Annotated in this window: 52 protein-coding genes, 1 tRNA gene and 1 pseudogene (2 of these 54 running past the window's edge); 24 read left to right on the plus strand and 30 right to left on the minus strand. The window is 70.2% G+C overall.

Annotated elements, in window-relative coordinates; translation table 11 throughout:
* On the minus strand, positions 1–187 hold the 5' end (the start) of the coding sequence (locus ACQPZ4_RS45365) for an ABC transporter substrate-binding protein (RefSeq protein ID WP_433051114.1). 1151 nt of this gene lie to the left of the window's left edge; only the first 187 of its 1338 coding nucleotides appear in the window; it begins with the start codon at positions 185–187; its stop codon lies beyond the left edge, outside the window.
* A gap of 199 nt (positions 188–386) precedes the next feature.
* Between ACQPZ4_RS45365 and ACQPZ4_RS45370 the strand changes: the two genes are divergently transcribed.
* From ACQPZ4_RS45370 to ACQPZ4_RS45390, 5 genes are all read left to right on the plus strand, one after another.
* Positions 387–1430, plus strand: a complete 1044-nt coding sequence (locus ACQPZ4_RS45370) for a LacI family DNA-binding transcriptional regulator (protein ID WP_433051117.1) — start codon at positions 387–389, stop codon at positions 1428–1430.
* 49 nt (positions 1431–1479) lie between these two features.
* Positions 1480–1641 (plus strand): hypothetical protein, encoded by a 162-nt coding sequence (locus tag ACQPZ4_RS45375; RefSeq protein ID WP_433051120.1) that lies wholly within the window; start codon positions 1480–1482, stop codon positions 1639–1641.
* 79 nt (positions 1642–1720) lie between these two features.
* A tRNA-Lys gene (locus tag ACQPZ4_RS45380) sits at positions 1721–1793 on the plus strand.
* 228 nt (positions 1794–2021) lie between these two features.
* Positions 2022–2894, plus strand: coding sequence for a hypothetical protein (locus ACQPZ4_RS45385; protein WP_433051123.1), 873 nt, complete (start codon positions 2022–2024; stop codon positions 2892–2894).
* 18 nt (positions 2895–2912) lie between these two features.
* On the plus strand, positions 2913–4406 hold the full coding sequence (locus ACQPZ4_RS45390) for a HEPN domain-containing protein (RefSeq protein ID WP_433051126.1): 1494 nt from the start codon (positions 2913–2915) through the stop codon (positions 4404–4406).
* 124 nt (positions 4407–4530) lie between these two features.
* On the opposite strand, the gene ACQPZ4_RS45395 is transcribed toward ACQPZ4_RS45390, so the two are convergent.
* The 9 genes from ACQPZ4_RS45395 to ACQPZ4_RS45435 form a co-directional block, all read right to left on the minus strand.
* Positions 4531–5673 carry a tyrosine-type recombinase/integrase gene (locus ACQPZ4_RS45395; RefSeq protein ID WP_433051129.1) on the minus strand — a complete coding sequence of 381 codons (1143 nt, stop codon included), beginning with the start codon at positions 5671–5673 and terminating at the stop codon, positions 4531–4533.
* Positions 5670–5852, minus strand: a complete 183-nt coding sequence (locus ACQPZ4_RS45400) for a helix-turn-helix domain-containing protein (protein ID WP_433051132.1) — start codon at positions 5850–5852, stop codon at positions 5670–5672. The genes ACQPZ4_RS45395 and ACQPZ4_RS45400 overlap by 4 nt, the downstream gene beginning before the upstream one ends.
* Before the next feature lie 98 nt (positions 5853–5950).
* The gene (locus ACQPZ4_RS45405; protein ID WP_433051135.1) at positions 5951–7888 is read right to left on the minus strand and encodes a DUF3987 domain-containing protein; all 1938 of its coding nucleotides are present in this window, start codon (positions 7886–7888) and stop codon (positions 5951–5953) included.
* A 408-nt stretch (positions 7889–8296) separates the two neighbouring features.
* Positions 8297–10387, minus strand: a complete 2091-nt coding sequence (locus ACQPZ4_RS45410) for a cell division protein FtsK (protein ID WP_433051138.1) — start codon at positions 10385–10387, stop codon at positions 8297–8299.
* A gap of 96 nt (positions 10388–10483) precedes the next feature.
* Entirely contained in the window at positions 10484–10828 is a 345-nt protein-coding gene (locus ACQPZ4_RS45415) for a hypothetical protein (protein WP_433051141.1), read from the minus strand.
* A gap of 11 nt (positions 10829–10839) precedes the next feature.
* Positions 10840–11451 carry a DUF2637 domain-containing protein gene (locus ACQPZ4_RS45420; protein ID WP_433051143.1) on the minus strand — a complete coding sequence of 204 codons (612 nt, stop codon included), beginning with the start codon at positions 11449–11451 and terminating at the stop codon, positions 10840–10842.
* Positions 11448–11672 carry a hypothetical protein gene (locus ACQPZ4_RS45425; RefSeq protein WP_433051145.1) on the minus strand — a complete coding sequence of 75 codons (225 nt, stop codon included), beginning with the start codon at positions 11670–11672 and terminating at the stop codon, positions 11448–11450. Before ACQPZ4_RS45425 ends, ACQPZ4_RS45420 begins: the two co-directional genes overlap by 4 nt.
* A gap of 13 nt (positions 11673–11685) precedes the next feature.
* On the minus strand, positions 11686–11925 hold the full coding sequence (locus ACQPZ4_RS45430; RefSeq protein ID WP_433051148.1) for a DUF6284 family protein: 240 nt from the start codon (positions 11923–11925) through the stop codon (positions 11686–11688).
* A gap of 494 nt (positions 11926–12419) precedes the next feature.
* Positions 12420–12701 (minus strand): hypothetical protein, encoded by a 282-nt coding sequence (locus ACQPZ4_RS45435; protein WP_433051151.1) that lies wholly within the window; start codon positions 12699–12701, stop codon positions 12420–12422.
* A 95-nt stretch (positions 12702–12796) separates the two neighbouring features.
* Here ACQPZ4_RS45435 and ACQPZ4_RS45440 point away from each other — a divergent pair, with 95 nt between their 5' ends.
* From ACQPZ4_RS45440 to ACQPZ4_RS45450, 3 genes are read left to right on the plus strand one after another with little or no spacing between them, the layout of a single operon-like run.
* On the plus strand, positions 12797–13144 hold the full coding sequence (locus ACQPZ4_RS45440) for a GntR family transcriptional regulator (protein WP_433051154.1): 348 nt from the start codon (positions 12797–12799) through the stop codon (positions 13142–13144).
* Positions 13145–13149: 5 nt separating this feature from the next.
* Positions 13150–13827, plus strand: a complete 678-nt coding sequence (locus tag ACQPZ4_RS45445; protein ID WP_433051157.1) for an NUDIX domain-containing protein — start codon at positions 13150–13152, stop codon at positions 13825–13827.
* A complete protein-coding gene (locus tag ACQPZ4_RS45450) occupies positions 13824–14225 on the plus strand; it encodes an NUDIX hydrolase (RefSeq protein WP_433051160.1) in 402 nt (133 codons plus the stop codon). Before ACQPZ4_RS45445 ends, ACQPZ4_RS45450 begins: the two co-directional genes overlap by 4 nt.
* A 3-nt stretch (positions 14226–14228) precedes the next feature.
* Here ACQPZ4_RS45450 and ACQPZ4_RS45455 read toward each other — a convergent pair whose 3' ends face one another.
* The 3 genes from ACQPZ4_RS45455 to ACQPZ4_RS45465 form a co-directional block, all read right to left on the minus strand.
* Positions 14229–14546 (minus strand): hypothetical protein, encoded by a 318-nt coding sequence (locus ACQPZ4_RS45455; RefSeq protein ID WP_433051163.1) that lies wholly within the window; start codon positions 14544–14546, stop codon positions 14229–14231.
* Positions 14546–15040 carry a nucleoside-diphosphate kinase gene (locus ACQPZ4_RS45460; protein ID WP_433051166.1) on the minus strand — a complete coding sequence of 165 codons (495 nt, stop codon included), beginning with the start codon at positions 15038–15040 and terminating at the stop codon, positions 14546–14548. Before ACQPZ4_RS45460 ends, ACQPZ4_RS45455 begins: the two co-directional genes overlap by 1 nt.
* Before the next feature lie 114 nt (positions 15041–15154).
* Complete coding sequence (locus ACQPZ4_RS45465) at positions 15155–17851, minus strand: restriction endonuclease (RefSeq protein ID WP_433051169.1); 2697 nt, start codon at positions 17849–17851, stop codon at positions 15155–15157.
* A 525-nt stretch (positions 17852–18376) separates the two neighbouring features.
* On the opposite strand from ACQPZ4_RS45465, the gene ACQPZ4_RS45470 reads away from it, so the two are divergent.
* The 3 genes from ACQPZ4_RS45470 to ACQPZ4_RS45480 all read left to right on the plus strand — a co-directional run bounded on the left by ACQPZ4_RS45470 (position 18377) and on the right by ACQPZ4_RS45480 (position 21057).
* The gene (locus tag ACQPZ4_RS45470; RefSeq protein ID WP_433051172.1) at positions 18377–19372 is read left to right on the plus strand and encodes a hypothetical protein; all 996 of its coding nucleotides are present in this window, start codon (positions 18377–18379) and stop codon (positions 19370–19372) included.
* 464 nt (positions 19373–19836) lie between these two features.
* Entirely contained in the window at positions 19837–20412 is a 576-nt protein-coding gene (locus tag ACQPZ4_RS45475; RefSeq protein ID WP_433051175.1) for a hypothetical protein, read from the plus strand.
* A 21-nt stretch (positions 20413–20433) separates the two neighbouring features.
* Complete coding sequence (locus tag ACQPZ4_RS45480; RefSeq protein ID WP_433066969.1) at positions 20434–21057, plus strand: nucleotidyl transferase AbiEii/AbiGii toxin family protein; 624 nt, start codon at positions 20434–20436, stop codon at positions 21055–21057.
* Positions 21058–21183: 126 nt separating this feature from the next.
* Here the strand turns inward: ACQPZ4_RS45480 and ACQPZ4_RS45485 are convergent, their stop codons facing one another.
* Positions 21184–21987, minus strand: coding sequence for a hypothetical protein (locus ACQPZ4_RS45485; RefSeq protein ID WP_433051178.1), 804 nt, complete (start codon positions 21985–21987; stop codon positions 21184–21186).
* A gap of 144 nt (positions 21988–22131) precedes the next feature.
* On the opposite strand from ACQPZ4_RS45485, the gene ACQPZ4_RS45490 reads away from it, so the two are divergent.
* The gene (locus ACQPZ4_RS45490; protein WP_433051180.1) at positions 22132–22473 is read left to right on the plus strand and encodes a hypothetical protein; all 342 of its coding nucleotides are present in this window, start codon (positions 22132–22134) and stop codon (positions 22471–22473) included.
* A 30-nt stretch (positions 22474–22503) separates the two neighbouring features.
* Here ACQPZ4_RS45490 and ACQPZ4_RS45495 read toward each other — a convergent pair whose 3' ends face one another.
* Together ACQPZ4_RS45495 and ACQPZ4_RS45500 are read right to left on the minus strand one after the other, a co-directional pair.
* Positions 22504–23772: a mannosyltransferase family protein gene (locus ACQPZ4_RS45495; protein ID WP_433051183.1), complete on the minus strand. Its 1269-nt coding sequence runs from the start codon at positions 23770–23772 to the stop codon at positions 22504–22506.
* 48 nt (positions 23773–23820) lie between these two features.
* Positions 23821–24804, minus strand: a complete 984-nt coding sequence (locus ACQPZ4_RS45500; protein ID WP_433051186.1) for a glycosyltransferase family 2 protein — start codon at positions 24802–24804, stop codon at positions 23821–23823.
* A 290-nt stretch (positions 24805–25094) separates the two neighbouring features.
* Between ACQPZ4_RS45500 and ACQPZ4_RS45505 the strand changes: the two genes are divergently transcribed.
* Entirely contained in the window at positions 25095–26801 is a 1707-nt protein-coding gene (locus ACQPZ4_RS45505; RefSeq protein WP_433051189.1) for a ricin-type beta-trefoil lectin domain protein, read from the plus strand.
* 56 nt (positions 26802–26857) lie between these two features.
* Here ACQPZ4_RS45505 and ACQPZ4_RS45510 read toward each other — a convergent pair whose 3' ends face one another.
* Genes ACQPZ4_RS45510 through ACQPZ4_RS45520 form a run of 3 tightly spaced genes read right to left on the minus strand, consistent with a single transcriptional unit; the run spans position 26858 to position 29161 of the window.
* On the minus strand, positions 26858–27286 hold the full coding sequence (locus ACQPZ4_RS45510) for a hypothetical protein (protein ID WP_433051192.1): 429 nt from the start codon (positions 27284–27286) through the stop codon (positions 26858–26860).
* Positions 27283–27846 (minus strand): RNA polymerase sigma factor, encoded by a 564-nt coding sequence (locus ACQPZ4_RS45515; RefSeq protein WP_433051195.1) that lies wholly within the window; start codon positions 27844–27846, stop codon positions 27283–27285. Before ACQPZ4_RS45515 ends, ACQPZ4_RS45510 begins: the two co-directional genes overlap by 4 nt.
* Entirely contained in the window at positions 27836–29161 is a 1326-nt protein-coding gene (locus tag ACQPZ4_RS45520) for a S8/S53 family peptidase (protein WP_433051198.1), read from the minus strand. Before ACQPZ4_RS45520 ends, ACQPZ4_RS45515 begins: the two co-directional genes overlap by 11 nt.
* A gap of 98 nt (positions 29162–29259) precedes the next feature.
* On the opposite strand from ACQPZ4_RS45520, the gene ACQPZ4_RS45525 reads away from it, so the two are divergent.
* Complete coding sequence (locus tag ACQPZ4_RS45525) at positions 29260–32247, plus strand: CHAT domain-containing protein (RefSeq protein ID WP_433051201.1); 2988 nt, start codon at positions 29260–29262, stop codon at positions 32245–32247.
* Positions 32248–32272: 25 nt separating this feature from the next.
* Here ACQPZ4_RS45525 and ACQPZ4_RS45530 read toward each other — a convergent pair whose 3' ends face one another.
* Entirely contained in the window at positions 32273–33067 is a 795-nt protein-coding gene (locus tag ACQPZ4_RS45530) for an Fpg/Nei family DNA glycosylase (RefSeq protein WP_433051204.1), read from the minus strand.
* A gap of 17 nt (positions 33068–33084) precedes the next feature.
* Here ACQPZ4_RS45530 and hrpB point away from each other — a divergent pair, with 17 nt between their 5' ends.
* The 3 genes from hrpB (at position 33085) to ACQPZ4_RS45545 (ending at position 37952) form a co-directional block, all read left to right on the plus strand.
* Positions 33085–35358 carry an ATP-dependent helicase HrpB gene (gene hrpB, locus ACQPZ4_RS45535; protein ID WP_433051207.1) on the plus strand — a complete coding sequence of 758 codons (2274 nt, stop codon included), beginning with the start codon at positions 33085–33087 and terminating at the stop codon, positions 35356–35358.
* Between the two features lie 72 nt (positions 35359–35430).
* Positions 35431–36645, plus strand: a complete 1215-nt coding sequence (locus ACQPZ4_RS45540) for a DUF1254 domain-containing protein (protein WP_433051210.1) — start codon at positions 35431–35433, stop codon at positions 36643–36645.
* Between the two features lie 65 nt (positions 36646–36710).
* A complete protein-coding gene (locus tag ACQPZ4_RS45545; RefSeq protein WP_433051213.1) occupies positions 36711–37952 on the plus strand; it encodes a glycosyltransferase in 1242 nt (413 codons plus the stop codon).
* Positions 37953–38054: 102 nt separating this feature from the next.
* Here the strand turns inward: ACQPZ4_RS45545 and ACQPZ4_RS45550 are convergent, their stop codons facing one another.
* The 4 genes from ACQPZ4_RS45550 to ACQPZ4_RS45565 all read right to left on the minus strand — a co-directional run bounded on the left by ACQPZ4_RS45550 (position 38055) and on the right by ACQPZ4_RS45565 (position 41904).
* Positions 38055–39257 carry an ABC transporter permease gene (locus ACQPZ4_RS45550; RefSeq protein ID WP_433051216.1) on the minus strand — a complete coding sequence of 401 codons (1203 nt, stop codon included), beginning with the start codon at positions 39255–39257 and terminating at the stop codon, positions 38055–38057.
* Between the two features lie 243 nt (positions 39258–39500).
* A complete protein-coding gene (locus tag ACQPZ4_RS45555) occupies positions 39501–40229 on the minus strand; it encodes an ABC transporter ATP-binding protein (RefSeq protein ID WP_433051219.1) in 729 nt (242 codons plus the stop codon).
* Positions 40226–41296, minus strand: a complete 1071-nt coding sequence (locus ACQPZ4_RS45560) for a peptidoglycan-binding protein (protein WP_433051222.1) — start codon at positions 41294–41296, stop codon at positions 40226–40228. Before ACQPZ4_RS45560 ends, ACQPZ4_RS45555 begins: the two co-directional genes overlap by 4 nt.
* The gene (locus tag ACQPZ4_RS45565; protein ID WP_433051225.1) at positions 41293–41904 is read right to left on the minus strand and encodes a hypothetical protein; all 612 of its coding nucleotides are present in this window, start codon (positions 41902–41904) and stop codon (positions 41293–41295) included. The genes ACQPZ4_RS45560 and ACQPZ4_RS45565 overlap by 4 nt, the downstream gene beginning before the upstream one ends.
* A 121-nt stretch (positions 41905–42025) precedes the next feature.
* On the opposite strand from ACQPZ4_RS45565, the gene ACQPZ4_RS45570 reads away from it, so the two are divergent.
* From ACQPZ4_RS45570 to ACQPZ4_RS45585, 4 genes are read left to right on the plus strand one after another with little or no spacing between them, the layout of a single operon-like run.
* Entirely contained in the window at positions 42026–42682 is a 657-nt protein-coding gene (locus ACQPZ4_RS45570) for a response regulator transcription factor (RefSeq protein ID WP_433051228.1), read from the plus strand.
* Positions 42683–42687: 5 nt separating this feature from the next.
* On the plus strand, positions 42688–43827 hold the full coding sequence (locus ACQPZ4_RS45575) for a sensor histidine kinase (protein WP_433051231.1): 1140 nt from the start codon (positions 42688–42690) through the stop codon (positions 43825–43827).
* A 31-nt stretch (positions 43828–43858) separates the two neighbouring features.
* The gene (locus ACQPZ4_RS45580) at positions 43859–44422 is read left to right on the plus strand and encodes an NADAR family protein (protein WP_433051234.1); all 564 of its coding nucleotides are present in this window, start codon (positions 43859–43861) and stop codon (positions 44420–44422) included.
* Positions 44419–45090 carry a hypothetical protein gene (locus tag ACQPZ4_RS45585; RefSeq protein ID WP_433051237.1) on the plus strand — a complete coding sequence of 224 codons (672 nt, stop codon included), beginning with the start codon at positions 44419–44421 and terminating at the stop codon, positions 45088–45090. The genes ACQPZ4_RS45580 and ACQPZ4_RS45585 overlap by 4 nt, the downstream gene beginning before the upstream one ends.
* A gap of 21 nt (positions 45091–45111) precedes the next feature.
* Here the strand turns inward: ACQPZ4_RS45585 and ACQPZ4_RS45590 are convergent, their stop codons facing one another.
* On the minus strand, positions 45112–47211 hold the full coding sequence (locus ACQPZ4_RS45590) for an MMPL family transporter (protein WP_433051240.1): 2100 nt from the start codon (positions 47209–47211) through the stop codon (positions 45112–45114).
* A gap of 141 nt (positions 47212–47352) precedes the next feature.
* Here ACQPZ4_RS45590 and ACQPZ4_RS45595 point away from each other — a divergent pair, with 141 nt between their 5' ends.
* Positions 47353–48282 carry a hypothetical protein gene (locus tag ACQPZ4_RS45595; protein WP_433051243.1) on the plus strand — a complete coding sequence of 310 codons (930 nt, stop codon included), beginning with the start codon at positions 47353–47355 and terminating at the stop codon, positions 48280–48282.
* On the opposite strand, the gene ACQPZ4_RS45600 is transcribed toward ACQPZ4_RS45595, so the two are convergent.
* Entirely contained in the window at positions 48224–51559 is a 3336-nt protein-coding gene (locus ACQPZ4_RS45600) for an ATP-binding protein (protein WP_433051246.1), read from the minus strand. The genes ACQPZ4_RS45595 and ACQPZ4_RS45600 overlap by 59 nt on opposite strands.
* Before the next feature lie 104 nt (positions 51560–51663).
* On the opposite strand from ACQPZ4_RS45600, the gene ACQPZ4_RS45605 reads away from it, so the two are divergent.
* Positions 51664–52329, plus strand: coding sequence for a hemerythrin domain-containing protein (locus ACQPZ4_RS45605; RefSeq protein WP_433051249.1), 666 nt, complete (start codon positions 51664–51666; stop codon positions 52327–52329).
* Between the two features lie 7 nt (positions 52330–52336).
* Here ACQPZ4_RS45605 and ACQPZ4_RS45610 read toward each other — a convergent pair whose 3' ends face one another.
* Both ACQPZ4_RS45610 and ACQPZ4_RS45615 read right to left on the minus strand, forming a co-directional pair.
* Complete coding sequence (locus ACQPZ4_RS45610; protein ID WP_433051252.1) at positions 52337–52762, minus strand: hypothetical protein; 426 nt, start codon at positions 52760–52762, stop codon at positions 52337–52339.
* A gap of 9 nt (positions 52763–52771) precedes the next feature.
* A complete protein-coding gene (locus tag ACQPZ4_RS45615) occupies positions 52772–54262 on the minus strand; it encodes an amino acid permease (protein WP_433051255.1) in 1491 nt (496 codons plus the stop codon).
* Positions 54263–54350: 88 nt separating this feature from the next.
* Between ACQPZ4_RS45615 and ACQPZ4_RS45620 the strand changes: the two are divergent.
* Positions 54351–54935, plus strand: a pseudogene (locus tag ACQPZ4_RS45620) (FAD/NAD(P)-binding protein); the annotation flags it as partial.
* Between the two features lie 513 nt (positions 54936–55448).
* On the opposite strand, the gene ACQPZ4_RS45625 reads toward ACQPZ4_RS45620, so the two are convergent.
* Together ACQPZ4_RS45625 and ACQPZ4_RS45630 are read right to left on the minus strand one after the other, a co-directional pair.
* The gene (locus ACQPZ4_RS45625) at positions 55449–56027 is read right to left on the minus strand and encodes a GTP-binding protein (RefSeq protein WP_433066971.1); all 579 of its coding nucleotides are present in this window, start codon (positions 56025–56027) and stop codon (positions 55449–55451) included.
* Positions 56008–56174 carry the 3' portion of a DUF742 domain-containing protein gene (locus ACQPZ4_RS45630; protein WP_433051258.1) on the minus strand. It continues 193 nt past the right edge of the window, so the window shows 167 of its 360 coding nt (coding positions 194–360); the start codon falls outside the window, past its right edge; its stop codon occupies positions 56008–56010. The genes ACQPZ4_RS45625 and ACQPZ4_RS45630 overlap by 20 nt, the downstream gene beginning before the upstream one ends.

Below are 56174 nucleotides of genomic sequence, written 5' to 3' on the forward strand. Positions count from 1 at the left end.
GGATCGTCGCGTAGATCGAGACGTGCTTGGTCTTGTCGACCCGGTACTGGGCGTACGGCTGACACTCGGGCTTGTCGGCGTTGTTGGAGCCGGAGTCGCTGTCACTGCCGCAGGCGGACGCGGCGAGGGCCAACGCGGCCACACCGGCGAGCGTGAACGCTCGACGCCGCCTCGAGAGGACGGCCATGGTTAGCCTCCTTTGGCTAATCCGGTCCGCGGGCAAGGTTCGCCCGCGTACCCGGTGTGCTGGGGTGTGCCTGGTGTTCCTCGGATGTAAGCGTTTGCAAGGTCGGTTTGTCGAGCCCCCCACGGCCTTTCATCGATAACGAGTTCGCAACACGGAGGACATATTGCCGTCGGTCGCCAGGTTGCCTAGCCTCTCGCGTGTGGCTGACGTTCCAGCGCCCGTCAGCATGGAGGACGTCGCCCGGCTTGCGGGAGTCTCGACGGCAACCGTGTCGCGCACCCTCCGCGGGCTGCCCAACGTCTCCGACGAGACGCGCGACCGCGTGCTGCAGGCCGCGGCGTCGCTGTCGTATGTCGTCTCGCCGATCGCCTCCCGCCTCGCGAGCGGCCGCACCCACACCGTCGGCGTGATCGTCCCGTACGCCTCGCGCTGGTTCTTCGGCCAGATCGTCGCCGGCGCCGAGTCGGTCCTGCGCGAGCACTCGCTGGACCTGCTGCTGTACAACATCGGCGACATCCCCTCCCGGCAGCGCTTCTTCGGCGCACTTCCGCTGCGCCGCCGCGTCGACGCCGTCCTCACGGTCGCCATGCAGTTCACCGACGCGGAGATCGACGACTTGCAATCCCTGGGCGTCCCCATCGTCGCCGTGGGCCACGACGTCCCGGGCGCGGGCTGCGTGCGCATCGACGACGTGGCCGCGGCCGCCTCCGCCGTGCAGCACCTGCTCGCCCTGGGCCACCGCCGGATCGGGATGATCTCCACGTACAACGACCAGAGCATGTGGCTCCCGGTCGCCCACGCCCGCCGCCGCGCCTACGTCGAGACCCTGGCCACGGCCGGCATCGAGATCGACGAGACCCTGGTCATGTCGGTCCCGCACGGCATGGACGGCGGCGAGCAGGCCATGCGTCGCCTGCTCACCCTGCCCGATCCCCCGACCGCGGTCTTCGCCGAATCGGACGAACTCGCCTTCGGCGCCCTGAGCGCCCTGCGCCGCACCGGCCGCCACGTCTCGGTCATCGGCTTCGACGACCACGAGCTGAGCGCACTTTTGGACCTGACGACGGTACGGCAGCGGGTCTTCGAGCAAGGCGTCCTCGCCGCCGGCATGCTCCGCCGCGCGATGGCCGGCGCCTGGACCCCGGAGGAGCTGCTGATGCCCACCACCCTGGTCCTGCGCGCCTCGACCTGGCCGGTCCGCGACCACTCCCCGAGCGCGGTTAGTTCCCACAGGCCGGGGTAGCTCGCGCGTCGCCAAGTTGTTCCCGAACGCATCGCACGGGGGTGTTGTGATGACAGCCGAGATGCCGAATTCGCGCGTGACCTGGGACCAGCCGGACGACGAGCTGGACGAGCTCGCCGCCCCGGACGCGGACCTGCTCGCCGACGACCTCTCCGCCGACCCGGCCCAGACCGCGGAGACGGACTTCTTCTGGGAGGACGACGAGGAGTAACCAAGGCCACGCACTGGGCGGGGGTATCTCGTTTTTGCGGGCCTGAGGGCGCGTGCTAGGGTTACCTCCGTTCAGCCAGGCGCCGCTAGCTCAACTGGCAGAGCAGCAGACTCTTAATCTGCGGGTTGTAGGTTCAAGTCCTACGCGGCGTACTCAACTAAGGCCCAGGTCACGGCATCCTGCCGAGCCTGGGTTCTTTTGTGTCTCTGAGCCCGTACAGCCAAGTCGTACAGCCAAGTCTCTGGGCACCCTCAGAACGCTGCCTGACCGATGGCACTCCGTCCGGCGTCGCCCTAGTGGGCACACATCGAGGACCTGGGCGCAAACGTCGACCAAGATATAGAGACGACAGGCGGTCGAGGACTGGATAACCTCTTGCCGTGACGGATTTCATTCCGGGCCAACCGGAAGATCGTCGACTCCCGGCACAGGTGGCCCGCGCTTCTGCTAGCTACGTCGGTGACTTCGAATTGGCTGCTGCGCGCGTAATTGCCCGCCTGACCGGTGAGTTGGTCATCCTGCAGGACGACAACAGTAAGCGCAGGATGGCAGACATTCAGATCGCCTATGCGGGTAGAACGCCTGGCTACGCAGAGGTCACACTCGACCTGGATGAGTCTTACGCCGCCATGGCGAGCGAGGTAAGGAAGCGAGCTTTCCAGGTGAAAGCTCCCAGCCTAGGCCGGGTTTGGTGGGTCACCCTCTCGTCCGGCGCGGCAGTCAAGACGCAGGAAAAGACTCTTGCCCGGAATCTTGGTTTACTGGCCGCTGCCGGCGATTTGTTCGAGATCGTCGCGACCGACCAGAACCTTGGAGAACATTCCAATCCGCTCATTCGACAATTGTTCGAAACCGGGGTGGTACACCTAGCCTCGCGGGCAACTATCGGTGACGAGGTAGGATTTATCCACATTCTCCCCGAAGGAACTGGCGGACCCGTCGGAATCGACTGGGAAGCTTTCGATGCCTACATTGCGGAGTTTCTTGCCAATCCGCGCCGCAAAGACGTCCTAGAGAAACTGGCGGCTACGGATGCAGCGGAAAGGCATGCGTTCGTGGGCCTTTCGTTCAACACTCCATGGAATGTCTTCCATGCGCTCGACAGAGACTACAGGGAGCTGCCGACGAACGACCCCCGGCTTCCGCCCGAGATTACACACCTTTGGCTGTGGTCGTATCCGCTTGGCAGGTGTCTGGCGTGGTTTCCAGATCGCGGTTGGTTCAATCCTCAGTATCACTGGGCTACCGAGTAACGCCGGAAGGAGCAACGGATGGAGCACATCGATAGTCTGGGTCTGTTCTGGCTCCCCGGCCATGAGGAGGACAGCGACAAGCTGTCGGGGCGCCTCCAATTCGATCCTGGAGGTGGCGGCATTAGCCTCTCGCTAGTTGGCATATTCGACAACGCTGTCGACGACCGAGGCGAGCCGACTGTCCGAATCTTCGGCTGGCTGGGCAACAAGCCGGTAACGCTCGATAGATGCTTCTCGACCGGGACGAATCAGCCAACACCCGGAGTCATCGGAAGCAGTTTCCATGCTAATCGCATGTTCGTCGGCCACCATATCGAATCCAAGGATCAGAGATTCCAGGAGGCCGAGGCGACGTTCGGTCACACAGACGTGTGGGTCGGGCGCAGCGGCATTGATATCCAGAAGGACTATTTTGACCGCAAGGACGATACCCCGATATACACAGCCACTTTCACTCCGATAGCGCAGCAGGACCATCCATTTAATCGTGGCCGAGTGAAGCTGGGTTACTGCTGGAAACACCACGGCGATCCCACCCAGGGGATCTCAATGAAGCAATGGCCCGTATTCACCATTCGTTATGATGAGCCACGCCCGCTTGACGACATTGAGCAAGACATCCGCTTGCTGCAGAATCTAATAACCCTCTGCATGGACGGACCTACCGATCTCGATAGGCTCGTCCTAACCCATCCAGATATCCACATGTTCATGCTCGGCGGCAGTGACTCTGGAGCCGAACAGCCGATAGACGTAATCAAGTCACCAATCCCCTACACGTCACCCGATAAGAGGAAGCCGCGATACACACACGACATGCTGCTTACCTTCGACGACTTGGGGGGCCTCCCGACCATTGCGCGGTGGCTTGATGTGGCTCCTAAGTTTCGGCGCGCACTAAACTCCTTGATGAGCGTCAAGTACGCGGAGCGCATGTACGCCGAGAACCGGTTTCTGAACGCCACGTTTGGCGCCGAGTCATTTCATCGGCTTACCCAAAATGAACCATACATGGCGCCCGAAAGTTTCGATCAACTCCTGAACGCATGCCTAGAGGCCGCACCCGAGGACCATCGTGAATGGCTCCTTGGAAAGATTGGTTTCGGCAACGACCCACCGCTGGTCAAGCGCCTTGGCAGGCTTGCCGGCCGAGCGTCTACCGCCGTTCGGCCTGTCATCGGAGAAAAACGCCGGTGGGCAGGAACATTGTCAGATGTGCGCAATGAGCTGACCCATTTGAATGCCGATTCACCAGAGTTCGATGGCGGCGATCTGGTAAATCTGACCGACTCCGTGTATGCCGTCGTGCGCACGTGCATGCTTTTGGATTGCGGCGTGTCGATGGAAATGCTGACCCGAAAGGCAAGTTCAGCAAACGTTTTTTGGTATCGTGGCCGCCTCGCCCAGTCGATCGAGCGAGTCCGGGAACAGATGAGGCTCTTGCGAGAGGCAAGGAACGCATCACGGATGCAAGCCGACCAACCAACCATTGATAAGGGTTCGGAGCCATGAGCGCGCGGGTTCACCCACTGGAGCGCGGGCACGAAGAACACATGATTTACACCTCAAGTACCTGAAGCCTGCCCGGCGAATCCGCCGGGCAGGCTGCCGCTATTCCCGTACCAGCTAAATGAAGCTATCCGCTAAACAGCCGCTCGGCCGCTGCATCGACCGACGCGCGTTCAACGTCTTCGAGAACGTGCGCGTATGTGTTCATTGTGAGCGAGATCTGACTGTGTCCCAGCGTCTTCATCACTGTGCGCGGCGATGCTCCGGACGCGAGCAGGAACGTTGCGCACGCGTGGCGAAGGTCATGAAGCCGTAGCCACGGAAGTCCGGCCTTCGCCCGCGTCGCATGCCACGCCCGGTCGGCGTTACGCGGCTCCATTGGCGTGCCGATGACCGACGGAAACACCAAGTCGTGGTCCTGCCACCGCTCCCCCGCCGCGTCACGCTCCTCTGCCTGGCGTCGGCGGTGCGCCCGCAGCATCGTCAGCGTCTGCGGAGCCACCGGAACCGTGCGACGTGAACGGTCCGTCTTCGGCCAGGTGAACGACAACACGCCGTCGACTCGCATCAGGGCCTGCCGCACCGTGAGCCGTTCGCCAGCGAAGTCGACGTCCGACCACCGCAGCCCCAGTAGTTCGCCACGCCGCAGCCCGACGGTCAACGCCGTCACCCACAACGCCTCCAACCGCTCGCCCTGGATCGTCTGGATGAGCCGCTTCGCCTCTTCGACCGTCAACGCGCGTCGCTCGACGGCGACCGCGCCCGGCGGCCTGACCGCCAGAGCCGGATTGCGATGGATCAGCTCCTCCCGTAGCGCGTCGGCAAGAACGTTCCGCACCATGCCGTAGATATGCCGGACGGTGGTCACCGACAGGTCAGCACCCGACTTCGCCGTGATCATCCGGCGGATCATGGTCGGAGTTAGCTTGTCGAGCTTTACGGTCCCCAACGTCGGCCGGATGTGCTCGTTGATCAGCCACCGGTAGGTGCGAAGCGTGGACGGACGCGTGCCCTCGTGTGCCTTCATGGCCAGCCACTCGTCAAGCCACTGATTCAACGTCCGGGGCGTCGCAGCGAGGTTTTCGCCGCGCTCGACGCGCCGCTTCAGCTCATCCCGCTTCACTACGGCCTCGGCCTGCGTCTTGGCGTACACGGTCTTCCGCTTGCGTTTGCCGTCGATCCAGCCGAGGTCGACGGACGCGGCCCACAGCCCAGGCCGCTGTTCGTAGACCGACCCCTCGCCGTGTGCCCTGCGGCGCTTCGCCGTCATGCCGCGTCCTCCTGTTCGCTCGCCGACAGCAGTTCCTCGATGGCGGAGATGGGGATGAGCCGAGCGCGCCCGAGTTTCACCGAGCGCAGTCGGCCCGAGCGCATCAACACGTAGACGGTGTCCCGGCTGACGCTGAGCAACTCCGCCGCCTCAGCTGGCCTGACGCTTTTCCTTGCCATTTCTGGGCTCCTTGAGGAAGACGGGGCGCTGGCTGGAGTGGGGCGCGCCGAATCCGCGATATCCGCGCTTCTCTGGTTCTGCGGATTGCGCGGCCTGGTCATCCGGTCACCGCCGAGAGCGGATGCACCGTCGCCGCGGGCCTGGCGATGTCCGGATGCGTGAGCCAGGCCGGCGACGGCGGCCGACCGGCCCCGCCGCGCTCTGGAGTCGGCTCGGCGCGGAGGAATCCGTGGCTCTGCAACAGATTGAGCGCCGGGTCAAGATCAGCCGCCTTCCGGAATCGGCCCCGAGAGAGCGCGCTGAACAGCTCCCGCTTGGTGAAGCGGCGGCATGCGGTTCGTTCGATCCACGCGAGGATGTGCCGGCCGTCGTCGACGACAGGATCGGCACCCATGTCGTCGAAGGCCGCGAGCGCATGTTCGGCGAAGTAGCGGCCGAGCGTCACGGCCTGGTCGACGGTGTCGACGTCGATCGGACGTGTGCATCCATCGCTGCCGCGCGCAGCGAGGTGCAGCAAACCGGCAAGCCGAGCAATGGCACCGACGTACTTGCTGCCCCAGTCGACAATGTGCGCCCACGCGCCGGCCGGGCCGAGGCGAGGCTCAACCTCGCGCTCGATGTCGAGCACGCGAGCATTCGCCGCGGGTAGCAACGGCATGATGGCTGGGTCGGTCCACTCGTCGAGCGCGGCGACGAGCGCACCGAGCCGGTCGGCGTACGCGTCGGCGACGGCGAGCGGCACAGGGTCGGTGCCGATCCGGCGGCGACCGACCGTGTTCTCCGGAACCGAGAACAGGATGCGGGCGATCAACCCCTTGCCCCGAAAGCCAGGCATCGACGCGATGTCGCGCAGGACTTCCGGCTGGATCGCGAGCCCGAGCGTGAGTGCGGGCCGGTCGACGTGCTCGGCCGGGCGAGATCGGCGGTCGACACGGAGCATGTCGCCCGCGTGGCCCTTGAGGAACACCTCCAGGTTGGGCGCGCCGCTGTACCGGCCGGCGAGCGTGGCGAAGATGCCACCCTCGGCCGATAGCACCGCGAGCCGCCCGCCTTGCTCGGCCAGCAACGACGCGGCCTGTTCGCTGGTGACGTCGTCGGCGACGAGTCGCGGCAGTACGGGCACCGCAATGGCGTCAGCGTTCATCGTGGCGCCGGCCGCGTCGGCGAGCAGCCGGTCCTGGGCGGCGTTGTCGGCATGCGCCGCGGCGTTCGCTGCGCGCTCCGCGGCCTTGGTCGCGACCCGTCGCGCCAACTCCGCCTCGACGATCGCAGGCTTCGCCCGGTCGATCAGCGTCCGCTCGGCCGCGAGCAACGGCCCGGTCATCGTGGCGAACACGGCCGACTTGCGTGAGCCGGGCGGCAGCACGACAACCGTGAACAGGTTGCACGGCTCCCGCCAGCCGGGCCGGATCTCGACGCATGCCCGCCCACCGGCCGCCGTCGACAGCGCAGCGAGCGCGAGGCAGCCGGCAAGGTCGGTGGGCGTCTGCGTGAACTCGGCAACCGCCGCAACCATCGCGGCAAGCCAACCCGGCAGCGCGTCGACCGGGAACGGCGGTGCGCCGTGCCTGGCAGTGAGCGGGATCGGTGGCGGCCAGGCCGCCACCGTGACGTCAGCGAGGAGCGCGCGACCGGACGCGAGCAGGTCGGCTGCGTCACCGTCGCCGATCCGGGTCAGCCGCTCCCCCAGGTCGACTACGGCACGGCGTCGAGCGTGCTCGGCAACGATCCGGGCGTAGTGCGTGGCGTTGTCGAGGGTGGGCACTGACACCACGAGCGTGTGCAAGTACGCCGCTCCCCCGAGCCGTGCCAGTCCACCCGACGACGCAAGGTACGCGGCCACGGAGACCGGGTCGCCGGGCTCGCCCGCGGCGTGCAGCTCGACGAGGACGCGCCAAAGGCCCGCGTGTGCCGGCCGATAGAAGTCGTCCGTCGTCACGATGCCGGTCAACTCCCCGATGAGCGCCGGGGCGAGTAGAGCCGCGCCGATCACCGCTTGTTCGGCGGCGTTGTCGTGCGGCGGTGTGCGGTGCACGAGTCGGTGCCTCCGTTCAGCGCGAGCCGTCGCGGTACACGCGGCGGGCTTCGTTGATGAGGTGGGTGCCATGGCGCAGCCGTAGGCCGGTCGCGTCGCAGCGGCGGCAGGGTCGACTGACGCGACCGAGCTGACGGCGGGCGAGGCCGGTCCCGCCGCACTTGCGGCAGCGACGAAAGGGCGCGATCCGGCAAAGCGCGAGGTAACACGCGGTCACGACTGTTGAGGAAAGACAGAACGCGACAACTAGCAGGTCAAGGGGGTTCACAGCGGTCCTCCCAGGTAGCACAAATGCGCCACAGAAAAGGAGTGCTAGGGCGCTAGAGGCCAGGCAGGGGCACGGTCGCGGTGCTAGCGGGGGTGCTAGGTCTAGCGGCGGCCGGCTGCTAGACCTAGCACCGTTCGCGGTCAGGCGGCGTCGCGACGACGGTTACGTTCGGTCAGCGCGGCGATCAGTACGGCACGCTCGAACCCACGGCGGTTGGCGCCCTTGCCGGTATCCGGGTCGGTCCCCCACACCTGCGAGACCTTGACCTTGAACGGCTTCAGCGCGACCGTGACGCGCTCGCCGTCCCACCCGCCGTAGACATCCGGGCGCAGCTCCGTAAGCCGAGCGGCGACGGTCTCGCACCACACTTTGGATTCACCGAGCGGTACCACAGCGGCGATGTCGTCGAGGAGCGAGATGGACGCGACCGCCGCCGGCGCGAACTGGTCGCCGAGCGCATGACCACTCAACGTCCCCGCCGTTGAACGCAGCACCCGGGCGCGGGCGACGATCGCCTCGGCAGCGACGACGTCCACATAGTACGTGCGCGTGATCTGCGGTTCGTCGCCCTCGCCGGCGAGGTACCCGATGCCGAGGTCGCGACGGGTGAACATGGTCGCGCGGATGCCGTTGCGGTAGGCGCTGGTGCCGAGCACCATGTCGTTCTCCATCTGCCCCATCACCTTGAGGCAGAACCGAAGCACCGCGTTGCCCGAGATCCCCGTCGGAAGCGACTTCGAGTCGGGCCGCTGGGTCGCGAAGACGCCGATGATGAGTGCGGCCGGGCCGCGCCGGGTGAGGTCCTCGGCGATGTCGCGCAACTCCTCACCATGCGAAGGGTGCTCGAACCACCGTTGGCACTCGTCGACTACGAGCACGATCGGATGCAGCCCGTACCGCTTGGTAGCCGCCAACTCAGGCGTGATCTTCGATTCGGGCGCCAGCTCACGCGGCAGTTCGCGCACCACCTTGGTGCGCCGGGACAACTCCTTCGCCAGCTCGCGCATGTCGGCGAGCGCATAGGCGATGTCGTCGTCATCGTCTCCCGCCCGGTACCGGTGCGCGACCGACTGCAACGGCGCGAAGTCGCCCATGCCCTTGAGGTCGTACGCGTGCAGCTCCGCGAGCGGATCGAGCGCGGCGGCGAGCAGCAGCAACCGTGCCGCGAACGTCTTGCCCACCCGCGGGATCGAGCCGATGACCATCGACGCGAACGCCAGCGTCAACGCGACTGGCCGGCCACGCTGGTCGGTGCCGAACGGGACCGGCTTGAACAGGTCGACCGTGCCCGACTTCAGCAACGGCCACGCCGGCCGACGCGACTTGGAGAGGTCCTCGTCGCCCACCCACAAGACCAACCGCCCCGGGTGTACGTCGAGATTGCCCTCCGGCCACACACAGCCCAGCGGCCGGCCGAGCGCCGACGCGAGTTCCTTGCGCTTGTCGGCGACCTGGTCGACCGTCGTGCCGGGCGGCAGGTCCACGGCCGCCCGCCACCCCGGCCCGTCGCGGCTGATCGGTTCCGCGAACCGGATCGCGTCCTTGGGACCCCGCTTGGCGATGGCCTGGTTGATACCCGCGACGCCGATGGCGCCCAGGGCGGCGAGCACTACGTCGGACGTCAGGCGCGGCGCACGGGTCACCGAGACCGCGTTGTCCAGCAGCGGCCGATCGGCCGGTCCGCCAGCAAGGCCGAAGAGTGCGATGGCGGCGACGAGCGCGACATACCAGTACACCCGCGGCATCAGGAGAAACGTGAACGTCACGCTCCCGAGCGCCAGCGCGCCCACCACCAGCAGGACCAGCGTCCGCAGGCGCACCCGAGCGTCGCGCTGCCGTGAGAGCTTGAGGTACTCCTCGGCGTTCTCCCGCCGCACCGCCGCCGCGCGAACCGGCGCGCCCTCGGCATCGGTGACCCAGCGGACGGTGCCGGCCACGAATCGCGCCACGCCACGTGGGGTTCGGATCAAAAGCTTGCAGGTGTACTTCGGGCAGCGCGTCAGGTGATACAGGCTCGCATGCGTGTAGTACGCGACGACCCACTTGGTCTGGGTCAGCAACTCGGTCCGCGACCGCGCCCACGCGGGGACGATCGGACGGCGTTGCGCGGTCCGGAGGGCGGCGACACTCCACCGGGCCGGCTTGAGCGCATCGGGAGCATCGACCGGCACCGGGAAGTCGAGGATCTCGGCCTCGTGCCGGTCCCAGTCGAAGCCTTCTGGGTTTGCCATGATGGGTGTTCCTCCACCGAGGTCTGTGATGGCTGACGAGGAGGCCGGGGCGCGGCCGGAGGTTTGCGAGGCCGGAAGGCCGCGCCCCGGGCGGAGCTACCGTTCGAGGTCGTCGATGACCTCGCCATCGCTGCGGGTAAGAACGGCGGCCAGCTCGTCGTAGGCGCCGGCGTCGAAAGCCGACACGAACGCGGCCGGCCCCGCGGGGAGCGTCGCGTCGCACGGCTCGCCCTCGGTCGAGATGACCGTGATCCGGTTCCGGGTGACCGCCGCAAGCTCGGCACCGGGTACCACGGCCACGACGTAGTTGGACACCGGGCAGCAGAGCGCGTCCTGACGCAGCCCGGTCCAGCCTCCGCCGAGCAGCGAGTCGGCGACCGCGTCCGCGGACGTGCCGAGCGCTTCGAGGGCGATGATCAGGTGGCGGTACAGCGTGCTCATTCGCTTGTCTCCTAAGCGGTTTGGGCGTTGAGGTGGCGACGGACGGTCCGGTCGGTGACTCCGACCCGCCGCGCGATGTCCGCGGCGGACATGTCCGGATGCCGCTCACGGAGGCGAGCGATCGCGGACGCGGTGTCGCGCTTACGGGGTTTCGGCGGCGTCTGCTCGATGTCCGGGTCCGTGTCCGGCGCGACGTCCGCCGGCAACGGTTCCGGCTCGGATTCCGTTGGTGCCGCGCGCATCCGGCCGGCCAGCTCGACCAGGCAGACCGACGCGACCACGACGACGCCATCGACGGACAACGGGATGAGGTACGGCGCGAGGCCCTGCTCCCCGTACCGCGCGGCCACGCCGGCCATGTGCGTGTACGACACCCACGCGGCGATGCCCGCGATGCACGCCGTCGCGGTCAGGCGCACGGCGGCCAGCGACGGGCGATGCACCGGTACCCGCGAAATCAGCTCCACGGTGAGCAGCAGCGCGAGCGGCGGCCACGCCGAGATGGCCTGTGAGATCGGGTTCGGGTCGGCGTGCAGGATGTTCGCGGCGACGGAGGTGGCGACGCCCAGGACGAGGGCGCCGCGCACTCCCCACCGCACGCCGATCAGGTGGCGCTCGTTCACTTACCACCGCCGAGCGAATCGCCGATGGCGGTCATGCCCGAGCGGACGCCGTCGACGACGGCGTGCGACGGCTTGGCAAGCACCCCGTTCGACCCGGCAACGACCATGCCGAGCAGGAACGCGGACAACGCGGTGACCGCGATTCGGCCACGCGTCCTTCGGTCGACGAACAGCGTGGCCAGCAGGCCAAGCAGGATGAGCGAGAAGATTCCGAGACTCATGTCGGGCCTCCCTTCATGCGGCGCGGTCGAGGGACTCAGCGAGGCTTCGGTAGACCAGCGCGGCGGCCTCGCGCAGCACGCGCCTTTCGGCGGTACGCAGCCGATGCCAGTCGCGAACCGTGGGCTGCGGCTCCGCGGTCAGGACGCGGATCTCGGCGGCGACCAGGGACATCTCTGCCTCGATGAGCGGCCACTCGCGCTGGATCGCTTCGAGCTCCGCGGGCGAAGGACCGTCAGTGGTAACGATCTTCATGGCCTTCCTTTACAACTCGACGTTGTATTCGGGCGCGAGCAACGTACAACTTGACGTTGTATTCGAGCAAGGGCGGCTTTGCCGACTTAGCTAGCTAAGTTCGGTAGGCTCGCCAGCGATGAGCGAGGAGCTACCCGCGGACTGGTGGACGACCGATGACGTCCTGGCGTACCTGCGATCCGCGGGTGCGCCGATCAGCCGCGTGACGTGGGCGGCCTACGTGTCGCGCGGCCAGGCCCCGGCCGCTGATCGCATGTTCGGCCGCTCGCCGGCTTGGCGGCCGGCCGCAGTGCGCGAGTGGCAAGCCTCTCGCCCCCGACGCGGTTCCATCGATTCCCCACCTCCCTCCGTCGACCCGTCCTCCGATGAAGACAAGTCAACCGGGAAACCGGCGCGCCGCCGATGAACCAAGCCACCATCATCGATGCATTCCCGATGCAGCCATGATGCAAAGAGTCCCCGAGCGCCAGGCCCGGGGACTCTTTGCGTTACGGCTAAGCGATCTCGAACGCCCGCAGCGCCTCGTCGAGACTGTCGCGCAGCCTACGCGTCTCACGCTTGCCGAGGAACGCGATTGAGGGCGCCCCGTCCATCGCGTGGTAGGCAATCTCTACGCCCTCGACGCCATCGCGCCGCGTCACGATGAGCACGACACTGCCCTCGGTCCACCGCACCTCTCCGGCGCAGTGCGCATGAAACGTCGCTCCAGCCTGGTGGTTGACCCCACACCAAGCGGGACACTCGGTGATCGCAGGGACTTCCGACTCGACCGTCATGGCCTCTCCCTTCGCCTGACCTGCGAGTCCAAAGGTACAGACGTCTAGACGCATACACCACCTGACGACCAGACGTCTGTACGTACAGTAATCACATGATCACGCCCGATCGGGAAGGCGCTGCATACCGGCAGCTCGCCACGGTTCTGCGTGATCGCATCCGTAACGGTGAGCTACCACCGGGCCGGCGGATGCCATCGGAGAAGGATCTCCACGACGAGTTCGGCCTTGCCCGCGAGACCGTACGGCGCGCCATGGCCGTCTTGCGCTCGGAGGGTCTGATCGAGATCCGGCCGGGCCACGGCACGTTCGTCGTCGACACCCCGCCGCACGTGAGACTCAGCCCCGGCGACAGTGTCACCTCGAGCGCGGGTCTCACCGTCACGCGAGCCTCGGGCGAGGTCGAGACATACCCCGCGGGTACCACGCTGACGGTCGCCTGACGACGATGAGCCAGCCGGCGCGGGACACGGTGATCGACCAGTGGACCGGCCGCCACGCCTGCGCGCTCCAAGCCGCGCTGCGCATGTCGCAGGACGAGATGGCCGACCGTCTCGGCGCCGCGAAACGCACGATCGCGTCCTGGCACGGCGCCCCGGACGTACGCATCCGGCCGGAGCTGCAACGGGCACTCGACACCATGTACGAGCAAGCGCCCGAGTCCGTGAAAGTGCGCTTCGCCCGACAGTTGCGCGCCGAGGATCGAGCCGATGTCGACGCCGCACCCGCCGGCGTGACGCTCGCCATCGCCATCGCCGTGGTGACCAACGGGACCGACGTCCTGCTCGTCTGTCGCCGCGAGAACGACCCCAACGCGATCACGTGGGGCTTCCCCGCGGGCGTCGTCAAGCCTGAGGCCAGGGCCCGCACCGTCGCCGTGCGCGAAACGCTCGCCGAGACCGGCATCCACTGCCAGGTCGTACGCGAACTCGGCAGCCGCATCCACCCCGTGACCGGTGTCTTCGCCGAGTACTTCCTCTGCGTCTACCTCGCCGGCCAGGTCGAGAACCGCGACACCGACGAGAACGTCGACGCCATCTGGATCCCGCGGCAGCGAGTTACCGACTTCATCCCGCCCGAGCGCATCTACCCACCCGCACTGCGAGCACTCAGCGAGGAATCATGACCGAGCCAGCCCGCCCCACCATCGCCGCCGCCGTCATCATCGAAGAGGGCCGGCTGCTGCTCGTCCGCCGCCGCGTCAAGGAGGGGCAGCTCTCCTGGCAGTTCCCGGCCGGCGAGGTCGAGCCGGGCGAGACCGACGAGGAAGCCGCCGTACGCGAGGCCAACGAGGAGACCACGCTGACGGTCCGCGCGACGCACTCCCTCGGCAGCCGCGTGCACCCGAACACGGGCCGCACCATGGCCTACGTCGCGTGCGACCGCATCAGCGGCACCGCGGAGGTCGGCGACCCCGAGGAGTTGGCAGAGGTGGCGTGGTGCGACCGCGCCACCCTCACCGACTACGTCCCGTACCCCTTCTTCGGCCCGGTTCAGGAGTACCTCGACGCCACGCTCGTCTGAGCCTCAGGCCGCGTCGAGCAGATCCCGCAACCGCGACCGGACCGCACCGTCATGGAAGTGATCCGGCAGCGGTACCCCGCCCACGTCCTGCCGGCCCGAGGCAACGTCGTCCATCGAGTTCGACGGCAGCGCCTCGGCAAGCTGGAGGCACTCGCGCGCGTACTTGCGCGCCTCGTCCGTCTCCCCCAACTCCCGCAGCCGCACGGCTAGGGCGTAGGCGTACTCCGCGGCGGCCCGATCGTCCTGGTAGAACCGCTCCTCGTCGTACTGCTTCCGCAGCTCGCCAATCGTGACGACCGGCGCCGCGCCGTCGTCAACCATCAGAACAGGTACCGCTCGGCCACGGTCTGGTAGTTGAACAGCTCCGCCTCGGAGAACCACAGCTCGACCTCGTACTTCGCCTCTTCGGAGTTCCCCGACGCGTGGATGAGGTTGGCGGCCACCGTGTGGTTGGCCTCGGTGTACGCCTTCGACGTGTGCGCGAAGTCCCCGCGGATCGTGCCGGGGTTCGCCATGTTCGGGAACGTCACGCCGACCAGCCGGCGCACGGTCGGCACCGCCTCGACGCCCTCCAGCACCAGGGCGATGACCGGCCCGGTCTGCATGAAGTTCGCCGTGACGTCGAAGACCGACTTCCCGAACCGCTCCTCCAGGTCGAAGTAGTGCTTCTTCGCCAGGTCAGCGTCCATCTGCACCATCTTGGTGCCCACGATCTTCAACCCAGCTTCCTCAAACCGCTGGATGATCCGCCCAGCCAGCCCACGCGCCACCGCGTCCGGCTTCAGCAGTACAAGGGTCCGCTCCAACGCTGCCATCAGGTCTCCCAAGTGCGGCGACTCTCTCCAGACACATAGCCTGCCCTACGGCATCTGGATCCAACGCACCGGGGCCGCGCGGGCGCTTCACGGTCAGCGCGGGCATTTCCGCCATCAGCGCATGGACGTTTTGATCCCTGCGGCGCGCGCCCACGCCCTCATGTACTTGCCGGTGCTAAGAAGCGTGCCGTCACTCCACTCGGCGCCCAGAGCGTTCGACAAGATCGCCCCGACCGCAGTCGGTTTTAAGGCGGGGTTCTCGTCGAGGGCTCTCATCGCGTCGCCGCACCCAGGCAGCCGATTTAACAAGTCTCTCAGCCTGCTCGGGTCTATCTCCTCATTCACGACCAAGCCGTCGGCAATTGATATTCCCCCGGCCTGCGTGATGGAGATAGCCCCCACCTTCAGAAGTTCGCGCAAATGTTTGCCGGCGTAAGCGTCAGCCATCGCACCTGGTCCCTGAGCCGCGATCGACTTCAGAGCCGATAGAGCAGGTCCCGGCGCCTCGTGCGGGAACGAACTGCCAAGCCTCGCTACTGGTCGAACGCCCAGAATTCGAACTTCCGCCGGAATGTCTCCCTCCGGTGTTATCTCCATAATCTGGCCTGAAATCCGCACCAACCCGGCGTACTCGAACCACCGCGCAAACGCCCGAGCATGGTCGGGCCAGGTACGAAGATCAGGCGAAACCGCAGGGAAGATTGAAGGTAGATCTCGCGCATAGGATGCAAGGGATACGCGACCCGAGCCTCTCTCGGCCATTTGAAGAAGCCTGCCATAGGCGCGATGCCGACGAAGTGAACTGGCTACCCTTCGCCTAATTGCGTCCTCGCGATCAGCCGCCGACCAGATTTCCGCCGCCACACGGACGCGGTTGCTCTCATACACTGTGATGCCTAAGAGTCGCAGCTCCCTCGACACGTTAAAGACGGCCTTGTCGCTCGTACCCCATCGCGCCGCAATCTCCGGAACAGACCCGTTCCCGTCCGGTGGAAGGACGGCTAGGAGCCTTGCGACGGACGCGGGCGGGAGACGCAGAATGTAGGTATCTTCCACGGGAACTCTTCCCGTGTTTAGGAAGTCACGAAAGGTGTCCCAGTAAGTATCGAGTCTCTCACCAACCTGCACAATCAATCTTCGGTCGAGTAGTGATTGGATAACGGGCGGAGGAACACGATCCGTTACCTCGCTTGCCGCAACAGGCGCAAACCTAGCGACATACTTCAGAGCATCTTGCTCAACGGGCTGCAGTTCCGCCAAGTCGGCTTCAAAAAGATTCTGAATATTTAGAGCCTCTGCAAGAAGCCGCTCTTGCGTTACGCCGGCACGAGCCTCTCTGATCAGATGCCCGCAGAGCTTTTTGAGCAGCCAAGGAAGCCCTTGAGAGTACTCGCGCAAACGCTGGCGCAGGTCAGGGACTAGGCGCTGGCCAAGCGCCTTTTCAAGCCTTCGCAGGAGGGTGTCTACCTCTCGTGGCCCAAGGGGCTCCAAGGTAACGACGACAGCGTTCGCTCGAATCTCATCACGAAGCTGATACGGATGACCTTCGGTCCAACCCACGAGGTCCGTCTTCCACGCAAACCCCACCACAAGCCCGCCACCGCATTCACGTGCGCCTAGAGCAAGGTCGCGGAACTCCCGAGTGAGCACTGGATCCTTGAATACATTCTCAAACTGGTCGAAGAACACAACCAAACGCTTCGTGGATACCCAGTCGGCGCGTGAAAGCGTCGCGAGAGCGCTCGCCAGAGTAGCCCAAGCCGCGTCGGGCGGCAGACTGAGCACACCACCTGCCTGAGCCTCTAGCGCCGCCCTTCGCAGAACCGTGGTCAGGTACGCCTTGGTAGTGGCTGTACGAGCGTCGGCCACTACGGCATGGCCGAACTCTTTCTCGCCGACGAGCGCTTTCAGCCTCAGCGCGAGCGAGCTCTTACCCCATCCTGACTGTGCGTTGAGTACAATTACATTTCCGCCACGGGAGACTACCGACTCTAGTTCCGAGATCACCGGCGAACGTCCGATAAAGAAGCGCGGCGATGCCGGCAGCTGATACTCGAAGTCCGATTCGCTTCCGGCAACCGTCGCAATGACCGGCTCGTGCTCCGGAGTGGACGGCACACTTGCCGCATCCCGAAGGACCGACAGATCAACCGCTTCTATCCCGTCTCCATACCCCGGCGAAGCTGCGACCAAATCTAACACTGGGAGCGGAACAGGGGTCGTCGCACCCCATACCACGACACGCTGAGCAGTACGTGTTTGCGGGTCGAGCTGGATAGCACAGCTATAAAGGCCGTGTTCAGTTATCGCGACGGCATGGTCGTCGATCGGGCCGATATCGACGGGTATGTCGACGATCAACGATTGCTGTCGCATCGACAAGACTACGTCATCGGCCGTCAGGACCTTAAATCGCGAGTCGCCCTCCATAATCTGCCGAGCTTTCTCATCACCCTCAGCAGTCAGCCTCGGCAATGCGACGAAATAGCCATGCAGTTCGGGATTGGAGATTCGCTCGACGGTTAGCGCCCCGAAGAACTGAACCAGCATCTCGCTCTTTACGGGACTTGAGTAGGCCTTGCATTCAGCTATTGCGCGATGATTCGCCATCCTATGGCGCAAACTGACATCTAACTCAATACCCCGCGAGGTCGTTCTGAGCTTCGAGTTCGTCGGCTCTTCATATCCATAGAGAGCCATCAACCGTGCGATAAAGTCCTCAAATAGGTGGCCAGCCTTGTGGGCCGCCAAACCCCCATCCCCGTCTACTAGAACCAGCACACGGGCGTCCGGGATGGGTAGTCGCTGCATAGCCCATGGACTTTACAGACGTTCACCGATCATGGTAAGGACCGATCAGTGGACGGGTACCCGCTGGCCGTCCATGGAAAACGGACGCCCAGCCGCCCCGCCCCTGACAGAAAGTTGAGTCATTCCGGATGTCGAGCGCTTTCGCGTTTCCGGACCGGCGCGCACACCCGCTGGCGGCACGGACGGCGTGCTGCTATTGCGACGCAATCTGAGAATCGCTGCCGTCCGACCCCTTCGGAAGCTGGGCGCTGGGCTGATCCCGATGGCCGGCACGGCCGCCGACAGCCGCTGGTGCCATCCGAGTCTCAACGCAGCAGATCGCCCGGCTCACGGTTCACCGTTCGTCCAGGTCAGAAGGCCCTAAGAGCCCGAGACGTTCACCCCTCCGGAGAAGGAGGCCTTGAGTTTGGTTCCCAGCCGGGGCGCCTTGGCAAGGCTTAGCCAGTCGCCTGCCAGCGGCTGGCAGCTGATACGCCCAACCTAAAGGGATTGACCTGGGACGGTCCCGGCCCGCACCATTCGCTGATGGGCAAGCGGTCGACTTCGACGGAGAAGCGGTTGCGCTGGTTCGACGACGGCGCGCCTATGCTGCGCCTGGTCGCAAACCGTCTTGGTATCGGCGACTGGCTTCCCATTCACGAAGAGTACTACGCTTGCCCGTGCTGTCTCATGGCCTACAACCGCGCTGCGGTGTTCGCCGGCGTTCTCACCGAGGAGCACGTGCCAGCCGCGGTCGTCGGCGGCCGAGGATTGCTCCTCACCTGCAAGAACTGCAACAGCAATGCCGGCCGGGACTTTGATGCACACGCTGGTACCAGGCTTCAGGCCGATGACTTCGCGCGTGGCAAGGTGACCGACCGCACCCTGCCCGCTACGTCCTACGTCGACGGAATACCGCTCAGAGGCACCGTCCGAATGACGAGAGACGGCATTCAGATGTTCGGAGTGCCAAAGCAGAACGACCCAAAGACCATGGCCGCGCATTTCGCAGCGCTCGACGCTTACGCTCAAAGTGGCATCACACCTAACCATTCGTTCACGGTGCATACCCGCTATGACGAAAAGCGGGCAAGGTATTCCTGGATACGTTCGGCTTACTTGGCGGCGTTTGCAGCGCTGGGTTGGAGCTATATTTTCCAGGACGTTATGGAGCCATATCGGGAACAGCTCAAGCAGCCGGATACACAACTGGTACCCACGTACATCGGGAATGACCGGTCAGCTTCGTCGTCCCTGCGCCGCATCCTCCTTGTCACCGAGCCTGACGATCTGCGTTGTGTCGCGGTAAACCTGGGAACCCATACGATTTTCTTGCCGGGCATACCCCCTTGGCGACCACAGACGTGTGATGAACTGGTTCAAGCGTTCTCAAGGTATAGAGGCGATGACGAGCGCTTGAATGGTGAAATCAGCGGTAAGGAAGTCTCGTGGCCGCGATGGCCTACGTATCTCTTGGATCGGCCGCCCGCGCCGAATCATCCAGAACATCCAATGAACAGTGATCGATGCTTTCCTCGTTAGCTCGGCCCAGGTTGAGGAGACATTGACAGTTGGCTGGCTCCTAGATCGGATGCGGGTCTCCCGCTGGCTGTACAGCCAGTCGTACAGCCGAAGCACCCGACGCGAGCTGACTTAGGCTGACATCGACCATCGTGCCGTCTGCGGTTTTAACGAAGCCAACCGGCAGCGCCCGTAACTCTTAATCTGCGGGTTGTAGGTTCAAGTCCTACGCGGCGTACAGTTTTTATTGGTCGCAAGCTCCCGTAAGGGGAGACAAGCCTCCACCTAACACCCCTCACAATCTGCGCCTCCAGTCGAGACCTCAAGGGGTTGGTCTGCATGAACAGATCGGGTGGGCAATGCGGAGTTTTGCACTCACGCGATTCACTTGTTTCAATCTTCGGAGCGTTCTTCGCAACATCTCGCCAACCCCACCTCGGACGTGTTGGCCTAGCGTGCTTGGCCTAGCACGGTAGGCTCTACATGTGACCGATCGTAGTGAGGACGAACTGCGCTCCGTCGTCGCGGAGTACGAGGAGACCAAGAAGGCCGCCCTCGCAAAGCGTGACAGCGCCTTGCGATCGTTCCAAGCTGCCGGCTGGCGAGCCGTCGACCTGCAGCGCGTCACCGGCTACAGCCGCGAGACCATACGGCAGGCGCTCAATCCCGACGCCCGGGTCGCCGCCAACTCCAGCCGCCGCAAGGTTACCGACGCGGATGTCAGGCCACCGGCAGACTACGTGCCCTACGGCGACCGGAAGCCGTACCTCGTCGCCGAAAGCCTTGAGGAGCTCCACGGTCCCACGTCGGGCACCGTCACCCTGCCGCACCATCTCAACTGGTCGAGTAACCCACAGTATGTCCTCGACCGGCCCGCACGTCTTGCCTCGATGTACGAGACCGTCCTGAACGAGGCGACCAGAGCCGGGGATCTACGCGACTGGCTCGATCGACCCACGCTGATCCGACTCTGGCCGCAGCTTTGGCTACCGCCCCGGCTCCGTCGCCTCTGGGAAGACCGCTTTCCCGAACTCATCCCCGCTCGGGCCGACGCGGCCTGATGTGGACACTTCCACGAGCGACTGGCCCGAATCGGGCTGGGCGCGGGCGATCAGTTCGGGTTCGCGCTCGCCGGCGGATATGCAGTGCAGGCCGCCGGCCTGCTGGAGCGGCCAAGCGAAGATGTCGACCTCTTCACGTCCTGGGACCGACGGAGCGATTTCAACGCAGCAGTAGCGGCCGTGGTTGACGCATATACGAACAACGGCCTCAAGGTGAGCATCGACGTTCAGTTCGAGACGTTCGCCCGCCTTATTGTGGCCGATGGACAGCAGGTCTCGAAAGTTGAACTGGGCGTCGATTGGCGCGCCAACGACCCCGTCGTCATGGCAATCGGCCCGGTTCTGCACCCCGACGATGCCGTCGCCAACAAGATGGCTGCGCTCTACGGCCGCGCCTCCGCCCGAGATTTTATCGACATCGACGCTGCCGTCAGTTCAGGCCGGTACGACCATGAGACTTTGCTGCGCTTCGCCGAACGAGCTGACAGCGGCTTCGACCGTGGATTCTTCGCCGCCGCACTTGGTCGAGCGCAGGTGCTCGACGACGATACCTTCGCCGAGTACGGCTTGGACGGTCCGGCTCTCGAAGCGCTGCGTACTCGGTTCGCAGCATGGCGAGCCACGCTACTCAACGCACAAGCCTGAGCGCTTTCCTGGTCGGCTGACGACTTGGATCGGACAGGTCCAAGAATGGCACGCCGTCATTTTCCGATCGCGTTTTCTGCACTTTGCGGCGGTCCGCGATACTCACAGCCCCGGCCTCGACGCCGTTCAGGGTGTGTGTCCGAGCTTTGTCGTCCACAGTTCCACGCCGATGGCGGGGTGCTCGTCGGTGCTCGCGGGATCGCTGGTGACCGTGATGCAGAGGTCGACCCTGGTCCGGCGGATCGGTTGGCATTCGGCGTCGCTCCAGCCCTTGGACTCGCGCAAGTGGCGTTGCAGGCGTTCGGTGAGGACGGTGGTGGACTCGCCGTTGTCGCCGGTGATTTGGTAGTACGTCCAGCAGGCGTGGCCGGTCCGGTCGCAGCCGTTCTCGCCGTCCGGGCCCTCCGCGGTGGTCGCCTCCAGGCCGGCCGGGAGCGGGAACAGCTCGTCCGGCGAAGGGACGCTCACCTGGTCGTGGAGGAGGCCTCCCCCGCAGCCTCCGACCGCCAGCATCCCCGCGGCTACGGCGGTGGCGGTCCAGCGCTGCCACGACGGGCCGCCGGAGCCTGTCCCGCGCAGACGGCTCCACAGCGGCCTTACGGAGCCGCGACGCAGGTGGACGCGCCAGACCACGGCGAGCAGGGCCAGACCGCCGAGAAGGGGGTACCAGATCAGGGTGGAGCCGGCCACGCTCCGGTCACCCGGCCGCCCGGGGAGGACCCACCAGATCGATCCGATGGCGGCGAGCAGCACGAGCGCGACCGGCAGCGCCGCCCGGTTGCGCGGGGCGAGCAGGCAGAACAGGGCCAGCGGCAGCCAGGCGCAGATGACGATGAGCACCGTGGCGCTGGACGACAGCCGCCACCCGGCCGCGATGGCCACGGCCAGGCCCACCGCCGGGACGCCGAGGCGCCACAACAACGACTTCACGACCCTGAGAACGCGTTCGGCGTCGATAGTGGTTGCGTGCTGGTCGCGAGCTGACGGTCGGCGTTCACATCGACGACCGGCGGGGTTCGTCCGGCCGCAGGATTGGGGCGGCCCGGGAGTGCGCGGGGGTGCCACCATCGATTCGTGAATGGATGGTGGTACGCCGCTGCTGTCATGTTCGCCCTCTGTACGGTCTTCCTGCGGCTCATGAGCTCCAGGCTCGCCGCCGCCAACCCGGGTGTGCGGCTGCCCTGGTTCGGGTCGCCGCCGCGTCGGCCCGGTGGGAGCCGGTGGCTGCAGTTCTTCGCGATCGGGTTTCTGGCCGCCGGGGTGCAGTTCGTGGCCGTGGCGTTCAGGTCGGCCGGCTACGTGAACGCCTACGACGTGTTCTGGGCGCTGCCGATCGCGGCCGTGGTGTCCTGGGTCGGCTTCGCGCCGTACGCACGGCACAATCGACAGGTCCGGGAGTCACACGCCGGTCGATGAGCGCGCTGGGTCAGCGCCGCCGGACGTCGTTCAGCCGGCCCATTGGCCGGAGATGTAGAGCATGATGAGGCCCGTTTGCAGGGGCAGCGCGGCGAACAGGATGAGCTTCTCGACGAATCTGTTGTTCGCCATCTTGGCCATGACGAAGAACATCGGGAAGAGTCCCAGGACGTAGCGGTTCAGCGACTGCATCGGCGTGCCGCTGTTGATGTTCACCGGCTGCAGGATGGCGACCAGGAACGGCAGGGCGCCCGCGAGCACGAGGTAGAACTGGTCGCGGCGCAAGCGCCAGGGGCCTACGAAGCACAGCACCAGGAATGTCAGACCCATGATGCAGGCGGCCAGGTCGAGCAGGTTCAGTACCGCACCGTTGGGGTTCTGGGAAAGGCTTATGCCCCGCAGCGAATGGGAGATCGTGGTCCATGGCGCGTGCATGCCGCCGCGGCCCCAGAAGGACTGGGCGTCGCGGAACTGCATGGGGTTGCCGAAGCGCTGCCAGAGGTAGGCCATGTACAGCACGAGCCCGAGCGGGGCCAGCGCCACGCCCAGCACGTCGATGCGGATTCGGCGCCAGGAGAAGTCGCGCTGGCGCAGGTACTCATAGGCGAATGCGAATACGATCAGGACGCCCAGGACCCGGGTCGCGCTTGCCGCTCCGGCCAGCAGGCCGGCGGCCCACCAATGGTTTCGGCGGGCGCAGTAGAGGGCGGCGAAGGTCAGGAACAGGAACAGGGACTCCGTGTACGCGGTGGCGAGGAAGAACGCGGTCGGGAAGGCGATGAGCATCAGCAGGGTGCGCTCGGAAAGCCTTGGGCCCAGTTCGTGCTCCGCCAGCCGGTACAGCACCACGAGCATTCCCAGCGCCGCCAGGTTGCTGACCACGAGGGCGGCGAAGGACATGTCGCTGGGCAGGACGTACGAGGCCAGCCGGACCAGCGCGGGGTACAACGGCGGCCAGACCGGATAGCTCGAGTCCACCGTCTTGAAGCCGGGGTCGTCGACCACCGGGTAGCCGAAGTTCGCGATGTGGACGTAGTTGCGGCCGTCCCACTGCACCCAGTTGTTGATGACCTGGGAGAGCCACCCGCGGCCGCCGCCGGGGGTGACCGGGACGAAGCGCAGGGCGATGAACTGGACCGCGAGGTAGCCCACGTGGCAGATCAGCCAGTAGAGCGCGCCGATTCGCCAGGCGCGGGACCAGCGGCCGCGCTCCTGCGGGGCCTCGGGCTCGGGCGTGGCCGGGGACGGCTCGCCGCCGTCCGCGGACGGGGATCCGCCGACTTCCTGTGACAGCACCATTGACGACGTACCGATCGTTTCGAACGACAATCCGGACCCGGGACCCTGTCAGCCGACCAGCGTCTCGACCTGCTTGTCGTGGTCCGGCTGGACCCGCTGGGCCGGAACGGCGGGCTCCGCCGCCGGCTGGGCGTCCGAATCGTACGCGATCCGGAACGAGGGCCGGTTCAACAGATGGGCGTAGATGCGCGCGATGTACTCGCCGAGGAGCCCGATGCACACCAGCTGGATCGCACCGATGAGCAGCACGGCCAGGAACATCGAGGTCCAGCCGGGGACGGTGACGCCGCGGGCGAAGCCGACGATGCAGTACACGACAAGGGCCAGGCAGGCCACGAACCCGAAGGCGCCGAGCCAGGTCGCGATGCGCAGCGGCATGGCGGAGAAGCGGGTGAGGCTGTCGACGGCCAGCGCGACCATCTTGCTCAATGGATATTTGGTACTGCCGGCAGCGCGCTCGGCCCGCACGTACGGCACCTCGCCGCTGCTGAAGCCGAGCGCGGGGACGACCAGGCGGTACACCGGCTTCTGCTCGGGCAGTTCGTTCAGGGCGTCGACGACGTCGCGGCTCATCAGGCGGAAGTCGCCGGCCTGCGCGGGGACCCAGCTGCCGACGTAGCGGCGCATCATCCGGTAGTAGAGGCCGGCGGTGGTCTTCTTGAAGAAGGCGTCGGTCGTGCGGTCGGAGCGGACGCCGTAGACGACGTGCACGTCCTTGGTGCGGGCCATCGCCAGCATCTCGGGGATCGTCTCGGGCGGGTCCTGCAGGTCGGCGTCGATGCTGACGACGTACTGCCCGATCGCCCGCTGCAGGCCGGCCGCGAGCGCCGCCTGGTGGCCCGAGTTGCGCTGCAGCTGGATGAGGCGCAGCTGCGGCCAGCTCGTCTGCAGCACGCGGATGATCTCGTTGGAGTGGTCCTGGCTGCCGTCGTCGACGAGGATGACCTCGTACGGCTCGCCCAGGCCGTCCATGACGCGCCGTAGCCGGTCGGCGGTCAGGAAGAGGACCGCTTCCTCGTTGTAGACGGGCATGACTACGGACAAAACGGGTGCTGGTACCACTGCCCGCACTCCCCCCACCCAGGCCGAACGCCGTTGCAATGCGTCACCGGCGCCCGGTCACTATACACACGGACGGGGTCGGCCCGGACCCTCCGAATATCCGTGCATCCGCGGACAAATGCCGACATGGCATCGACCGTCTGTGCAGCCAAACCCGCGATCGAACAAGCCAATGCAACTATCAAACAACATATCGACAACAATTGACTCACGGTCGTGTCAACTGTAAACAAAGCTGACAGTACGAGAAAGGTCAGCCGATGCGCAGAAGACTGCAAATCGCTCTCGCGGTCGTCGCCGTGGCCGTGCCGATCGTGGCCGCCGCGATCACCGCGCCCGCGGGTGCCGCCATCAACCCACCGCCGTCCGGTTTCACGCTCACCTGGAGCGACGACTTCAACGGCGCCAACGGTACGGGCGTCGATCAGGGCATCTGGAAGTACGACACCGGGCCCGGCTCGAACTTCGGCACCGGCGAGATCGAGACCATGACCAGCAGTACCGCCAACGTGCACTATGACGGCGCCGGGCATCTGCTGCTCACCGCCCTGCACAGCGGCTCCGACCCGCGCGGCGGGTGGACCTCGGGGCGGATCGAGACGCAGGCGGCCACGTTCGGCGCGGCGCCGGGCGGCGTCATGCGCGTCGAGTCGCGGCTGCAGCAGCCGAACGTCAACACCGCGAACGGCGCGGGGTACTGGCCCGCGTTCTGGATGCTCGGCGCCCCGCTGCGGGCCGGCGTGCCGTGGCCGGGCTCCGGCGAGATCGACATCATGGAGGACATCAACGGGCGTAGCTCGCTGTTCAGCACGCTGCACTGCGGCGTGAACCCGGGCGGGCCCTGCAACGAGAGCACCGGCCTGGGCAGCGGCGAGCGCGCGTGCCCCGGCTGCCAGACCGGGTTCCACGACTACGCGGTCGAGGTGGACCGCTCGGTCGCGCCCGAGCAGATCCGCTTCTACTTCGACGGCGGCAACTTCTTCACCCTCAACGCCAACCAGGTGGACGCCACGACCTGGTCGAACGCCGTCGACCACCCGTTCTTCATCATCTACGACCTGGCCATCGGCGGCGGCTTCCCCGACGCGTTCGGCGGCGGCCCCTACGCCTCGACCGTGTCCGGCGCCTCGATGGTCATCGACTCCGTCGCGGTGTACAACAAGGGCCCGGGCGGCGGCGGTGGCGGCGGGAGCGGCGCGGGGTACAACGTGCTCGGTCCCGGCGGCAAGTGCATGGACGTCTCCGGTGACGACATCGGCGGCAACGGCGCGGCGGTCCAGCTCTGGGACTGCCAGTCCGGCGCCAAGGACCAGCACTGGCTGCTCAAGAACAACGGCTCGGTGCAGACGCTCGGCCGCTGCCTGGACGTCACGGGCGGCAGCACCGCCGGAGGCGCGAAGCTCCAGCTCTGGGACTGCAACGGCAGCGGCGCGCAGCAGTGGCGCACGACGGCCGGCGGCACGCTCGTGAACGTGGGCTCCGGCAAGTGCCTCGACTCGCCCTCGGGCGCGACGGGCAACGGGACCCGCCTGCAGATCTGGGACTGCAACGGCAGCGGCGCGCAGGCGTTCCCGTACAACTCGGGCGCTTCGATCGTCGTCGGCCCGGGCGGCAAGTGCGTCGATGTGGCCGGCGACGACTCCGGCGGCGATGGCGCGGCCGTGCAGCTGTGGGACTGCCAGGACCAGTCGCGTGACCAGAACTGGAAGTGGAACGGGTCGTCGCTCTCGTCGCTCGGCCGGTGCTTGGACATCGCGGGTGGAGGAACCGGCAACGGTACCGTCCTGCAGCTGCACGATTGCACCGGTAACGCCGCTCAGGTGTGGGTCGACGGCGGCAACGGCACGCTGCGCAACCCGCAGTCCGGGCGGTGCCTGGACTCCCCGAACGGCAGCACGGGCAACGGCACGCGGCTGCAGATCTGGGACTGCAACGGCAGCGGCGCGCAGTCCTTCCGCAAGGCCTGATCGGTTCGGACGCGCTCGCCGGGGTGCAGTTCACGGGCCCCGGCGGGTCCGCCGGCTCAGGCGGACAGCCAGGGTGTGATCACCGGCGGCGCGCCGTCCTGCTCGCAGCGGAGCCGGAACGGGCCCGCCGACGGGATCGTGAGGGCGAAGCGGCCCAGCGCGTCCGAGCGGCCGGAGCGGCGGGTTTCGCCCGACCACAGCTCGTACGACGTGGGCTTCTGCGGTTCCAACCGCACCACCAGGCGGCGCTCCGGGGAGAGTTCGGCCTCGATGGTCAGGCCGGTGCCCTCGAACGTCAGCGCGCGGGGGCCGCCGGCGCCGCGCGTCGTCGTGGTGGTCAGCGAGTCGAACACCAGCGCCGCGAGCTGCGCGTCCACGCGCGCGTCGAACGCGGCGAGCAGCGAGACGTCCAGGTGGGACGGCACCGGGTCGTAGGCGTCCAGCGCCTGCGCGAGGTCGCGTTCGAGGTCGTCGTCGTCCATCACGCGGCCACCTGCGCGCGGAGGCGGTCGAGGCAGCGTGCGCGATTCGGGCCGATGCTGCCGACCGGAATGCCCAGCAGCGCGCCGATCTCCGCGTAGCTCGGCCGCGGCGCCGTCACGAGCAGGCGCAGGAGCTGCTGGCAGCGGTCCGGCAGCCGCTCGAACGCCGCCCAGACGCGCCGGATGCGCCGCGCGTCGTCCGCGGCGTCCTCGGCGTCGAGGAGTGCCCGTTCCGGTGACGATTCCTCGGTACCGCGATCGAGCAGCCACGGATCGCTCGTGACCGTCAGCCGTCCGCCCGCGCGAATGACCATGAGCGACTCGTTGCGCGCAGTGGTCGCGAGCCACGCGGCGACGCGCTCGGGCTGCTTCAGGCGATCGATGTGCTCGGTGAGGCGCAGCCAGGTCATCTGGTACACCTCCTCGGCATCGGCCCGCTCCAACTGGTGCGCGCGGGCGACCGCCCACACCAGCCGGCCGAAGCGGTCCACGAGCGCCGTCCAGGCCGCGCGGTCGCCGTGCGCGGCCGCGGTCACGAGCGCGCCGGTGTCGTCAGGCTCCATCGCCGTCCTCGTCGAGAAGCACGGGCAGCGGGCGTCCGTCCGCGGCGTCGGTGATCGTGTGGATCCGCCGGCTGAGCAGATACCGCGCCGCATCGCGCGACGTCCATTTGGGATTGAGGCCCATGCAGCGCGCGATCCGTCCCGCGACGATCGGGGTGGCGAACGAGGTGCCGCTCCACACGCCGTACCCGTGGAAGGTCACCTCCTCGCCCTGCCCGCCCGCGGTCACGCACGTGCAGCCGTGATAGAGCGGGTCGTAGCCCGGGTAGTAGCGGCAGTCGCGCGTGCCGCCGTGCACGTTCTTGTACGTGCCGTAGGCGAACGTGTTCGTCAGCCGCTCGCCGGGTGCGTACACGCTCACCCATTCGCCGCAGTTGGAGAAGCACGCACGTCCGGCCAGGTCCTCGCGCAGCGCGCCGACCGCCACGATCGCGCGCGAATCGGCGTACTCGTGCGCGAGCGCGGCCGGCCAGAACGGCTGCTCGGACTCGCCGTCGTTGCCGGCGGCGGCCACCAGTACCGTCTCCTCGTGGTCGTGCACGAGCGTGCGCACGAACTCCTCCAGCCCGAGCAGCGGCGCGTCGTCCATGCTGGGCGCGCCGGCGGACAGGCTGATGATCGCCGGCCACGGCGTGCCGTCCGAGGGCAGCGCGTCGAGCAGGATCCGCCCCAGATCGAACTCGCAGATCGTGCCCGCGTGCTGCAGGTTGTTCCACACCGTCAGGTCGACGCCGGGCGCCGTGTTCTTGAGGACGCCGGCGATGAACGTGCCGTGCCCGTAGTACTGCGTGATGACGCCCGGCGACGGCGTCTGCCGCAGCGAGCCGGTCGTCCCGCGCAGGGTGTCGAACTCCTGATACTGCGGCACCAGCCCGGTGTCGACGACCAGCACCTCGACACCCTGCCCGGCCGACTCGTCCGGATGCCGCTCCGGCGTCAACGTGAGCGGTCTGTTCCTGTTGTACGGCGGAAGCGTCGGCTCATCCGCCGGGCAACTGTTCACCGGCGTGATCGTGACGAGGTGATTCGGCCGCGTCTCGCTGTTCGAACGCGCAAATGCCGACACGTCCCCCGGCACCGGAAACCGCACGACGCCGTGCGCCTCGCGCACCTCCTGATCGTCGCGAACGTTCAGTCGTGCGCGAACGGCCACCGCGTCCGCCCCTTTGCGCACGAGCACGTGCCCGGGCTCCATGAGGTACCGCGGCGTCGCCCCGGCCTCGGGCGGCCCGATGGCGGCGTCGCCGTACTGCTCGCGGATCCCGTCGACCTGTTCCCAGAACCTCTGCTGCGGATCGTGCAAGGGACGCGCCATGGTGGGCCCTTCCTCGAGAGCAAACGCTGTTCCACCGAGGTGATGGTTCGGATGTCCGCCTGATACAAGCCCCGCGCCCCTAGCAATAGCATCGGCGAATGCCGGATCGCATCAGACGCGCGTCCGATCTCGGCGGCGGTCCGGCCCACTTACTGCCGCTGGTCTTCGCGCGCCCGCGCGAGGCCCTGTCCGGCGCCCGCCGCATCCTGGCTGCTCACCCCGCGCCGCACGACGCCTCGATCGCCCACCAGGTCATCGGCCTGGTCGAACGCGACTTCGGCGACGCGGCGGCCGCGGTCGTCGAGCTGCGCCTGGCGGTGCGCCTGGCCCGCCGGGCCGCCTCCGCGCCCCGCGAGGCCGACGCGCTGGCCGCCTTGGGCGTGGCGTTGATCCACTCTGGACGCACACGAGCGGGCCTGTCGCGCCTGGACGCCGCGGTCCGCCTGGCCACGGGCGCGGACGCGGCCCGGGTGCGGTTCCGCCGCGCCCGCGCGCTGTGGGTCCTCGGCCGGCACGACGCCGCCCTGGCCGACCTGCGCCGAGCCCTGCCGGTCCTGCGCCGGGCGGACGACCCGATCTGGACGGCGCGCGCCCTGACGTTGCGCGCCTTGATCCGCCTGTCCCAGGGCGCGGCCGCGGCGGCAGAGGACGACCTGGGTTTGGCCGAGCGCTTGTTCGCCACCACGGACCAGGCCCACGACGTCGCCGTGGCCGTGCACAACCGAGGCCTGGTCGCCTTCCGCGCGGGCGACCTGCCGGCGGCGCTGGCCCACTTGGACGACGCCGCGGCACGGTACCGCAGGCTGGGCACTCCGGCCCCGGACCTGACGGCCGACCGCTGCGCCGTGCTGCTGACCGCAGGCTTGGCGCGGGAGGCGTTGGAGGTCGCGGACGCGGGGGTGCGGGAGCTGGACTCCCTCCGCGGGCAGGCCACCCGGAAGGCCGAGCTGCTGCTGATGGCGGGCCGGGCGGCGCTGGCCGCGTCCGAGCCTGAGACCGCGCGCACCCGAGCCTCGGCGGCGGGCCGCTTGTTCGCCGCCCAGGGCCGCGCCTGGTGGGCGGTGCATTCGCGGCTGGTGCTGCTGCAGAGCCGCCTCGCCGAGCATCGCGACACGGATCTCGACGCGCCCGTCGCGCCCGCGCCCGTCGCACCCGCGCCCGTCGCACCCACGCCCGTCGCACCCACGCCCGTCGCACCCGCGCTGTCTCGGCTTGTCGCCGAGGCCGCGCGGACTGCCCGGCAGCTGGAGGAACTGGGCTCGCCGGAATCGGGCCAGGCCCACCTGCTGGCCGGCCGCGCCGCCCTGGCACTCGGCAGCCCCGCGATCGCCACCCGCGACCGCACGGGGGACGACGCGCGAATGTCCAAACACCCGCGGGCGCGGGGTGGTGGGTGGCTTGAGCGGGCCGATGCGCACCTCGCGGTGGCGGCGCGGGATCGGGGGCGGGGTTCGGCGTTGGTGCGGGCGACCGGCTGGCTGGCCGAGGCCCTGCGCGCGGAAGCGGCCGACGATCCGCAGCGCACCCTCGAAGCCTGCCGGCGTGGCCTTGACGTGCTGGCCAGGCATCAGCTCAGCCTCGGCGGTTCGGAGCTGCGCGCGCAGTCCACCGCGCGCGGGAGCGAGCTTGCCGCGGTCGCGCTCCGGACGAGTCTGCGCGGGGGTGGGGCTCGGCGGCTGCTCGAGTGGTGTGAGCGGTGGCGGGCCATCGCGCTCGCGGTGCCGGCGGCGCGGGGTGGGCCGGATGCGGGGTTGCAGGCGGAGCTCGTGCGGTACCGCGGCGTGACGAGTCGCGTTGCCGAGGCCGAGGCCGCCGGGCAGGCCGCGCCGCATCTGCGCCGGGCTCAGGCCGGCCTCGAGCGTCGCATCCGCGCGCGGGCGATGCGGCAGCCCGGGAACGGTGGCGCGCCCGAGCGGCTCCTCGTGCCCCGGTTGCTCGACGCGCTGGGTGACACGCGGATGGCTGAGTTGGTCGACGTCGACGGCCGCCTGTACGTCCTGCTCTGCCACCGCGGCCGCATCCGTCGATTTGCCGCCGGGCGGACCGCCGAGGTCGCCGCCGAGCTGGAGTTTGCCCAGGCCGGGCTGCGCAGGATGGCGCTCGGGGGCCGCGCCGTCAGTGGTCAGCGGCTCCAGGAGCTGCTGCTCGGGCCCGCCGCAAGCCAGCTCGGCGACGGGCCTGCGGTGATCGTGCCGCCCGCCTGGATGCACGCGATGCCGTGGGCCCTGCTGCCGGCGCTGCGGCCGATCCCGGTGAGCGTCGCACCCTCGGCCCGGTCGTGGCTGCGCGCCCGCGCGGTGCCCGAGCCGGTTCGCCCAGGTCAGCGCAACGCCGCGCAACAGCCAGAAGCCGGCAACGCAACGGCAGGCCCAGGCCAGCACAACGCCACGCAGCAACCCGAAGCCGGCAACGCAGCGGCAAGCCCAGGCCGGCGCGACGCCGCGCGGCAACCAGAAGCCGGCAACGTAGCGGCAAGGCCAGATCGGCGCGACGCCGCGCAGCGACCGGGAGTTGACGTCGCGCCGCTGTACCCAGGCGATGTGGTGCTCGTGGCCGGGCCCAACCTGGCCGCCGGGCCGCAGGAGGTGGCGGCGATCGCCAAGCTGTACGAGCAGCCGACGGTCCTCGACGGCGAGCGCGCCACGGCCGCGCGGGTGCTCGAGGCGCTCGGGGGCAGCCGCCTCGCGCACATCGCCGCGCACGGGACCTTCCGCGCGGACAGTCCGCTGTTCTCGGCGCTGCACCTGCACGACGGGCCGCTGACCGTGCACGACTTCGAGCGGATGCCCGCCGCGCCGTACCGGCTGGTGTTGTCCGCCTGTGACTCGGCCCGGCTGGCCCCGTCCGGCGCCGATGAGCTGCTCGGGCTGGCCGCGGCGCTCCTGCCGCTCGGTACCGCCGCCATTGTCGCCAGCGTCGTGCCCGTCGATGACGAGGCCACCTCGGGGCTCATGCAGACGCTCCATCGCGGCCTTCGCGCGGGGCTGGGGCCGGCCGAGGCCCTGTGCGCGATGCGCGCGGACGCGGCCGGAGATCCGCTCGCCGTGGCCACGGCCTGCGCGTTCATGGCCATCGGAGCGGCCTGAGCAAGCTGCCAAAGAAAAGAGGAGCTCAGACCTGTTCGCGTGGGCAGAACCACGTCGTGCGGCCGCCCACCGTGGCGCGGCGCATCTCGGTGTGGCAGCGGGGGCACGCGCCGCCCTCGTGGCGGTACGGGATGACCGACAGCGTGTGCACGCCGCCCTCCGCGATCGCCGCGTCCACCGCCTTCCGCGTCGCGCGCTGCAGGCGATCGAGATCCGGCCGGCTCAGCGTCGACACCGGGCGCGAGGGGTTGACCTTGGCGAGCCACAGGATCTGGTCGGCCAGCAGGTTGCCCACCCCGGACAGCGCCTCCTGGTCGAGCAGGCGCGCCTTCACCGGCGCCGTCCCGCGGGACAGGGCCGCGCGGAACTGGGCCGGGGTGATGTCGCGCGCGTCCGGGCCCAGGTGCTCCACCGGCGGGTCGAGGCGGACGCGGCCGAGGCGGCGCGGGTCGACCAGCATCAGGGACGTACCGTCGCGGAAGGAGAGCTCGAAGCGGGTGAAGCGGTGGTCGCCCGGCGCGCGGCCGCGCTGCCAGTAGTCGCCGCCGTCGTGTTCCTCGCCGGACTCGTCGACGAAGACCATTTTGCCGGACATGCCCAGGTGGATGCCGAGGACCGGGCCCGTGGTGTCGAGCCACATGCTCTTGCCGCGGCGGTTGGCGGCGGTCAGCTTCCGGCCCAGCAACGCCGCGCGGATCGCGCCGGGGGCGTGCGGGCGGCAGACCCACGTGTCGGTGTCGTCGACGTCGACGATCTCGCGGTCCAGGGCGTAGCGCTCCAGGACCGTGCGGGCCGACTCGACCTCTGGCAGTTCGGGCATCCAGGCGACGGTACAAGATGGTCTTCGTGGAATCGCTGCCGGTCACCCGCGTGCTGGACGAAGTCGTCGCGTCGGTCCGCCGCACGCCGACCGTCCTCGTGGCGCCGCCCGGGACCGGCAAGACGACGCTCGTTCCTCTGCATTTCGAACATGAAACGGTGATCGTGGCCGAGCCGCGGCGCATCGCGGCGCGCGCGGCCGCGCAGCGGATGGCCGAGCTGCGCGGGGAGCGGGTCGGGCAGAGCGTCGGGTACTCCGTCCGCGGCGATCGCAAGGTCGGCCGCGCGACCCGGATCGAGGTGGTGACGACCGGGCTGCTCGTGCAGCGCCTGCTCGCCGATCCGGAGCTGCCGGGCGTCGACGTCGTGATGCTCGACGAGTGCCACGAGCGCCACCTCGACACCGACCTGGCCACCGCGTTCCTGCTCGAGACGCGCGACGCCATCCGGCCCGACCTCGGCCTGCTCGCGGCCACCGCGACGCCCGGCAAGACGCTGCCCGGGGCGGCGCTGATCGAGGTCGAGAGTCCCCTGTTCCCGATCGAGATCCGGTGGATACCGCCCAAGCGTCCTCCCCTCACCATGGAGCACGTCGCGCAGGTCGTGCGGCAGGCCTGGGCCGAGACCGAGCACGACATCCTCGTCTTCGTGCCGGGCGTCGCCGAGATCGAACGGGTGCGCCGCAACCTGCCCGGCATCCCGACCCTGCCGCTGCACGGGCGCCTGCCCGCCGAGGACCAGGACCGCGCGCTGCACCGCACGGCGCGCCGGGTGATCGTGGCGACCGCGGTGGCCGAGAGCAGCCTCACGGTGCCCGGGGTGCGCGTCGTGGTCGACTCCGGGCTGGCCCGCGTGCCGCGCATCGACCTCGCGCGCGGGCTCGGCTCGCTGCAGACCGTCCGCGCGGCGAAGGCCAGCACGGTGCAGCGGGCCGGGCGAGCCGCGCGGGAGGGGGCCGGCGTGGTGTACAAGTGCTGGAGCCCGGCCGACGACGAGCGGCTGCCGGCCCAGCCCGAGCCCGAGGTCCGCACGGCCGAGCTGACCGGCTTCGCGCTCGCGCTCGCCTGCTGGGGCAGCCCGGGCGGGCGGGGGCTGGCGCTGCCCGACGAGCCGCCGGCGGCCGCGATGAGCGTCGCGGAGCAGACCCTGACCGCGCTCGGGGCGATCGACGCCGACGGGCGGGCGACCGCGCGGGGCCGGCGGATCGCGCGCGTGGGTGCGCACCCGCGGCTGGCCCGGGCGCTGCTGGACGGGGCGCCGATCGTGGGCGCCCGGAATGCGGCCGAGGTGGTGGCCGTGCTCGCCGAGGACTCCTTCTCCTCGGATGACGTCGCGGCGGTACGGCGCACGACCGACCGCTGGCGCCGCGAGGCCTCGCTGCTGTACCGAATGATCGAAAACCCGATCGAGCGCACCACGAACGCCGACCGCGCCGCGGGGGTCATCGCCGGCCTCGCGTACCCGGAGCGCATCGCCCGGCGCCGGCGCGACGCCTACCTGATGGCGAGCGGCACCGAGGCCGAGCTCGCGCCCGGGTCGCCGCTGCAGGGCCACCCGTGGCTCGCCATCGCCGCCGCCGACCGCCCGTCCGGACGCGTCAACGCGCGCATCCGCCTGGCCGCCGCGATCGACGAGGACATCGCCCGCGAGGTCGCGTCGGCCCTGTTGTCCACAGTGGACGAGGCAAGCACGGCCGGCATCGAGAGAATCGAGCGCCTGGGCGCGATCGTGCTGTCCCGGAAAAAGATCGGCCCGCCCCCGGCCGAGGTGCTGGCGGCCGCGCGGCGCGCAAACCTAACAATCCAGTGGACGCCGCTGCGCCACCGGCTCGCGTTCCTGCACAACACCATCGGCGCGCCGTGGCCCGACGTCAGCGACGCGGCGCTGATCGAGTCCATGATGGACGGTACCGACGTGCACACCGCCCTTCAGGCCATCCTCCCGTGGCCCGCCGCGAAGGATCTCGACAAGCTCGCGCCCGAGCGGCTGCCGGTCCCCAGCGGCTCGACGATCAAGCTCGACTATGCCGACCCCGAGGGTCCGGTGCTCGCGGTCAAGGTCCAGGAGATGTTCGGCCGGCCCACTACGCCTGTAGTCGGCGGCCGGCCGGTGCTACTACATCTGTTGTCGCCGGCCGGGCGCCCGGTCGCGGTGACGCGTGACCTGGCCTCCTTCTGGCGCACCGGGTACCCGCAGGTGCGCGCCGAGCTCCGCGGCCGCTACCCGCGCCATCCGTGGCCCGAGGACCCCACGACGGCGCCCGCGACCAAGCGGGCCAACCCTCGGCGCTGAGCTCACCCCGCGCCTCACCCGGCGTCGCTCCAACCGCCACGGACGCTTGGAGCAGGACGAGGGAGGCTGCGTATGAGAGACGACCTGCCCGCGCTGGCCGCCGAGGCGTACGGCTACGGCTACCCCCTGCTCCAGGACCTGCACGCCGTCGGTACCGCATCCGTCTTCAACGCATGGACGCACCAGCGCGCCGTGCCCGCCACCGCTCACGCCAATCCCGATCTGCTCTACTCGACCGCCCAGCTCGACCTGTCCGGCGGCCCGATCTGGCTGCGCGTGCCGGCCACCGGCGGCCGGTACCACGTCGTGCAGTTCGTCGACGCGTGGACGGACAACTTCGCGTACGTCGGCAGCCGCACCACCCCCGACGAGCCGCGCGAGTACCTGCTCGTGCCGCCCGGCTGGGCGGGCCGGGAGGCGCCCGCGGCCGAGGTGATCCGGGTGCCCACGATGATCGCGACGCTCATCGCGCGGTTCGCCGCGGGGCCGGGCGTGCACGAACTGCAGGACGGGTTGCAGCTGCAGCGGATGTACCCGCAGGTGCCCCTCGACGGCCTGCCCGCGCCGCAGCCCGGGGTGCCCGACGACCTGGTCTTCCTCGAGGCGCTGCGCCGGGGCCTGGCCGCGTTCCCGCCCTCCCCGGCCGAGCGGCGCTACCAGCGGCGGTTCGCCCCGCTGGGGCTGTTCGAGGGCGGGAACTCGCCGTACCCGACGATCCCCCGCGATCTCCGCCTGGCGCTGCGCGAGGGTCTGGACCGCGGCCGCGAGGCGCTGGAGGAGGCGGCCACGACCGCGCACGCCGCGCCGGTCAACGGCTGGACGAACGACGCGCACGCGTTCGACTACAACCTGGACTACTTCGAGCTCGGCACGGTCGACGCTCCGCAGTGGACGCTGCCCGACCGCGACTCGGCCCACCTGGCGCGCGCGGTCGCGGCCCGCACCCGGCTGTGGGGCAACCACGCGTACGAGGCGCTGTACCCGGCCGTGCACAAGGACGGCGCGGGCGAGCGGCTGGCGGGCGACCGCGCGTACGCCCTGCCGCTGTCCCCCGTGCCCGCCGCCGCGTGCACGCTGGCCACCTACGGCGCGGACGCGCACCTGGTCGACTCGATCCCGGTCGACGGCGACGGCCCGATCCACATCGGCGCCGACCGCCCGGACCGCGACGGCCCCTGGCTGCGGACCCCCGAGGGCGAGTTTCACCTGATCTTGCGCGTCTACGCGCCGGCCGAGGCGATACTCCGGCTGCCGCCGGTAGAGAAATTGGATCTGCCACGTCAATGAACAGCTGGCGTACAACGGATGCGCATTCTCGTCTGCGGCGGGCACCGTAACGCACCATGTGCGGCGTGAGAATCGCGCACTTCTGCGACAGCCATCCGGGGCGCTCCGACGGCGTCGCGACCTCGGTGGCCGCCACGGTGTCCCTCCTGCGTGCGGCGGGGCACGACGTCCAGGTGTACCAGCCCGCGCCGCTGCTGCGCGGGCGCGACGAGCCCTGCGGGGTCCGCTCGCTTCCGGTGCCGATGCGCAACATCCGGGTGGGCGTGCCGCACTTCTCCGGCATGCGCCCGGTGCCGCACATCGTGCACGTGCACACGCCGGGCCCGGTCGGCATCGGGGGGCTGCGCTACGCGCGGGCGCACGACCTGCCCGTGGTCATGACCTGGCACACGGACCTGCTCGCGTACTCCGCGCACTTCATGGAGATCCAGTTCGGGGCCGCGCACGCCGCGCAGCGCCTCGCGCTCGGCTGGACCGTGCGCGACTACCTGCGGCTGGCCCGCTCGGGCGCGGAACGTCGCGCGCAACTGCTGCGGCTCGGCCAGGAGTTCATGGACCGCACCTCGGTGGTGATCGCACCCTCCGCGAAGACCGCCGCCGGCCTGGCCGAGTTCGAGCGGCTCCCCCCGGTCTGGACGGTGCCGACCTCGATCCAGCTCGACGAGTGCCCGCTCGGGCGCGCGGAGTTGCGCCGATCGCTCCGCATTCCAGAAACCGCCCCGGTTGTACTGGCTGTGGGCCGCGCCACCAAGGAGAAGGACCCGGCCCTTCTGCTGGCCTCGTTCGCCCGCCTGTTGCGCCAGTTGCCCAACGCGCGGCTCGTCATGGTCGGGGTCAAGCAGAACCGCATCAACGTCCTGCGGGTCGCGCGCCAGATGGGCGTGGCGCACGCGTTACGCCTGGTCCGCCCGGTGCCGCACAACCGCATGGCCGCGTACTACCGGATGGCCGACGTCCTCGCCTTCGCCTCCACCACCGACACCCAGGGCCTGGTCATGATCGAGGCGGAGGCGGCCGGGCTGCCGGTCGTGCTGGCCGACGCCGCCCTCGCCGAACGCCCGGGCGGGGCCTCGGGCCGCCTCGCGACCGCGCCCGACGCCGACTCGTTCGGCGCCGGGCTGGGCCGCGTGCTCACCGACCCGGCCCTGCACCGCGAGGTGGCCGAGGCGGGCCGCGCGGCCGCGGACGCGTACTCCGCGGAGCACTACCTCGGCCACCTCATGGCGGCCTACCAGTTCGCCGAGCGAGCTCACGGCGCGGCCAGGGCCTCCGTCGGGGCCGCCCGGGCGGCGCGCACCGCCGGGTAACGGCCGCTGGAGCGCGGCCGGCTCACGGCGCGGCCAGGGCCTCCGTCGGAGCCGGCCGGGCGGCACGCACCGCCGGGTAACGGCCGCCGGAGCGCGGCGGGCTCACGGCGCCGCCAAAGCCTCCGTCGGGGCCAACCGGGCGGCACGGACCGCCGGGTAGAGGCCCGCGATCGCGCCGATGACGAGCGTGGCGGCGACCCCACCGGCCGTCGCCCACGCCGGGACGACGGTCGGCCAGTCGCGGGTGCCGGAGTACAGGGCGGTGACCGCGATGCCGGTCGTCACCCCGCCGAGCCCGCCCAGCGCCGAGAGCAGCAGCGACTCGGCCAGGAACTGCACGAGGACCTGCCCCCGGGTGGCGCCCAGCGCGCGGCGCAGCCCGATCTCCGAGCGCCGCTCCAGCACCGAGATGACCATGGTGTTGGCCACCCCGACGCCGCCGACGAGCAGCGCGACCGCGCCCAGGCCGAGCAGCAGGCCGGTGAAGGTCTTGTCGGTGGCCTGCCGCGCGGCGAGCGCGTCGGAGGGCCGGGACACCTTCACCTGACTGGGCGCGGCCGGGTTCGCGGTGCGCGCCAGCACGGCCTGCACCGCCTCCACCTGATCGTCCCGCGAGCGGGTGTACACCGTGGTCGGGTGCCCGTCGAACCCCGCGTACGCCGCGGCCGCGTCCCAGCCGATCAGGGCGGAGGCGTCGAGTTCGGGAGCGAGCGGTACCGGAGCGAGCATCCCGATGACCGTGAACCACCGCGCGTGGATGTAGACCTGCACGCCGTCGCCGACCGCGGTGATCCCCAGTCGCCGGGCCGCCGCGGCGCCCAGCACGACCGCCGGATAGCGCGCGGTCGCGGCGTTGAGCCACACGCCCGACGCCATCGAGCCGCCGACCGTGCGCAGCATCTCCAGCTGGGCCGCCCGCAGCGTGATCGCGTTGGTCTGCGCGACGGGGATCTGGTCGGAGCGGTACACGCGCACGTCCGCGATCTTGCCCACCGCGGACACCTCGGTGACCGGCCCGATCCGCCGGATCATCTCGACCGACTCGTCGGGCAGCGTCGCGTTGTCCCCGAAGATGTCGTTCCCGGGCGCGACCGTGAGCAGGTTCGTCCCGAGCGCGGCGAGCTGCCGGTCGAGCTCGGCCCGGCTGGACGAGGAGATCCCGACCACCGCCACCATCGCGGCGATGCCGATCGCGATGCCCAGCGCCGACAGGAACGCCCGCATCGGCCGCGTCCGCAGCCCGGCCCCGCCGACCCGCACCACATCAGCGGGGGCCAGCCGCGCCGGCGCCAACGACGTCGTCATCCGCGACCACCTCCCGCGCCCGCACGCCCACACGACGCGCTCGCACGCCCGCACGAAGCGTCCACGCGCCCGCACGAAGCGCCCGCACGCCCGCACGAAGCGTCCACGCGCCCGCACGAAGCGCCCGCACGCCCGCACGAAGCGTCCACGCGCCCGCACGACGCGCCCGCACGCCCGCACGAAGCGTCCACGCGCCCGCACGACGCGTCCACGCGCCCGCACGACGCGACCGCGCGTGACACCTCAGCGCGCGGAGGCGCCAACGACGTCGTCATCCGTGACCACCTCCCCGTCGCGCATGCTCACCTGGCGCGGCAGGCTCGCCGCGATCTGCCGGTCGTGCGTGATCACCAGGATCGTCGTGCCCGCGTGGTGCAGCTCCGCGAGCAGTCGCATCACGCCCGCGCCCGCGGCCGAGTCGAGGTTGCCGGTCGGCTCGTCGGCGAGCAGGATGGCCGGCTCCCCCACCACCGCGCGGGCGATCGCGACGCGCTGCTTCTCGCCGCCCGACAGCTCGTGCGGCAGGTGGTCGAGGCGGTCGCCCAGCCCGACGCGCACCAGGGCGTCCTCGGCCCTCCGGCGCCGCTCGGCCCGCGACGGGCCGGCGTAGAGCAGGCCGTCCGCGACGTTGTCCAGCGCGGGCTGGCCCGGGGCCAGGTGGAACTGCTGGAACACGAAGCCGATGCGGCGCGCCCGCAGCGCGGACAGCCGGCGGTCCCGCAGCTGCGCGACCTCGTGGCCGTCGATGCGCACCGCGCCGGCGGTCGGGCGGTCGAGGGTACCGATGAGATGGAGCATGGTGCTCTTGCCCGAGCCCGACGGGCCGACGATGGCCACGAACTCGCCCGCGGCCACGGTGAGGCTGACGTCGCGGACCGCGACGACCCCGCCGGGGTACTCCTTCCACACGGACTCCAGCTGCACGACGGGCGCGGCCGCGGGCTCCGGGGTGAGATCGATGAAGGCCGTCATCCGGGCATCCCGACGACCGTGCCGGCCGCGATGCCGTCCCCGGCGACCTCGACCTTGCCCGCGGCGAACATCCCCAGCTTGACCGCGACGACGCGGGTGGTGCCGTTCTCCACCACCTGCACGCCGTAGCCGCCCTCGGCCAAGGCGAGCAGAGCCTGCACCGGTACCGCCAGCACGTTCTCCCGCCGGCCCGCCGTGAACGTCACCGTGACCGTCATCTGGTCGAGCCCGTCGAACGCCTTGGCGTCGTCGGGCGTGATGGTCAACCGGTACTTCGTCGCCGCCGGATCGTTGCCCTCCGCCGGCTTGATGACCGTCTGCACCGCCGCGATCTTCCCGGGCACGCTGCGGCCGTCGGGCAGCTTGGCCGCGACCGCGCTGCCGGACTTGGCCAGCCGCTGGTCGTCGGTGTCGAGATCGAGCGTCACCACCGGGGTCGTGCTCGTGTACGCCAGGATCGCGCCCCCGCTCGGATCGCCCGCCTCCGCCTTGTGCTCGTCGACGCGGACGGGCCCGGTCGCGTACACGATGCGCCCGGACTCCACCGTGCCCGTCCTGGTGAGCCCGAGGTCGCCCTGCCACTTGCGGACCGCGCTCGCCGTGGCCGACGAGTACTCGTCGTCGACCGTGAACCCGGTGTACCCGAGCGCGGCGAGGTTCTCCTCCAGCTGCTTGACGTCCGCGCCCTCGGCGCCGGCGGTCAGGGTGCGGTAGGAGGGCAGCACACCGTACAAGAGGATGATCGGCGTGTCGTCCGTCCGGTAGAGCGCCTGTCCACGTTGGACGGTCGTGCCCACCGCCGGCACCTCGGTCAGCGTGCCCGCGCCGCGGCCGGTGAGGGTGCGGCTGTCGCCGTGGCCCAGTTTGCCGTCGTGGTTCTCGGTGTCGACCAGCGTCTGCCGGGTGACCTGGGCCGTCTTGGCCGGCGCCGAGCCGCTCGAGGTGCCCGCGTCGCTCCCGCGCTCGGGCAGCCCCAGCCCGGCCGCCGCGGCCGCTCCGACCGCGGCGACCGCGGCCACCCCGAAGATCACCCGCCCCGTGCGCCCGCGCCGCCGGCGGTTGCTCATGCCCCGCCCCCGCTGTTGTCCTGCGTCGTCTTCTCGCCGGCCTCGCCGTCGCCGCCCTTGGGCCGCATGTCGTACTGCTCGCAGGCCTTCTCGGCGGCCTTCATCTGCTCGCCGCGGAGGTCGACGCCGAGCTTGTCGCCGTCGATCATGAAGCCGCCCTCCTCGGACGGGTCGGGGAAGTTGGTGATCCCCTGGTCCCGCATGCACTGCGCGTACTTGCGCATCTGTTCCTGCTGCTCCGGGCTGAGCTTGGGCGGCTCGCCGCCGTTGGGCATCAGGTCCTTGCACTCGGCCTGCGCCGCGTCGACCTTGCTCTTGTCGGTGCCCTCCGGGATCGTCAGCGAGACGCCGTTGCCCTCGAAGTTCGGATCGTCCATGGGTACGCCGTGATCGCGCATGCACTGCGCGAACTTGAGGAACGCCTCCTGGTCGGCCTGCGGATCGCGCCGCACGCCGCCGCCACCGGTCGCGGTGGCGGTCGCGGTGGGCGTGGCCTTGCCGTCGCCCGCGCTGGCCACGCCGTTGTCGCCGCCGCTGCCGCCTTTGCCGCAGCCGGCGGCGGTGAGCACGAGCAGCAGGCCGAGCGCGAGGCTGGTCCTGATGCGCATGATGACCTCCAAAGGTCGGATCGATGTCCTGCCGCGGCCCAGTCAAGGCGCGGGCGCGTCAACCGGCCGTAACCGCGGACGTTGACACCGGGTTGACACCGGCCCGGAGGACGATGGGGGCATGCGGATTCTGGTGGTCGAGGACGAGCGGCTCCTCGCCGAGACGGTCGCACAGGGCCTGCGGCGCGAGACCCACGCCGTCGACGTGGTCCACGACGGCGCGGCCGCCCTCGAGCGGCTCGACGTCAACGACTATGACGTCGTGGTGCTCGACCGCGACCTGCCGGTGCTGCACGGCGACGACGTCTGCCGCGAGCTGACGCGGCGCGAGTCGGCGGCCCGGGTGCTCATGCTGACCGCCGCCGCCGAGATCGACGACCGGGTCGCCGGGCTCGCCCTCGGCGCCGACGACTACCTGCCCAAGCCGTTCGCCTTCCGCGAGCTGGCCGCGCGCGTGGCGGCCCTCGGACGGCGGTCCCGCCCGGCCGCCCCGCCGGTGCTGGAGCGCGCCGGCATCCGCCTCGATCCGCACCGCCGCGAGGTGTACCGCGACGGCCGCTACGTCCCGCTCTCGCGCAAGGAGTTCGCCGTCCTGGCCGAGCTGCTGCGGGCCGCCGGCGCCGCGGTCTCGGCCGAGCAGCTGCTCGAGAAGGCCTGGGACGAGCACGCCGATCCGTTCACGCACACCGTGCGCATGACGATCCTCAAGCTGCGGCGGAAGCTGGGCGACCCCGCCGTGGTGCTGACCGAGCCGGGAGTGGGGTACCGCATCCCATGAGGAAGATGACCATCCGGACCCGCCTGACCCTCGTGGTCGGCGGCATGCTGCTGGCGGGCGGGCTGCTCCTGCTCGGCATCACCTACCTGCTGGTCTTCCAGCAGCTGGGCGACAAGCTCTTCATCTCCAGGACCATCGGCGACGGCTTCCCCCCGCCGGGCGCGGGCGTCGCCGGCGACGTGGCCACCCAGATCCGCGGCGAGTTCCGCTCCGACGCGAGCCTGGCCGTCCTCACCCAGGGCGCGATCGCCCTGGCCGTGGTCGTGGCGCTGGGCCTGGCGTTCAGCTGGCTCATCGCCGGCCGCCTGCTGCAGCCCCTGCACCGGGTCACCGAGACGGCCAGGCGCATCGCCGGCGCCCCCGACCGCGGGCTGCACGAGCGGATCGCGCTGCAGGGGCCGCACGACGAGGTGAAGGAGCTGGCCGACACCTTCGACCTGATGATCGCCCGGCTCGACAAGTCCTTCGACGTCCAGCGCCGCTTCATCGTCAACGCCTCGCACGAGCTGCGCACCCCGCTGACGCTCAACCGCACCCTGCTGGAGGTGTCGACGGAGCACCCGGACGCGGCGCCCGAGCTCCGCCAGCTGGGCCGCACCCTGCTCGCCGTCAACGACCGCCACGAGCGCCTGATCGACGGGCTGCTGCTGCTGGCCCGCTCGGAGCGCGCGGTCGGCGACCACTCCTATGTGGACCTGGCCGACGTCGTCACCCACGTGGCCGCCCAGCAACAGGACGCCGAGACCGTGAAACTGACGGCGGTGGCCGACGAGGCGCCGACGACGGGAAACGCGGTGCTGCTGGAGCGACTGGTGCACAACCTGGTGGAGAACGGGGTGCGGTACAACGTGCCGGCCGGCGGCTGGGTGCGGGTGGAGAGCGGCACGCGGCACGACGGGGTGTTCGTGACGGTCAGCAACACCGGGCCGGTTGTGCCGCGGTACGAGATTGCGAACCTGTTCGAGCCGTTCCGGCGGCTGGGGACGGAGCGGGCGGCCGGGCCCGGGGCCGGGCTGGGGCTGTCGATCGTGCGGGCAGTGGCCGCGGCGCACGGCGGGAAGGTGTTCGCCGATCCGCGGGACGGGGGCGGGCTGACCGTGACGGTGATCCTTCCCACCGCCGCCAGCAGCGAATATCCGACATGACGAATCGAGGTGATCGTGCACACTCGGGGGCATGTCCGCACCTCCTACTACCAACGAAGCACTCGTTCGCCTCCTCGACTCGGGGAAGCGGTACAAATATCTGTACTTCTGGGGCCACCGGCCCCGGCCCGACGGCACCCTGGGTGCCAGCTGCCTGAGCCAGTGGTGGCCGGCCCGCTTCGAGGTCGACGGTGTCGCATTTCCGTCGGCCGAGCACTACATGATGTGGAGCAAGGCCCGGCTGTTCGGCGACGACGACGCGGCGGCCCGCGTGCTGAGTTCGAACAGCCCGGCGCAGGCCAAGAACGTCGGCCGGACCGTCCGGGGCTACGACGAGGACACGTGGGCCCGCGAGCGGTTCGCGATCGTCGTCGCGGCCAGCCGGGCGAAGTTCGACTCGGCCGGCGACCTGCGCGGGTTCCTGCTGGGCACCGGCGACCGGGTGCTCGTCGAGGCCAGCCCGCTCGACCGCGTCTGGGGCATCGGCCTGGCCGCCGACGACGAGGCGGCCCAGAACCCGCGGCGCTGGCGGGGGCTGAACCTGCTCGGCTACGCCCTCATGCAGGCCCGCCACGAGCTGGGCGGCCGGGCGTGAGCGCGCGCGAGGAGGTACAGCCGCTGCCGGGCTGGCTCGCCTGGCCGATCCGGGTGCTGGCCGTCATCTTCGTGGTGCCGGTCAAGCTCGCCTGGGACGGCCTCGGCTGGGTGCTGGCGCAACTCTGGAAGTACGTCGGCGCCCCGCTCACCAAGTACGTCATCCAGCCGTTCCTCTACTACGTGATCTGGCTTCCCCTGCGCTGGATCACGCTGTACCTGCTGTGGATCCCGCTGCGCTGGATCACGGTCAACGTGCTGTGGACGCCGCTCGTCTGGTTCGTCAAGTACGTCCTGGCGCCGGTGGCCGAGGGCATCTGGTGGCTGCTCAGGGCCACCGCGCCCTTCTGGTACCTGCTCGGCCGCATCCTGCTGGAGGCGGCCAGGGCGGTCGGCTGGGCGATGACGCGGATCTACCGGTACGTCCTCACGCCCATCGGCAAGGCGATCGCCCTCGTCTGGCGGTGGGTCGTGGTGCCGATCGGGCTGGCGATCGCCTGGGCCTGGAACCACTCCGTGGTCCTGCTCTGGCGGTACCTGGTCGTCGTCCCGGTCAGGTTCGTCTGGCAGTACCTCGTCGTCCCGCCCGCGCGGTGGGTCAACGCGTGGATCCTCCGGCCCATCGCCGAGACCACCCGCCGCGTGCTGGCGGCCCTCGGCCTGAGGTAGGCCGAGGGCCGAAGCAACCGATCAGACAGAAGCCGGCGCCGGCGCGGCAGCGGGCGCCGGCTTCTCCACCTCCACGTGCGGCAGCAGGCGGTCCAGCCAGCGCGGCAGCCACCAGTTGGCCCGGCCCAGCAGCGCCATCGTCGCCGGCACCAGGACCAGCCGCACCAGCGTGGCGTCGATGAACACGGCCACCGCCATGCCCACCCCGATCATCTTGACCGTCACGTCGGGGTCGAGGGCGAAGCCGATGAAGACCGCGACCATGATGGCCGCCGCGCTGCTGATCACCCGGCCGGTCGCCGCCAGGCCGCGGATCACGCTGCCGCGGGCGTCGCCGGTGGCCAGCCAGTCCTCGCGGACCCGGCCGAGCAGGAAGACCTCGTAGTCCATCGACAGGCCGAAGAGCACCGTGAACAGCAGGATCGGCACCCAGCTGGAGACCGGGACGGCGTGCGGGAGGCCGACGAGGTGGGCGCCGAAGTCGGTCTGGAAGACGGCGGTCATCACGCCGTACGCCGCGGCCACCGACAGCAGGTTCATGATCGCCGCCTTCACGGCCACCACCGGGGCCCGGAAGAGCACGGTGAGCAGGATCAGCGACAGCGCCACCACGAACGCGACGACGATCCACAGCCGGTCGGCGAGCCGCTCGGAGATGTCCGCGAACACCGCGACGAGGCCGGTCACCTGCACCCCGGCGGGGAGCACGTCGGCGCGCAGGTGGTCCAGCAGCCGGGTCGTCGCCTTGTCCTGCGGGCCCGTGGTGGGCTCGATCGCGATGACCGCCGCGGTGCCGTTGACCGCCGGCGGCGCTACGGAGGCGATGCCGGGCTCGGTGCGCAGCCGGGCCACCAGACCGTCCACATCGGACACCTTGGTGGTGTCCACGGCGAGCAGCAGCGGGCCGTTCGCGCCCGGGCCGAACTCGGCCGAGACGAGGTCGTACGCCTGCCGCGTGGTGTTCGACGCCGGCTGGCTGCCGGCGTCCTGCGGCCAGGTGCGCATGCCCAGCATCGGCGCGGCGAGCGCGGCCAGCACCACGAGCGCGGCCAGGGCGGCCGGCACGGGACGCCGCCCCACCGAGGCGGCCCAGCGGCCCGTGAGGCTGGGCTTCTCGACGACGGCGGCCGAACGGCGGACCTTCCGTGGCAGCACCCGGTGCCCGGCCAGGCCGCAGAGCGCCGGCACGAGCGTCAGGGCGGCCGCCATCACCGCGACCACGGCGGCGAAGGTGGCGTAGCCGAACGAGGAGTACACCGGCAGGGTCGCCAGCTTCAGACCGAACAGCGACACCAGCACGGTCAGGCCGGCCACCACGACCGAGGCGCCCGCGGTCGCGTTGGCCTCGGCCGCCGCCTCCCGCGGGGCGAGGCCGCGGCGCAGGCCCTCGATGTGCCGGGCCACGAGCAGCAGCGCGTAGTCGATGCCGACGCCGAGCCCGACCATGGTCGCGACCGTCGGCGCCGTGTTGCTGATGTCGGTGACCTTCTCCAGCAGGGCGATGACGGCGGTCGCGATGCCGAGCCCGGCGATCGCCACCACGAGCGGCAGGCCGGCCGCCACGACCGAGCTCAGCGCGAGCACCAGGATCAGCAGCGCGGCCACGATGCCGACCGCCTCCGCGGTGCCGCTCGGGGCCGAGATGTTCTCGGCGACCTGGCCGCCGAACTCGACCTGCAGGCCCTCCCGCTTCAGCGGCTCGGCCGCGGCGCGCAGGGCGTCCATCGCCGTGGTGCCCTCGAAGTCGGTGACCGGGATGTCGTACTGCACGCCGATCAGCGCCGTGTCCCCGTCCGCCGACATCCGGGCGGGCTGCACGATCCCGGCCGACGGCATCTTCTCCAGGCGGCCGCGCAGCGACTCGAGCACGGCCGGGTCGAGCGGCTTGCCGTCGTGCACGACGACCCGCGCGTCGGCCCCGGACATCTGCGGGAAGTGGGTGCGCAGAAACTCGGTGCCGGCCTGGGACTGGGTGCCGGGCACGTTGTAGTCGTCGTGCGGGGTGCCGCCGAAGCCGACGGACAGGGCGGTGAAGGCGACGAGCGCGATCAGCCACGCGCCGATCGTGCGCCAGGGGTGGGCGGCCGCCGCGCCGCCGAGCCGGCCAAGGAAACGGGACATGACGTCCTCCACAGATAGACAAGCCAAGGTAGGGGCATCGTGCGCCGCTGCGCTTTCAGCCCACTTGGAGTCCACTAATGCCGGGGCACAAGTCGACTTTCGGCGCTAGGACCGGGCGCGCAAAGGGCCTGCACTGGAGGCATGCGCCGCTTCCTTCCCGTCCTCGGCCTGCTGTTCCTGGCCCCGCTGGTCGGCGAGTTCCTGCTCGGCAACCTCTCCGTGCGGGTGCTGCCCGCGCTGCCGTTCCTCGTCCCCCTGTACGGCGGCGGCGCCCTGCTCATCCGCGAGGTCGCCCGCCGCACCGGCCGCGGCCGGCCCACGATCCTGCTGCTCGGCGCCGCCTACGGGGTGATCGAGGCCGGCCTGGTCGACCAGTCCCTGTTCAACCCGAGCTTCGAGGGCCACGACTTCCAGTCGATCACCCCGATCCCGGCGCTGGGCCTGAGCGCGGCCAGCACCCTGTCGTTCGTGGCCGGCCACGCGATCTGGAGCATCTCGGTGCCGATCGCGCTGGTCGAGCGCGGCCGCACGGCGCCCTGGCTGGGCTGGAAGGGCCTGACCCTCGCCGCGCTGCTCTACCTCTTCGGCTGCTGGATCATCTTCGGCGACCTGCGGGACAGCGAGGGCTTCCTGGCCACCCCGGCGCAGCGCATCGGCGCGGCGACCGCGGCTCTGCTCCTGATCGCGGTGGCATATCTGCCGAACATAGCTACAAAACGCTATAAAGCGCCCTCACCAACAAAAACGGGCGTCATCGCGTTCGCGGCCAGCAGCGTGTTCTTCGCCAGACCGGAGTCGTGGCCCGGCTTCTGGTTCGGCCTGGCCTGGCTCGCGGCCGCCGCCGTCTGGCTGGCCCGGACCCGCTGGACCGACCGCCACATCCTCGCCATCGCCGCCGGCACCCTGCTCACCTACGCCTGGGGCGGCTTCGCCCTCACGGCCCTGATGGAGCCGCACGACCCGGTCCGCTGGTGGGGCAACGCCGCGTTCGCCGCCGGGGCGATCGCGCTGATCACAGTGACAAGAACGACTTCGCCCGAGCCAGCCAGTGCGGAGACCCCCACCGGGTAGCCACGTCCGCCGCGAGCTGGAAGCTCTCCAGCGCCTCCGCGGGACGGTCCTGCAGCCGGTACAGCTCGCCCAGGCTCAGCGCGACCGGCTGCATCGCGATCGACGTGCTCGACACGCCCGCCAGCTGCGAGCGCACCGGCAGCAGCGCCCGGATGACCGGCTCGGCCAGGTCCGCGCGCCCGAGCGCGACGATCGCGAGGGTCCGCACGGTCAGGAACGCCGAGGCGAAGTAGTCCGGCCGCACCGGGTGCACCCCGACGCGCACCGCCCGCGCCTCGTCCAGCCGCCCGGCCGCGGCGAGCGTGAGCGCGTACGCGTCGTAGGCGACCGAGCCGAGCTCCTCCGCCACGTACCGGGTCGGCTCGACGAACTCGGCGAGCCGGCCCTCGCTCAGCAGCACGCCGAACGTGGCGAAGAAGTGGAAGGCGTCCCCGTGCAGCGAGCCCTGCCGGCGCATGGACTCCAGGCACTCGTCGTAGAGGGCGCGCGACCCGGCCAGGTCGCCCTCGATGTGCGCCAGGGTGGCCCGCTGGGCCAGGTGGATCGACTGCGGCTCGGGCAGGTGGTACGTCGCGGCCAGCGCGCCCTGGCGGGCCATCGACGCGCGCGTCTCGTCCGGCTCGTTGCTCGCCGCGGCCGCGTTGCCCAGCATCTGCTCGGCCAGCCAGCGGTACGCCACCAGCCCGTGCTCGGCGGCCAGGTCCCGCAGCTCCAGCGCGACCGCGCGGCGGTCCGGCACGTCCAGGTCGTAGGGCATCGAGCGCCCCCGCGCGGCCAGCCCGAGGGCCAGCAGCTCCGGGTCGCCCAGGCCGCGGGCGATGGCGAGCGCCTCCCGCCCGGCCGCGGGCCCGCGCTCGTCGGCCTCCCCGTCGACCTCGCTGCTGAGCGCGTCGAGCAGCCGGCAGCGGTCGGCCGGGGCGAGGTCGTCGCGGCGCAGGAGGCGGTCGAGGACGTCGACGAGGCGCTCGTCGATCACGCCGTACTGGTGGATCTGCCACGGCGTCGCCACCGTCCACGCGGTGAAGGCGGCCACCAGCAGGTCGTCCCGGCCGGCGGCCACGGCCACGTCGACCGCGCGCTGCCGGGTGTGCCGCGCCGCCGCCACCGCGCCCGCGCTCGCCTGGGCCCGCAGGAGCCGCCCGAGCAGGTCGACGAGGAGCGCGTCGCGGTCGCCGGGCACGGTGCCGGCCGCCTCGATCGCGGCCAGGGCGGCCCCGAGCACCTCGGCCGCCGCGTCGTACGCGTAGCGCCGCTCCGCCAGCTCCGCCGCCCGCACCGCGAAGTCGACGGCGGCGGCCGCGGTCTCGGAGGACGCCGCCCGGGCGTAGTGGTGGGCCAGGGCCGGGTAGTCGTCGGGGCGCAGCGCCCGCGTGGTGGCCGCGACCCGCGCGTGCATGCGGGCCCGGCGCAGCCGGGACAGGTCGGTGTACATCGTGTCGCGCACCAGCCCGTGCACGAACCGGACGCGTCCGGGCGCCGGCTCGGTGAGCAGCCCCGCGATGAGCCCGGCCTCGAGCGCGTCGAGCACCCCGCCCTCGTCGGCGTCGGCCGCCTCCACCAGGGTCTCGACGTCCGCCTCGCGCCCGACCACGGCGGCCAGCCGCAGCACCGCGACCGCCGGCTGGGGCAGCCGGGACAGCCGCCGCCGCAGCACGTCGCGCACCCCCTCGGGCACCTCGGAGGTGGCCACCAGCGCGCCCTCGGACGCGAGCAGCTGCGCGGACTCGCGCACGTAGAACGGGTTGCCGCCGGTCCGCTCGGCCAGCGCGGCGAGCGTCGAGGCATCGACGGCCGTGCGCGCGAACGCCTCGACCAGCCGGGCCACGTCGCCGGGATCCAAGCCCTGCAGCTGTACCCGTACAGGCGACCGCCGCGCGAGCGCCGCCATGGTCGCGGCGAGCCGTTCCCGGTTGTCGGCCGGGCGCAGCGCGGCGACGAGCAGCAGCGGCGGCCCGCCCGGCTCGATCAGCTCGGCCACCTGGGCCAGCAGCATGAGGGTCTCGCCGTCGGCCGCGTGCAGATCGTCGAGGACCACGGCGAGCGGCCGCTCGGACGCGGCCGCGGCCAGCCAGCGCGCCACGGCCCGATGCAGCCGGAACCGCCCCGCCGCGACGTCCTCCCCGGCCTCCGCGCCGGGCCACCGTGCCGCGCCCCGGTCCAGCCGGAAACCCGGGTCCGCCCCGGCGTCCTCGTCCAGCAGCGGCCGCAGCTCCTCCGCGAGGTCGCCCGGCGGCACGGCGGTGGCCAGCTGCCGCAGCGCCTCCACCCACGCCCAGGCCGGCGGCGCGCCCTCGACCTCCGGGCAGCGCCCGACGATGACCCGGAAGCCAAGCAGAGCGAGGTCCTGGCGGTACCGGCCGAGGAGGCTGCTCTTGCCCACGCCCGCCTCGCCGCTGAGCAGCACCACCCGCGGCGCCGCGACCGCGCGCAGCGTGGCGAGCTCCTCGGCGCGCCCGACGAACAGCTCGTCCGAGTCCACGACCGGCGCATCGGGAACGACGGGGGGCGACGCCGGGGCGACGGGAGCCGCCCCGCCGAGGATCGAGGCCTCCAGCTCCAGCAGGGCCGCGCCCGGGTCGAGGCCCAGCTCCTCGGCGAGCATCGCGCGGGCGCGGCGCAGGGCGGCGAGCGCGTCGGCCTGCCGCCCGCTGCGCCACAGGGCCAGGGCCAGCAGCCGCCAGCTCTCCTCGCGCAGCGGGGCCTGCCGGGTCAGCAGCTCGGCCTCGGCCACCGCCTCGGCCGCTGCCCCGGTGCGCAGCGTCGCGTCCAGCAGCAGTTCGCGCGCGGCGAGGCGGAGCTCCTCCAGCCGGGCCACTTCGGGCTGGGCCCAGGGCTCGGCCGCGAACTCGGCCAGCGCGTCGCCGCGCCACAGCTGCAGGCCGGCCCGCAGCCGCACGCGGGCCCGCTGCGGGTCGTCGGGCAGCGCGGCCCGGGCCTCGGCCAGGAGGTGCTCGAACCGCCAGGCGTCCACGCACTCGGCCGGGAGCCGGATCGCGTAGCCGGGTGGCGCACTGACCAGCAGCCGCGCGGGGGCGCGGCGCTCGCGGCCGGGTTCGAGGATGCGGCGCAGGTTCGAGACGTACGCCTGGAGGGAGGCGATGGCGCGGGGCGGGGCCTCGCCGCGCCACAGGTCCTCGATCATCCGGTCCACCGAGACGACGTCGCCGCGGGCCGTGAGCAGCAGCGCGAGCACGGCGCGCTGGCGGGGGCCGCCGAGGTCGACGGTCTCGCCCGCATCGTCCGCGACCTCGAAGGGCCCGAGCACCCGCAGCAGCATGACGGGCGCCATGGTAGCCGCCGCCAAGCGCGCTCCAAGACCGCTACAAGACAGTCGGGCGACCGTTCCTGCGAAACCTCACAAGCGAACGAGGAGCTGTCGATATGAGCACCACCGCCACCGCCACCGCGCGCCCCTGGGTCCAGGAGATGGTCATCGTGCACCGGGTCTTCCGCCGGGAGTCGCGCAACCTGCACGACCTGATCGGCGCCGTGCGCCCCGGCGACGCCGCGCGGGCCGCGCTGCTGGCCGGCCTCGCCCGCGACTACATCGAGGGCCTGCACAACCACCACACGAGCGAGGACGAGCTGGTCTGGCCCAAGCTGCTGGCCCGGATCGACCTCGACGCCGAGCTCGTGCTGCGCATGGAGCAGCAGCACCAGGTCGTCGACAAGGGCCTGCAGGACGTCGAGCGGCTGCTCGCCGCGTGGGAGCGCACGCCCGCCGAGCCGGAGCGCGACGCGCTGGTCGGCGCGCTGGCCCGGCACCGCCGCGACCTGGTCGAGCACCTCGACGAGGAGGAGCGCAGCGTCCTGCCGCTGATCGAGGAGCACCTGACGGTGCCGGAGTGGTCGGCGCTCGGCGAGCACGCGATGGCCAAGACCCCGAAGGACAAGCTGCTGTTCACGCTGGGGGCGCTGCTGGAGGAGGCCACCCCGGCCGAGCGCACCCGGTTCCTGGCCAACCTCCCGCTGCCGGCCCGGGTGCTCTACTGGACGGTCGGCAAGCGCGCCTACGCCGAGCGGATGAACAGCGTCCGCCGAAGCTAGTCCCTGGCTAGTTGGACGTATAGCCCGGAAGGTCACCGCCGGCTTCCTCGACGCGGTCGACGTGCCCGTCGAAGTCGTCGTCGTGGTAGATCAGGTCGATCTTGCCATCGTGGTCCTGGTCGTACGCGACCTGGTCGACCAGGCCGTCGTGGTTGGTGTCCCACATCGCCACGTCGGTCCGGCCGTCCTGGTCCGTGTCGGCCAGGAGCATGTCGACCCGGCCGTCGCCGTCGGAGTCGTAGCCGACCGTCTCCGCGTCGCCGCCCATGTCCCCCGCGGAGAGCGAGGGGTCCGGGTCGGCGGCGCTGAGCCCCGCCGTGCCGTAGGACTCGGCCGTGAGCGGACCGTGGCCGAACACCGCCTCCGGGTCGGCCACGTCGTCCGGGCTCAGGTCCAGGTGGTAGTCGTCGGACTGCAGGCCCCAGTCGGTCATGCACCTACCCTATGTCGATGAGGGCTCGACCTCGGCGGCCTCACCCCGGTCGATGGAGAGCTTGGCCCGGCGCATGCCGTAGGCGAAGTACAGGATCAGGCCGAGCGCCATCCAGATGAGGAACCGCACCCAGGTGACCACCGGCAGGTTCAGCATCAGCCAGACGCTGGCGAGCACGCTGACGACGGGCAGCACCGGCACCCACGGCGTCCGGAACCCGCGCGGCAGGTCGGGCCGGGTGCGGCGCAGCACGACCACGCCGATCGAGACCACCACGAACGCGAAGAGCGTGCCGATGCTGGTCAGCTCGGAGAGCTCGGACAGCGGCACGAACGCGGCCAGCACCAGCACGATCGCCCCGGTGATGGTCGACATGACCCACGGGGTGCCGAAGCGCGGGTGCACCTTGGCCAGCACCGGCGGCAGCAGCCCGTCGCGGGCCATGGCGAACGAGACCCGGGACTGCCCGAGCAGCAGCACCAGGATCACCGAGGTGATGCCGCAGACCGCGCCCAGCGAGATGATCTTCGAGGCCCAGCCCTGCCCGGCCAGGTCGAACGCCTTCGCGAGGGGGGCCGCGGTGTTCAGGTCGCCGTAGTGGACCATGCCGGTGACCACGAACGAGACGGCCATGTAGAGCACCGCGCAGATGATCAGCGAGCCGATGATGCCGCGGGGCACGTCGCGCTGCGGGCGGGCGGTCTCCTCGGCGGTGGTCGCCACCACGTCGAAGCCGATGTACGCGAAGAAGACGATCGAGGCCGCCGCCACGATGCCGAACCAGCCGAAGTGCTGCGGGGTGATCCCGGCCAGCACCTGCAGCAGCGGCGCGTCCCCGCCCGACGTCTTCTCGGCCGCCTCGGCCGGCGGGATGAACGGCTTGTAGTTCGCGGCCTTGATGAAGAACAGTCCCAGGCCGATGACGAACACGACGACGGCCACCTTGACGATGACCAGGGCGCCGGTGACCCGTCCGGAGAGCTTGGCGCCCACGATCGCCACGATCGACAGCACCAGCACGATGAACGCGGCCCCGAAGTCGGGCCGGGCCTTGTCGCCGGCCAGCCAGGTGGGCAGGTCGAAGAGCTCCTGGAGGTACGCCGACCAGCCCCGCGACACCACCGCCGCGCCCAGCGCCAGCTCCAGGCACAGGTCCCAGCCGATCACCCAGGCCACGAACTGGCCCAGGGTGGCGTAGGAGAACGTGTAGGCCGAGCCGGCGACCGGCACCGTGGAGGCGAACTCCGCGTAGCAGAGGGCGGCCAGCGCGCAGACCACGCCGGCCAGGGCGAACGAGAGCACGATGGCGGGGCCGGCGTTCTTGGCCGCCTGCTGCCCGGTCAGCACGAAGATGCCCGTGCCGATGATGACCCCCACGCCGAAGACGGTCAGGTCGAACGCGGAGAGGTTCTTGCGGAGCTTGTGGCCGGGCTCGTCGGTGTCCCGCATCGACTGCTCGATCGACTTCGTGCGAAAGAGGGACGACATGAGAACCGACATGCCCGAAGGATCACCTTCCTACACGTCGGGCCGGACTGCCGTACCATAAAAGCTATCGGGTAGATATGAAATTGAAGGGGTGTGCGCGATGGGGCGGACCTGCACCACGGTCGTCGTCGGCGGCGGCTGTAGCGGCGCACTGACGGCGATCCACCTGAGCCGGGACCCGCGGTTCCGGGTCGTGATCGTCGATCCGGGGCCCGCCGGCGCGCTCGGGCGCGGCGTCGCCTACCGCACCCGCCACCCGGCCCACCTGCTCAACTCGCGCGCGGCCGCGATGAGCGCCCGGGCCGACCAGCCGGACGACTTCGTGCGCTGGTGCCGCGACCGCGACCTGGACATCGGCCCGGAGAGCTTCGCGCCACGCGGCGTCTACGGCGACTACCTGCACGACCGGCTGCGCGGCGCCACCTTCACCCACGTGCGCGCGGACGCGACCCGGGTGCGCGCCGACGGCACGGTCGAGCTGCGCGGCGGCGGCTCGGTGCGCGGCGACCGCGTGGTGCTCGCGTCCGGGCACGGCGTCCCGGCCCTGCCGCCGGCGCTGGCGCATCTGGCGGAGCATCCGCGGTACGTGCCCAACCCGTGGGAACCGGGCGCGCTCGACGACATTCAGGGCCCCGAGCCGGTCCTGTTGATCGGCACCGGGCTGACCGCCGTGGACGTCGCCATCACCCTGGAGGGCCGGGCGCCCGTCGTCGCCTGTTCGCGCCGCGGGCTCCTCCCCCGCGTGCACGCGGACGTGCTGCCGGCGGCGGGCACATTCGAGTACCAGGGAAGCTCGTTGAGCGGTTTGATGCGGGCGGTGCGCGAGTTCGCGGCCGCCCAGCCGGATTGGCGATCGGCCGTCGACGCGCTGCGCTCGCGGACCGACGAGCTCTGGCGGCAGCTCACCCCGGACGCGCAGCAGCGGTTCCTGCGCCACGTCGCCACCTACTGGGAGATCCACCGCCACCGCATGCCACCGGCGTCGGCCGCGAGAATCCGGACAGTTCGCATCGCCGGCCGGGACATGCCGGACAACCCGCTTGCCATCGTCAACTGCACCGGCCCGCGAGGCAAAGGCCTGAACGTCGACGAACACGGGCGGATGACCGGACGAATCTGGACCATCGGCCCGGTACGAAGGGGCCCCACCTGGTGGGAGACGACCGCCGTACCGGAGATCAGAAGGCAGGCCGACCTGCTAAGCCGCGACCTGCTTGAGGGTCATGACGTGCTCGACCAGCGCGATCAGCACGTCCTTGACCGAGCGCCGGTCCCGCGCGTCGCACAGCACGACCGGCACGTCCGGGTCGAGGTCCAGCGCCTTCGCGATCTGCGTCGCGCTGTGCTTCCGCACCCCGTCGAAGCAGTTCACCGCGACCAGGAACGGGGTGTTGCGCCCCTCGAAGTAGTCCACCGACGGGAAGCAGTCGTTGAGCCGGCGGGTGTCGGCCAGCACCACCGCCCCGAGCGCGCCCAGCGCCAGCTCGTCCCACAGGAACCAGAAGCGGTCCTGGCCCGGCGTGCCGAAGAGGTACAGCACGATGTCCTGATTGATGCTGATCCGGCCGAAGTCCATGGCCACGGTCGTGGTGCGCTTGCCCTCGACGCCGTGCACGTCGTCGATGCCGACGCCGGCGTTGGTGAGCACCTCCTCCGTCTGGAGGGGGCGGATCTCGCTCACCGCGCTGACGAGCGTGGTCTTGCCGACGCCGAACCCGCCCGCGATGAGAATCTTCACCGCGAGGGGAACGTGACCGTCAGAGCGCTCGGAGGCCATTGACAACCGCCTTGAGGATGCGATCGTCGGGCCGCTGCGGCCCGACGGACTGGTCGTACTCCGGTTCGTGCATCTCGATCAGCCCCTGCTGGAGCAGGTCGCCCAGCAGGACGCGCACGACGCCGAGCGCGAGATCGAGATGGGACG

Source organism: Dactylosporangium sp. CS-033363 (assembly GCF_050942475.1).
Classification (GTDB): domain Bacteria; phylum Actinomycetota; class Actinomycetes; order Mycobacteriales; family Micromonosporaceae; genus Dactylosporangium.

Bases quoted from the DNA above. Each gene is read 5' to 3' on its own strand.
- ACQPZ4_RS45435 (WP_433051151.1), bottom strand. From the start codon at position 12,701: ATGACGGTCGAGTCGGAAGTCCCTGCGATCACCGAGTGTCCCGCTTGG.
- ACQPZ4_RS45470 (WP_433051172.1), top strand. From the start codon at position 18,377: ATGGGCAAGCGGTCGACTTCGACGGAGAAGCGGTTGCGCTGGTTCGAC.
- ACQPZ4_RS45590 (WP_433051240.1), bottom strand. From the start codon at position 47,211: ATGTCCCGTTTCCTTGGCCGGCTCGGCGGCGCGGCGGCCGCCCACCCC.
- ACQPZ4_RS45625 (WP_433066971.1), bottom strand. From the start codon at position 56,027: ATGGCCTCCGAGCGCTCTGACGGTCACGTTCCCCTCGCGGTGAAGATT.
- ACQPZ4_RS45575 (WP_433051231.1), top strand. From the start codon at position 42,688: ATGACCATCCGGACCCGCCTGACCCTCGTGGTCGGCGGCATGCTGCTG.
- ACQPZ4_RS45430 (WP_433051148.1), bottom strand. From the start codon at position 11,925: ATGAAGATCGTTACCACTGACGGTCCTTCGCCCGCGGAGCTCGAAGCG.
- ACQPZ4_RS45450 (WP_433051160.1), top strand. From the start codon at position 13,824: ATGACCGAGCCAGCCCGCCCCACCATCGCCGCCGCCGTCATCATCGAA.
- ACQPZ4_RS45610 (WP_433051252.1), bottom strand. From the start codon at position 52,762: ATGACCGACTGGGGCCTGCAGTCCGACGACTACCACCTGGACCTGAGC.
- ACQPZ4_RS45520 (WP_433051198.1), bottom strand. From the start codon at position 29,161: ATGGCGCGTCCCTTGCACGATCCGCAGCAGAGGTTCTGGGAACAGGTC.
- ACQPZ4_RS45425 (WP_433051145.1), bottom strand. From the start codon at position 11,672: ATGAGTCTCGGAATCTTCTCGCTCATCCTGCTTGGCCTGCTGGCCACG.
- ACQPZ4_RS45500 (WP_433051186.1), bottom strand. From the start codon at position 24,804: ATGCCCGTCTACAACGAGGAAGCGGTCCTCTTCCTGACCGCCGACCGG.
- ACQPZ4_RS45505 (WP_433051189.1), top strand. From the start codon at position 25,095: ATGCGCAGAAGACTGCAAATCGCTCTCGCGGTCGTCGCCGTGGCCGTG.
- ACQPZ4_RS45445 (WP_433051157.1), top strand. From the start codon at position 13,150: ATGAGCCAGCCGGCGCGGGACACGGTGATCGACCAGTGGACCGGCCGC.
- ACQPZ4_RS45565 (WP_433051225.1), bottom strand. From the start codon at position 41,904: ATGCGCATCAGGACCAGCCTCGCGCTCGGCCTGCTGCTCGTGCTCACC.
- ACQPZ4_RS45410 (WP_433051138.1), bottom strand. From the start codon at position 10,387: ATGGCAAACCCAGAAGGCTTCGACTGGGACCGGCACGAGGCCGAGATC.
- hrpB (WP_433051207.1), top strand. From the start codon at position 33,085: ATGGTCTTCGTGGAATCGCTGCCGGTCACCCGCGTGCTGGACGAAGTC.
- ACQPZ4_RS45440 (WP_433051154.1), top strand. From the start codon at position 12,797: ATGATCACGCCCGATCGGGAAGGCGCTGCATACCGGCAGCTCGCCACG.
- ACQPZ4_RS45415 (WP_433051141.1), bottom strand. From the start codon at position 10,828: ATGAGCACGCTGTACCGCCACCTGATCATCGCCCTCGAAGCGCTCGGC.
- ACQPZ4_RS45605 (WP_433051249.1), top strand. From the start codon at position 51,664: ATGAGCACCACCGCCACCGCCACCGCGCGCCCCTGGGTCCAGGAGATG.
- ACQPZ4_RS45580 (WP_433051234.1), top strand. From the start codon at position 43,859: ATGTCCGCACCTCCTACTACCAACGAAGCACTCGTTCGCCTCCTCGAC.
- ACQPZ4_RS45495 (WP_433051183.1), bottom strand. From the start codon at position 23,772: ATGGTGCTGTCACAGGAAGTCGGCGGATCCCCGTCCGCGGACGGCGGC.
- ACQPZ4_RS45460 (WP_433051166.1), bottom strand. From the start codon at position 15,040: ATGGCAGCGTTGGAGCGGACCCTTGTACTGCTGAAGCCGGACGCGGTG.
- ACQPZ4_RS45560 (WP_433051222.1), bottom strand. From the start codon at position 41,296: ATGAGCAACCGCCGGCGGCGCGGGCGCACGGGGCGGGTGATCTTCGGG.
- ACQPZ4_RS45465 (WP_433051169.1), bottom strand. From the start codon at position 17,851: ATGCAGCGACTACCCATCCCGGACGCCCGTGTGCTGGTTCTAGTAGAC.
- ACQPZ4_RS45570 (WP_433051228.1), top strand. From the start codon at position 42,026: ATGCGGATTCTGGTGGTCGAGGACGAGCGGCTCCTCGCCGAGACGGTC.
- ACQPZ4_RS45540 (WP_433051210.1), top strand. From the start codon at position 35,431: ATGAGAGACGACCTGCCCGCGCTGGCCGCCGAGGCGTACGGCTACGGC.
- ACQPZ4_RS45600 (WP_433051246.1), bottom strand. From the start codon at position 51,559: ATGCTGCTGCGGGTGCTCGGGCCCTTCGAGGTCGCGGACGATGCGGGC.
- ACQPZ4_RS45390 (WP_433051126.1), top strand. From the start codon at position 2,913: ATGGAGCACATCGATAGTCTGGGTCTGTTCTGGCTCCCCGGCCATGAG.
- ACQPZ4_RS45595 (WP_433051243.1), top strand. From the start codon at position 47,353: ATGCGCCGCTTCCTTCCCGTCCTCGGCCTGCTGTTCCTGGCCCCGCTG.
- ACQPZ4_RS45525 (WP_433051201.1), top strand. From the start codon at position 29,260: ATGCCGGATCGCATCAGACGCGCGTCCGATCTCGGCGGCGGTCCGGCC.
- ACQPZ4_RS45555 (WP_433051219.1), bottom strand. From the start codon at position 40,229: ATGACGGCCTTCATCGATCTCACCCCGGAGCCCGCGGCCGCGCCCGTC.
- ACQPZ4_RS45400 (WP_433051132.1), bottom strand. From the start codon at position 5,852: ATGGCAAGGAAAAGCGTCAGGCCAGCTGAGGCGGCGGAGTTGCTCAGC.
- ACQPZ4_RS45530 (WP_433051204.1), bottom strand. From the start codon at position 33,067: ATGCCCGAACTGCCAGAGGTCGAGTCGGCCCGCACGGTCCTGGAGCGC.
- ACQPZ4_RS45395 (WP_433051129.1), bottom strand. From the start codon at position 5,673: ATGACGGCGAAGCGCCGCAGGGCACACGGCGAGGGGTCGGTCTACGAA.
- ACQPZ4_RS45550 (WP_433051216.1), bottom strand. From the start codon at position 39,257: ATGACGACGTCGTTGGCGCCGGCGCGGCTGGCCCCCGCTGATGTGGTG.
- ACQPZ4_RS45515 (WP_433051195.1), bottom strand. From the start codon at position 27,846: ATGGAGCCTGACGACACCGGCGCGCTCGTGACCGCGGCCGCGCACGGC.
- ACQPZ4_RS45455 (WP_433051163.1), bottom strand. From the start codon at position 14,546: ATGGTTGACGACGGCGCGGCGCCGGTCGTCACGATTGGCGAGCTGCGG.
- ACQPZ4_RS45615 (WP_433051255.1), bottom strand. From the start codon at position 54,262: ATGTCGGTTCTCATGTCGTCCCTCTTTCGCACGAAGTCGATCGAGCAG.
- ACQPZ4_RS45375 (WP_433051120.1), top strand. From the start codon at position 1,480: ATGACAGCCGAGATGCCGAATTCGCGCGTGACCTGGGACCAGCCGGAC.